Source organism: Vibrio sp. (assembly GCF_047973365.1).
In the GTDB taxonomy this organism is placed as follows: domain Bacteria; phylum Pseudomonadota; class Gammaproteobacteria; order Enterobacterales; family Vibrionaceae; genus Vibrio.
Genome location: NZ_JBKEBW010000027.1, coordinates 1 through 57,671, shown reverse-complemented (window position 1 = coordinate 57,671; position 57,671 = coordinate 1). Strand labels below are relative to the sequence as shown.

General features: G+C 43.5%; 54 protein-coding genes and 4 tRNA genes. 19 read left to right on the top strand and 39 right to left on the bottom strand.

Annotated elements, in window-relative coordinates:
• Window positions 1-83: 83 nt before the first annotated feature.
• The 4 genes from ACK5MF_RS04765 to metN form a co-directional block, all read right to left on the bottom strand.
• Window positions 84-1,211 (bottom strand): GGDEF domain-containing protein, encoded by a 1,128-nt coding sequence (locus ACK5MF_RS04765; RefSeq protein ID WP_416919865.1) that lies wholly within the window; start codon window positions 1,209-1,211, stop codon window positions 84-86.
• A gap of 222 nt (window positions 1,212-1,433) precedes the next feature.
• A complete protein-coding gene (locus tag ACK5MF_RS04760; RefSeq protein ID WP_416919863.1) occupies window positions 1,434-2,243 on the bottom strand; it encodes a MetQ/NlpA family lipoprotein in 810 nt (269 codons plus the stop codon).
• Between the two features lie 34 nt (window positions 2,244-2,277).
• On the bottom strand, window positions 2,278-2,955 hold the full coding sequence (locus ACK5MF_RS04755; protein ID WP_416919861.1) for a methionine ABC transporter permease: 678 nt from the start codon (window positions 2,953-2,955) through the stop codon (window positions 2,278-2,280).
• A complete protein-coding gene (metN, locus tag ACK5MF_RS04750) occupies window positions 2,945-3,979 on the bottom strand; it encodes a methionine ABC transporter ATP-binding protein MetN (RefSeq protein WP_416919859.1) in 1,035 nt (344 codons plus the stop codon). The genes ACK5MF_RS04755 and metN overlap by 11 nt, the downstream gene beginning before the upstream one ends.
• 258 nt (window positions 3,980-4,237) lie before the next feature.
• Between metN and gmhB the strand changes: the two genes are divergently transcribed.
• Entirely contained in the window at window positions 4,238-4,804 is a 567-nt protein-coding gene (gene gmhB / locus ACK5MF_RS04745) for a D-glycero-beta-D-manno-heptose 1,7-bisphosphate 7-phosphatase (protein ID WP_416919856.1), read from the top strand.
• Between the two features lie 95 nt (window positions 4,805-4,899).
• On the top strand, window positions 4,900-5,259 hold the full coding sequence (locus tag ACK5MF_RS04740) for an MliC family protein (RefSeq protein WP_416919854.1): 360 nt from the start codon (window positions 4,900-4,902) through the stop codon (window positions 5,257-5,259).
• A gap of 60 nt (window positions 5,260-5,319) precedes the next feature.
• Here the strand turns inward: ACK5MF_RS04740 and ACK5MF_RS04735 are convergent.
• From ACK5MF_RS04735 to ACK5MF_RS04720, 4 genes are all read right to left on the bottom strand, one after another.
• Window positions 5,320-5,404, bottom strand: a tRNA-Tyr gene (locus ACK5MF_RS04735).
• 118 nt (window positions 5,405-5,522) lie between these two features.
• Window positions 5,523-5,607: transfer RNA gene (locus ACK5MF_RS04730), tRNA-Tyr, on the bottom strand.
• Between the two features lie 117 nt (window positions 5,608-5,724).
• Window positions 5,725-5,809, bottom strand: a tRNA-Tyr gene (locus ACK5MF_RS04725).
• Between the two features lie 117 nt (window positions 5,810-5,926).
• Window positions 5,927-6,011, bottom strand: a tRNA-Tyr gene (locus tag ACK5MF_RS04720).
• Between the two features lie 281 nt (window positions 6,012-6,292).
• Here ACK5MF_RS04720 and ACK5MF_RS04715 point away from each other — a divergent pair.
• Entirely contained in the window at window positions 6,293-7,351 is a 1,059-nt protein-coding gene (locus ACK5MF_RS04715; RefSeq protein WP_416919853.1) for an efflux RND transporter periplasmic adaptor subunit, read from the top strand.
• Window positions 7,351-10,458 (top strand): vibriobactin export RND transporter permease subunit VexH, encoded by a 3,108-nt coding sequence (gene vexH, locus ACK5MF_RS04710; RefSeq protein WP_416919851.1) that lies wholly within the window; start codon window positions 7,351-7,353, stop codon window positions 10,456-10,458. Before ACK5MF_RS04715 ends, vexH begins: the two co-directional genes overlap by 1 nt.
• 239 nt (window positions 10,459-10,697) lie before the next feature.
• Here the strand turns inward: vexH and ACK5MF_RS04705 are convergent, their stop codons facing one another.
• On the bottom strand, window positions 10,698-11,297 hold the full coding sequence (locus ACK5MF_RS04705; RefSeq protein ID WP_416919849.1) for a YitT family protein: 600 nt from the start codon (window positions 11,295-11,297) through the stop codon (window positions 10,698-10,700).
• Between the two features lie 328 nt (window positions 11,298-11,625).
• On the opposite strand from ACK5MF_RS04705, the gene glyA reads away from it, so the two are divergent.
• Window positions 11,626-12,876 (top strand): serine hydroxymethyltransferase, encoded by a 1,251-nt coding sequence (glyA, locus tag ACK5MF_RS04700; RefSeq protein ID WP_416919847.1) that lies wholly within the window; start codon window positions 11,626-11,628, stop codon window positions 12,874-12,876.
• Window positions 12,877-13,055: 179 nt separating this feature from the next.
• On the opposite strand, the gene ACK5MF_RS04695 is transcribed toward glyA, so the two are convergent.
• From ACK5MF_RS04695 to leuS, 13 genes are all read right to left on the bottom strand, one after another.
• The gene (locus tag ACK5MF_RS04695; RefSeq protein ID WP_416919845.1) at window positions 13,056-13,388 is read right to left on the bottom strand and encodes a hypothetical protein; all 333 of its coding nucleotides are present in this window, start codon (window positions 13,386-13,388) and stop codon (window positions 13,056-13,058) included.
• 137 nt (window positions 13,389-13,525) lie between these two features.
• Window positions 13,526-14,491 (bottom strand): lipoyl synthase, encoded by a 966-nt coding sequence (gene lipA, locus ACK5MF_RS04690; RefSeq protein WP_416919843.1) that lies wholly within the window; start codon window positions 14,489-14,491, stop codon window positions 13,526-13,528.
• Window positions 14,488-15,156: a lipoyl(octanoyl) transferase LipB gene (gene lipB / locus ACK5MF_RS04685; RefSeq protein WP_416919841.1), complete on the bottom strand. Its 669-nt coding sequence runs from the start codon at window positions 15,154-15,156 to the stop codon at window positions 14,488-14,490. Before lipB ends, lipA begins: the two co-directional genes overlap by 4 nt.
• Window positions 15,157-15,381: 225 nt before the next feature.
• Window positions 15,382-15,660 (bottom strand): DUF493 family protein YbeD, encoded by a 279-nt coding sequence (gene ybeD, locus ACK5MF_RS04680; protein ID WP_102940236.1) that lies wholly within the window; start codon window positions 15,658-15,660, stop codon window positions 15,382-15,384.
• Between the two features lie 121 nt (window positions 15,661-15,781).
• Window positions 15,782-16,957, bottom strand: a complete 1,176-nt coding sequence (locus tag ACK5MF_RS04675; RefSeq protein ID WP_416919839.1) for a serine hydrolase — start codon at window positions 16,955-16,957, stop codon at window positions 15,782-15,784.
• Between the two features lie 88 nt (window positions 16,958-17,045).
• Window positions 17,046-17,834, bottom strand: a complete 789-nt coding sequence (locus ACK5MF_RS04670) for a septal ring lytic transglycosylase RlpA family protein (RefSeq protein WP_416919837.1) — start codon at window positions 17,832-17,834, stop codon at window positions 17,046-17,048.
• On the bottom strand, window positions 17,834-18,955 hold the full coding sequence (gene rodA, locus ACK5MF_RS04665; protein WP_416919835.1) for a rod shape-determining protein RodA: 1,122 nt from the start codon (window positions 18,953-18,955) through the stop codon (window positions 17,834-17,836). The genes ACK5MF_RS04670 and rodA overlap by 1 nt, the downstream gene beginning before the upstream one ends.
• Window positions 18,955-20,838: a penicillin-binding protein 2 gene (mrdA, locus tag ACK5MF_RS04660; RefSeq protein ID WP_416919833.1), complete on the bottom strand. Its 1,884-nt coding sequence runs from the start codon at window positions 20,836-20,838 to the stop codon at window positions 18,955-18,957. The genes rodA and mrdA overlap by 1 nt, the downstream gene beginning before the upstream one ends.
• A 6-nt stretch (window positions 20,839-20,844) precedes the next feature.
• Window positions 20,845-21,315, bottom strand: a complete 471-nt coding sequence (rlmH, locus tag ACK5MF_RS04655) for a 23S rRNA (pseudouridine(1915)-N(3))-methyltransferase RlmH (protein WP_416919831.1) — start codon at window positions 21,313-21,315, stop codon at window positions 20,845-20,847.
• A gap of 1 nt (window position 21,316) precedes the next feature.
• A complete protein-coding gene (gene rsfS / locus ACK5MF_RS04650; RefSeq protein ID WP_416919829.1) occupies window positions 21,317-21,634 on the bottom strand; it encodes a ribosome silencing factor in 318 nt (105 codons plus the stop codon).
• A 66-nt stretch (window positions 21,635-21,700) separates the two neighbouring features.
• Window positions 21,701-22,726: a DNA polymerase III subunit delta gene (gene holA / locus ACK5MF_RS04645; RefSeq protein WP_416919827.1), complete on the bottom strand. Its 1,026-nt coding sequence runs from the start codon at window positions 22,724-22,726 to the stop codon at window positions 21,701-21,703.
• 8 nt (window positions 22,727-22,734) lie between these two features.
• Window positions 22,735-23,364 (bottom strand): LPS assembly lipoprotein LptE, encoded by a 630-nt coding sequence (gene lptE / locus ACK5MF_RS04640; RefSeq protein WP_416919825.1) that lies wholly within the window; start codon window positions 23,362-23,364, stop codon window positions 22,735-22,737.
• A 106-nt stretch (window positions 23,365-23,470) separates the two neighbouring features.
• Window positions 23,471-26,047, bottom strand: coding sequence for a leucine--tRNA ligase (gene leuS / locus ACK5MF_RS04635; protein ID WP_416919823.1), 2,577 nt, complete (start codon window positions 26,045-26,047; stop codon window positions 23,471-23,473).
• A gap of 122 nt (window positions 26,048-26,169) precedes the next feature.
• On the opposite strand from leuS, the gene ACK5MF_RS04630 reads away from it, so the two are divergent.
• Complete coding sequence (locus ACK5MF_RS04630) at window positions 26,170-26,640, top strand: zinc ribbon-containing protein (RefSeq protein ID WP_416919821.1); 471 nt, start codon at window positions 26,170-26,172, stop codon at window positions 26,638-26,640.
• 231 nt (window positions 26,641-26,871) lie between these two features.
• On the opposite strand, the gene lnt is transcribed toward ACK5MF_RS04630, so the two are convergent.
• The 5 genes from lnt to miaB form a co-directional block, all read right to left on the bottom strand.
• Window positions 26,872-28,392, bottom strand: a complete 1,521-nt coding sequence (gene lnt / locus ACK5MF_RS04625; protein WP_416919819.1) for an apolipoprotein N-acyltransferase — start codon at window positions 28,390-28,392, stop codon at window positions 26,872-26,874.
• A 44-nt stretch (window positions 28,393-28,436) separates the two neighbouring features.
• Complete coding sequence (gene corC, locus ACK5MF_RS04620) at window positions 28,437-29,336, bottom strand: CNNM family magnesium/cobalt transport protein CorC (protein WP_416919915.1); 900 nt, start codon at window positions 29,334-29,336, stop codon at window positions 28,437-28,439.
• Window positions 29,337-29,548: 212 nt separating this feature from the next.
• Entirely contained in the window at window positions 29,549-30,013 is a 465-nt protein-coding gene (gene ybeY / locus ACK5MF_RS04615) for an rRNA maturation RNase YbeY (protein ID WP_416919817.1), read from the bottom strand.
• Entirely contained in the window at window positions 30,013-31,116 is a 1,104-nt protein-coding gene (locus ACK5MF_RS04610) for a PhoH family protein (RefSeq protein WP_416919816.1), read from the bottom strand. The genes ybeY and ACK5MF_RS04610 overlap by 1 nt, the downstream gene beginning before the upstream one ends.
• A gap of 67 nt (window positions 31,117-31,183) precedes the next feature.
• Window positions 31,184-32,608, bottom strand: coding sequence for a tRNA (N6-isopentenyl adenosine(37)-C2)-methylthiotransferase MiaB (miaB, locus tag ACK5MF_RS04605; protein ID WP_416919814.1), 1,425 nt, complete (start codon window positions 32,606-32,608; stop codon window positions 31,184-31,186).
• A gap of 295 nt (window positions 32,609-32,903) precedes the next feature.
• Here miaB and ACK5MF_RS04600 point away from each other — a divergent pair, with 295 nt between their 5' ends.
• Window positions 32,904-34,055 carry a 2-octaprenyl-3-methyl-6-methoxy-1,4-benzoquinol hydroxylase gene (locus ACK5MF_RS04600; protein WP_416919812.1) on the top strand — a complete coding sequence of 384 codons (1,152 nt, stop codon included), beginning with the start codon at window positions 32,904-32,906 and terminating at the stop codon, window positions 34,053-34,055.
• A gap of 301 nt (window positions 34,056-34,356) precedes the next feature.
• Here the strand turns inward: ACK5MF_RS04600 and crr are convergent, their stop codons facing one another.
• The 5 genes from crr to cysZ all read right to left on the bottom strand — a co-directional run bounded on the left by crr (window position 34,357) and on the right by cysZ (window position 39,274).
• The gene (crr, locus tag ACK5MF_RS04595; RefSeq protein ID WP_416919810.1) at window positions 34,357-34,866 is read right to left on the bottom strand and encodes a PTS glucose transporter subunit IIA; all 510 of its coding nucleotides are present in this window, start codon (window positions 34,864-34,866) and stop codon (window positions 34,357-34,359) included.
• A gap of 105 nt (window positions 34,867-34,971) precedes the next feature.
• Window positions 34,972-36,696: a phosphoenolpyruvate-protein phosphotransferase PtsI gene (gene ptsI, locus ACK5MF_RS04590; RefSeq protein ID WP_416919808.1), complete on the bottom strand. Its 1,725-nt coding sequence runs from the start codon at window positions 36,694-36,696 to the stop codon at window positions 34,972-34,974.
• Between the two features lie 140 nt (window positions 36,697-36,836).
• Window positions 36,837-37,094 carry an HPr family phosphocarrier protein gene (locus ACK5MF_RS04585; protein ID WP_102940220.1) on the bottom strand — a complete coding sequence of 86 codons (258 nt, stop codon included), beginning with the start codon at window positions 37,092-37,094 and terminating at the stop codon, window positions 36,837-36,839.
• A 296-nt stretch (window positions 37,095-37,390) separates the two neighbouring features.
• Window positions 37,391-38,359 (bottom strand): cysteine synthase A, encoded by a 969-nt coding sequence (gene cysK / locus ACK5MF_RS04580; RefSeq protein ID WP_416919806.1) that lies wholly within the window; start codon window positions 38,357-38,359, stop codon window positions 37,391-37,393.
• A gap of 171 nt (window positions 38,360-38,530) precedes the next feature.
• Window positions 38,531-39,274 (bottom strand): sulfate transporter CysZ, encoded by a 744-nt coding sequence (gene cysZ, locus ACK5MF_RS04575; protein ID WP_416919804.1) that lies wholly within the window; start codon window positions 39,272-39,274, stop codon window positions 38,531-38,533.
• Between the two features lie 237 nt (window positions 39,275-39,511).
• On the opposite strand from cysZ, the gene zipA reads away from it, so the two are divergent.
• The 5 genes from zipA to cueR all read left to right on the top strand — a co-directional run bounded on the left by zipA (window position 39,512) and on the right by cueR (window position 45,294).
• Window positions 39,512-40,378, top strand: coding sequence for a cell division protein ZipA (zipA, locus tag ACK5MF_RS04570; RefSeq protein WP_416919802.1), 867 nt, complete (start codon window positions 39,512-39,514; stop codon window positions 40,376-40,378).
• Window positions 40,379-40,442: 64 nt separating this feature from the next.
• Complete coding sequence (ligA, locus tag ACK5MF_RS04565; protein WP_416919800.1) at window positions 40,443-42,452, top strand: NAD-dependent DNA ligase LigA; 2,010 nt, start codon at window positions 40,443-40,445, stop codon at window positions 42,450-42,452.
• 488 nt (window positions 42,453-42,940) lie between these two features.
• Entirely contained in the window at window positions 42,941-43,951 is a 1,011-nt protein-coding gene (locus tag ACK5MF_RS04560) for a porin (RefSeq protein WP_416919798.1), read from the top strand.
• Window positions 43,952-44,026: 75 nt separating this feature from the next.
• Window positions 44,027-44,833: a hypothetical protein gene (locus ACK5MF_RS04555; RefSeq protein ID WP_416919796.1), complete on the top strand. Its 807-nt coding sequence runs from the start codon at window positions 44,027-44,029 to the stop codon at window positions 44,831-44,833.
• 62 nt (window positions 44,834-44,895) lie between these two features.
• Window positions 44,896-45,294 carry a Cu(I)-responsive transcriptional regulator gene (cueR, locus tag ACK5MF_RS04550; protein WP_416919914.1) on the top strand — a complete coding sequence of 133 codons (399 nt, stop codon included), beginning with the start codon at window positions 44,896-44,898 and terminating at the stop codon, window positions 45,292-45,294.
• Window positions 45,295-45,360: 66 nt separating this feature from the next.
• Here the strand turns inward: cueR and ACK5MF_RS04545 are convergent, their stop codons facing one another.
• The 4 genes from ACK5MF_RS04545 to ACK5MF_RS04530 all read right to left on the bottom strand — a co-directional run bounded on the left by ACK5MF_RS04545 (window position 45,361) and on the right by ACK5MF_RS04530 (window position 48,969).
• Window positions 45,361-45,810, bottom strand: a complete 450-nt coding sequence (locus ACK5MF_RS04545) for an NfeD family protein (RefSeq protein ID WP_416919794.1) — start codon at window positions 45,808-45,810, stop codon at window positions 45,361-45,363.
• The gene (locus ACK5MF_RS04540; RefSeq protein ID WP_416919792.1) at window positions 45,807-46,736 is read right to left on the bottom strand and encodes an SPFH domain-containing protein; all 930 of its coding nucleotides are present in this window, start codon (window positions 46,734-46,736) and stop codon (window positions 45,807-45,809) included. Before ACK5MF_RS04540 ends, ACK5MF_RS04545 begins: the two co-directional genes overlap by 4 nt.
• 154 nt (window positions 46,737-46,890) lie before the next feature.
• Window positions 46,891-47,745, bottom strand: a complete 855-nt coding sequence (locus ACK5MF_RS04535) for a co-chaperone YbbN (RefSeq protein ID WP_416919790.1) — start codon at window positions 47,743-47,745, stop codon at window positions 46,891-46,893.
• Window positions 47,746-48,054: 309 nt separating this feature from the next.
• Window positions 48,055-48,969 (bottom strand): TIGR01777 family oxidoreductase, encoded by a 915-nt coding sequence (locus ACK5MF_RS04530; RefSeq protein ID WP_416919787.1) that lies wholly within the window; start codon window positions 48,967-48,969, stop codon window positions 48,055-48,057.
• 203 nt (window positions 48,970-49,172) lie between these two features.
• Between ACK5MF_RS04530 and ACK5MF_RS04525 the strand changes: the two genes are divergently transcribed.
• The 5 genes from ACK5MF_RS04525 (at window position 49,173) to yfcE (ending at window position 52,177) form a co-directional block, all read left to right on the top strand.
• The gene (locus ACK5MF_RS04525) at window positions 49,173-49,907 is read left to right on the top strand and encodes a DUF1538 family protein (protein ID WP_416919785.1); all 735 of its coding nucleotides are present in this window, start codon (window positions 49,173-49,175) and stop codon (window positions 49,905-49,907) included.
• The gene (locus ACK5MF_RS04520; protein WP_416919783.1) at window positions 49,904-50,713 is read left to right on the top strand and encodes a DUF1538 domain-containing protein; all 810 of its coding nucleotides are present in this window, start codon (window positions 49,904-49,906) and stop codon (window positions 50,711-50,713) included. Before ACK5MF_RS04525 ends, ACK5MF_RS04520 begins: the two co-directional genes overlap by 4 nt.
• Window positions 50,703-51,053: a P-II family nitrogen regulator gene (locus ACK5MF_RS04515; protein ID WP_416919781.1), complete on the top strand. Its 351-nt coding sequence runs from the start codon at window positions 50,703-50,705 to the stop codon at window positions 51,051-51,053. The genes ACK5MF_RS04520 and ACK5MF_RS04515 overlap by 11 nt, the downstream gene beginning before the upstream one ends.
• Complete coding sequence (locus ACK5MF_RS04510; protein WP_416919779.1) at window positions 51,050-51,457, top strand: CBS domain-containing protein; 408 nt, start codon at window positions 51,050-51,052, stop codon at window positions 51,455-51,457. The genes ACK5MF_RS04515 and ACK5MF_RS04510 overlap by 4 nt, the downstream gene beginning before the upstream one ends.
• Window positions 51,458-51,628: 171 nt before the next feature.
• Window positions 51,629-52,177 carry a phosphodiesterase gene (gene yfcE, locus ACK5MF_RS04505; protein WP_416919777.1) on the top strand — a complete coding sequence of 183 codons (549 nt, stop codon included), beginning with the start codon at window positions 51,629-51,631 and terminating at the stop codon, window positions 52,175-52,177.
• A 46-nt stretch (window positions 52,178-52,223) separates the two neighbouring features.
• Here yfcE and ACK5MF_RS04500 read toward each other — a convergent pair whose 3' ends face one another.
• From ACK5MF_RS04500 to ACK5MF_RS04490, 3 genes are read right to left on the bottom strand one after another with little or no spacing between them, the layout of a single operon-like run.
• Window positions 52,224-52,502 (bottom strand): SelT/SelW/SelH family protein, encoded by a 279-nt coding sequence (locus tag ACK5MF_RS04500; protein ID WP_416919775.1) that lies wholly within the window; start codon window positions 52,500-52,502, stop codon window positions 52,224-52,226.
• 54 nt (window positions 52,503-52,556) lie between these two features.
• Entirely contained in the window at window positions 52,557-53,072 is a 516-nt protein-coding gene (locus ACK5MF_RS04495) for a regulatory protein ToxS (RefSeq protein WP_416919773.1), read from the bottom strand.
• Window positions 53,069-54,001, bottom strand: a complete 933-nt coding sequence (locus tag ACK5MF_RS04490; RefSeq protein WP_416919912.1) for a winged helix-turn-helix domain-containing protein — start codon at window positions 53,999-54,001, stop codon at window positions 53,069-53,071. The genes ACK5MF_RS04495 and ACK5MF_RS04490 overlap by 4 nt, the downstream gene beginning before the upstream one ends.
• A 294-nt stretch (window positions 54,002-54,295) precedes the next feature.
• Between ACK5MF_RS04490 and htpG the strand changes: the two genes are divergently transcribed.
• A complete protein-coding gene (gene htpG / locus ACK5MF_RS04485) occupies window positions 54,296-56,200 on the top strand; it encodes a molecular chaperone HtpG (protein WP_416919771.1) in 1,905 nt (634 codons plus the stop codon).
• Between the two features lie 363 nt (window positions 56,201-56,563).
• Window positions 56,564-57,208, top strand: coding sequence for an adenylate kinase (gene adk / locus ACK5MF_RS04480; protein WP_416919770.1), 645 nt, complete (start codon window positions 56,564-56,566; stop codon window positions 57,206-57,208).
• The last annotated feature ends 463 nt before the right edge of the window (window positions 57,209-57,671 follow it).

Below are 57,671 nucleotides of genomic sequence, written 5' to 3'. Positions count from 1 at the left end.
AATTTAACAGGGCTGAATGAGTATCAGCCCTGTGACGATTAGCAATTACGCCGTAAACCCTTGCCCGATAGGACGGTGAGTAGTCACGCAATATTAGAAATATTGGCTTGGTCGTTACGAGCTTCGAAACTGAACGTACTTTGGTTGGTTCTGTGCGCTTCTTTTTTGGCGATATACATGTGTTGATCGGCTAAATGTAAGATCTCTTCGACATTGAGGTCGCAACGTGGATAGTATAAAGCGCCTCCTATACTCAAGCCGACATCGTATTTAACCCTGTTGGTAAAGTCCTCAATGAGGCGCTTAGCAACAATATTAGCAAAGTCGATCTTGGTGTTCGGCAGGATAACGGCAAATTCGTCGCCACCATAGCGTGCTGCTGTTTCTGTCTGCCTTAGCACATTATGGCAAGTGGTCGCAAAATCGAGCAAAATTTGGTCGCCGGCAATGTGTCCATGTTGATCGTTGACTTGTTTAAAGCGGTTAAGATCAATATAAAGCAACGTAAAATGTTGCTCTGAGCGATGGCTCAATGCCCAGGTTTTATTGAGTACTTCGTAGAACGCTCGTTGGTTATACAATTCCGTCAAAGGATCTTTCATAGACAGATCTTCGAGCTCTTTGGTTCTCTGCTCAATGATTTTTTCTAGATTATTGGCGTATTTTTCTAGTTTTCGGTTGCTGTTTTCAATCTGATTCTGCTTTGATGCGATATAAGTATCCATCACAAACAAATTGTCCAGATAGAGCAACTTTTGCAGCGCCGCTAGGGTGGGGGCAGGGCTCTCGCCTATCTGCTCAAAATGTGTATAAATTTCATTATTCAGCAGTGATTGCAGCAACTGCATACCAGACAGATAATGTTTGGGGCTGACACCGATCCTTTGGTGTATCTGACCGACCTGTAATCTCACTTCAACATACGGTTTATTATAATAACCACTAAACATCTCAGAGATGTAGTTTTTCATCGTGGTGTGTAATCCACGTAATGTGTTTCTATCGCCGATGATCAGTGCAATTTCTGGAACTTGGGTCTGACGACGATAATACTCATCCGCAATTTTAGGAATTAGCGGTGTGAGCCAAACCTCACATGCTTTTAGTAGCCGTTCATCTTCTCTCGTTATTTCTAACAGATCTTTACGATGCTCAATTTCTTGATCGGTAATGTGGAGTTGTTCTGCTAATGAGAGTGATAAGTCAAGCATAAATCGTAGTTCGCTTAGTACAGGTAACAGCGGCTAAGATTAACTAATTGCGGAATAAATAACCTTAATTAGGCCTTGAAAAGGACGCTTCCTACAAAACTTGTAGGAAGTACCTCTAAAGAGATGTTCCACCAATGCCCAATTTGATCATATTTGGTATTACGTAACAAAAAAGGCTCGAAATCGAGCCTTTTGATGTTCACTTTATCAGTAATTGCTGAATTACCAGCCTTTAACTGAGCCACCGTGGAAAATTTCTGAAGCGCCGTTTGCCACTTCATCTGTTTGGTAAGCTTTTAGGAAGTTTTGTACGTTTTCAGCGTTTACGTTGTCTTGACGAGCGACAAGCAGATTCACGTAAGGAGATTCTTTATTTTCTACGAAGATACCATCTTTCTCAGGAGTCAGGTTGATAGAGCTTGCGTAAGTTGTGTTAATAATAGAAAGCGTTACGTCATCAAGTGAACGTGGAAGTTGAGCTGCATCTAGTTCAACGATCTTGATGTTTCTAGGGTTTTCTACGATGTCACGAACCGTCGCTAGTAGACCTACGTCTTCACGTAGTTTTAGCAGACCTTGTTGTTCAAGTAGTAGTAGTGAACGACCTAGGTTTGTTGGATCGTTTGGCACAGCAATACGGTCGCCATCTTTGATTTCATCAACGGATTTTACTTGTTTAGAGTAACCTGCGATTGGGTAAACAAATGTGTTACCTACGATGGCTAGCTTGTAACCACGGTCAACAATTTGCTGATCTAAGTATGGTTTGTGTTGGAATGCGTTTGCATCAATTGAGCCGTCATCAAGTGCTGCGTTTGGTGTTACGTAATCAGTGAAAGTGACCAGTTCAACATCTAGGTTGTATTTTTCTTTAGCAATTTTCGCCGCGATTTCTGCTACTTGAGCTTCAGCTCCGGCAATAACACCGATTTTAACTTTGTTGTTATCCACTTCTTTTTCACCACAGCCAGCCAGTACAAGCGCAGATGCTGCAGCAGCAATGGTCAATAAACTTTTAAGATTGAATTTCATGGTAATCTCCTTGTTAGAAATTCTTATATCGTTTTTATCTGTGATCAACACGGCGTACGAATGCATCACCGATTGATTGAATGATTTGTACTAGAACAATAAGCATGACAACGGTTACTGCCATTATCACCACATCATAACGGTGGAAACCGTAACGAATCGCTACATCACCTAGGCCGCCACCACCGACAGTACCAGCCATCGCGGAATAGCTCACAAGAGTGACTAGCGTGATGGTTACTGAGTTAAGAATGGTTGGCATTGCTTCTGGTAGCAGCACCTTGCGGATAATTTGCATTGGTGTTGCGCCCATAGATTGTGCAGCTTCAACAAGACCCGTTGGAACTTCCAACAATGCACCTTCAATCAAGCGAGCAACAAAAGGAATAGCGCCGATGGTTAAAGGTACGATTGCTGCTGTTGTGCCGATGAACGTACCCACAAGTAATTTTGTCACTGGGATAATTGCGACCATCAACACAAGAAATGGTACTGAACGGCCAACATTGACGATTGCGCCAAGTATGCTGTTCAACTTAGTGTTTTCCAGCAAGCCACCTTTTTTAGTGGTGTGCAGAATAACGCCCAGTGGAATACCCAGTGCAAAACCAATAATGCCCGCAACCGCTACCATATATAATGTTTGCCAAGTTGCTGTTAACAGCAGGTCACTGTTTAGTGATAACCAACTTGCGATGGTATTAAAGGACATAACCAAGCACCTCTACTTTTACTTTATTGTCACGCAGGTATTGAATTGCCGCGTTGTCGTTTTCTTCATCACCGAAGATTTCCGCTACCATCATGCCGAATTTTACGCCGCCAGCGTAATCAAGATCTGAGCTTAGAATGCTGACATCAATATTGAATTTGCGTGATATCTGCGACATCAAAGGTGCGTCTACTGTCGCTCCGGTAAATTCCAATCGAACTAATGGGTAGCTCCCTTCAACTCGCGTTTGCTGTAAGCGTGCTTGATAATCATCAGGAATGGATAAATCCAGCGTTGAGCGAATGAACTGGTGCGCAAGTTCTGTTTTTGGATGAGCAAAAATTTCACCCACAGAACCTTTTTCTACTAATTCGCCATCGCCGATAATAGCCACTTGATGACAAATGCTTTTTACTACATCCATCTCGTGAGTAATCAACAAGATAGTGATATTTAACTTACGGTTAATTTCTTTCAAGAGCTCTAGAATTGACTGCGTAGTCGCAGGATCGAGAGCACTGGTCGCTTCGTCACACAGTAACACTTTGGGGTCCGATGCCAGAGCACGAGCTATCGCAACGCGTTGCTTTTGACCGCCACTGAGGTTTGATGGGTAAGTGTCACGTTTTTCTGCCAAACCAACCAATTGAAGAAGCTCTGACACTTTTTTATCAATATGGCTTGCGCTTTGACCGGCAAGTTCAAGTGGTAACGCAATGTTTTCAAACACAGTACGTGAAGAAAGCAGGTTAAAATGCTGGAATATCATACCGATGTTACGGCGTGCTTCGCTCAATTGTTTTGAGCTAAGCTTTGTAAGGTCAACACCATTAACAATAACACTGCCGTTAGTTGGACGTTCTAGCATGTTTACACAACGGATCAGTGTGCTTTTACCAGCGCCTGATGCGCCAATAACACCGAAGATTGTGCCTTGTTGGATGTTAAGGTTGATGTCTTTTAAGGCATTGATCTCTTTCGTGCCTTGATAGAACACCTTGTTGACGTGACTAATCTCAATCATTGAAAAACCTGCGCAGGGATAAATCTTGGTTGTTCGGTAACGAGTTACCTTGGTATTACTAAAACAGTAGCAACAACAGAATAAAATATTTAACTTATTCTAACTTGGTAGAGGATGCTATGGCTTAACGAACATCAAGTCAATAGATATTTTTACGTCTAGACGTCTAAATGGTCATTTAAGTGAGACGATAAAGTAATTAGATAGTGATGAAAGAAATAAAGCGTGCAATAATTCGTTGAGTTTGACTTTATAGAGATGAATATTTTGGCGAAACCGGCTGTGTTTTTAGACCGTGACGGCGTGATTAACGTGGATCATGGCTATGTAAGTGACGAACATGACTTTGAGTTCATCGAAGGTGTTTTTGAAGCAACCAAAAAACTGAAAGAGATGGGTTACTTATTGGTCGTGGTGACTAACCAAGCAGGAATAGCCAGAGGTTATTATAGCGAAGAGCGTTTTCTTTCATTAACACAGTGGATGGATTGGAATTTCGTTGATAACGGCGTTGAGCTTGATGGCATCTATTACTGCCCTCATCACCCTGAGCATGGTGAAGGCAAATATAAAGAAGATTGCGATTGCCGTAAGCCGAAGCCAGGTATGTTTATCTCTGCTCGAGATTTTCTAAAAATCGATATGGCGAATTCTGTCATGGTGGGTGATAAGGCTGAAGATATGATGGCTGCAGAAGCCGCAGGTGTGGGTACTAAAATTTTAGTGCGCACTGGTAAGCCCGTGACAGAAAAAGGTGAAAGTTTAGCGACCGTTGTACTGGACAGTTTGCGTGATGTGCCTAACTATTTAAAAGAGCGTAAATAATATCATGGCAAGTAATCGGTAGTAGAGACATTGCTGGGTTTGGTATTGGGAGGTCGCTTATGCGGCCTTTTTTATTACTAAAAGAGAGATTCATCATGTATAGAAACGATAACGTGGTTGCGTTTTGTTTGATGGCACTATCTTTGACTGCATTAACGGCGTGCTCAAGCTCCACCGAAGTCGATGGGCTTAAAGTTAAAGACAGTGATTTTCAACATTACGTGTGTGAAAATAATCAGCAGTTTGATGTGGCTTATGTGTCATCCGAAAATGCCGTGTTAAGAACATCTGAAAGTTACTATCGACTCGTCAGTATTCCGACAGGCTCTGGCTCAAAATACATACTGGATGATCATACCTCAGTTGTTGTTAATCCTGTTACCTTGTTCACGAAAGGCAATGACGCTAGGTTAGAAATCAAAGGTATTATCTATAAAACTTGCCGAATAGAGTGAAGTGAATATTTAGCTTTAGATGAAAAAAAAGCCAGCTCAGTGAGCTGGCTTTTGTGTATATGGTGGAGGGGGACGGATTCGAACCATCGAAGGCGGAGCCGGCAGATTTACAGTCTGCTCCCTTTGGCCACTCGGGAACCCCTCCAGGGGTTTTCTTGCTCTTTATGAACAAGCTTGACTGACGTTTTCCCAACGCATCAATCAAGTTTAACTCTCTTGAAAACTTATTGTTTCTTGAAAACCTATTGTTTCAAAAGAAAATATGGTGGAGGGGGACGGATTCGAACCATCGAAGGCGGAGCCGGCAGATTTACAGTCTGCTCCCTTTGGCCACTCGGGAACCCCTCCAGGGGTTTCTTGCTCTTTATGAACAAGCTTAATTGACGTTTTCCCAACGCATCAATCAAGTTTTACTCTCTTGAAAATTTATGGTTTCTTGAAAACCTATTGCTTCAAAAGAAAATATGGTGGAGGGGGACGGATTCGAACCATCGAAGGCGGAGCCGGCAGATTTACAGTCTGCTCCCTTTGGCCACTCGGGAACCCCTCCGGGGTTTTCTTGCTCTTTATGAACAAGCTTGACTGACGTTTTCCCAACGCATCAATCAAGTTTTACTCTCTTGAAAATTTATGGTTTCTTGAAAACCTATTGTTTCAAAAGAAAATATGGTGGAGGGGGACGGATTCGAACCATCGAAGGCGGAGCCGGCAGATTTACAGTCTGCTCCCTTTGGCCACTCGGGAACCCCTCCAGGGTTTTCTTGCTCTTTACGAACAAGCTTGACTGACGTTTTCCCAACACATCAATCAAGTGCGGAGCGCATATTATCAAACTCGGACTTGGTGTAAACCCTTTTTTTATCTTTTTGAATTGAATGCTGCCTTTTTGGGCAAAGATGGTCGTAATTGCTCATTTTCTTTTTGAAATAGTGGTTCAAAAAGGAGATAAAAATATCAAATTTACGTTCCTTTACGTTTCGCCCCTCTATAACTAGTTATAATAAAAGTTCTTTCTTATATGCTGATGTGGTTTATGAAAAACGTTTCGATTCTTTCTATCGCTCTTGCTGTTGCTCTATTTGCCAGTGAGGGTGTTGTCGCTGCAGGGTCTAAAGGCGCACCTGCAATCTCTGTTGTTACCGATTTAGTTCAGGTCCATCAGGTATCTCAATCTCTTTCTCTCGTTGGTAAGTTAGAAGCCGAACAATCAGTGATTATTTCTGCTGAAGTTTCTGGAAAAGTGGACAACATTGCGGTTAAAGCCAATCAAGAAGTAAAGAAAGATCAGCTATTAGTTCAATTGTCTGACGACAAAGCTCAAGCTTCTGTTTCTGAAGCAAAAGCTTACTTACGTGATGAAAAACGTAAGTTGGCTGAATATGAACGTCTGCTCAAAAGAAGTGCCATCACGCAAACGGAAATTGATGCACAAAAAACCAGTGTTGATATTGCGCAAGCACGTTTAGAAGCCGCAGAAGCAAATTGGAATGATCTGCATATAAAAGCTCCCTTCGCCGGTACCGTCGGGTTTATTGATTTCAGCCGCGGTAAAATTGTCAGCTCCAGTACTGAACTGATGACATTAGATAACCTTTCTTTAATGCAACTGGATTTACAGGTACCTGAACGATATTTATCCATGTTGTCTAAAGGAATGAACGTGGTTGCTACTACCCACGCGTGGCCAGATAAAATCTTTGAAGGCAAAGTTGTTGGTATTGATTCCCGAGTCAATGCCGAAACATTGAACTTACGTGTTCGAATTCATTTTTCAAATGCCGAGCGTTTATTGAAACCAGGGATGTTGGTTTCCGCTAACTTAGCCTTCCCGGTCACGGAAGCTCCGATCATTCCTGTTCAGGCGCTTGAGTATTCGGGCACAAAACGTTACGTCTATGTCATTGATCAAAAAAGCAAAGCGGTACGGACGGAAGTTTTCTTAGGTGCTCGTATCGATAACCAAGTGGTGATTGAAAAAGGTCTGAATATTGGCGATAAAGTGGTTGTTCAAGGCATTGTTAATATGCGTGACGGTGCCAATGTGACTGAAGTGACAGTAGATGGTCGTGCGTTGAACAAGGATGACAACTGATGTTGATCTCTGATATTTCAGTAAAGCGTCCAGTCGCTGCACTCGTTTTGAGTATGTTGTTGTGCGTATTTGGCTTTGTCTCCTTTAGCAAACTTGCCGTACGTGAAATGCCGGATATTGAAAACCCGGTAGTAACCATTACTACGACTTATCAAGGTGCCTCAGCCTCTATTATCGAAAACCAAATCACTTCAGTACTTGAATCTCAATTAACCGGGATTAGTGGTATTGATGAAATTACCTCTACGACACGTAATGGTGCTTCCAGAATTACAGTGACGTTCAAGTTAGGCTATGACCTAAACTCCGGCGTGAGCGATATTCGCGATGCTGTCGCCCGGGCTCAGCGTTCTTTACCTGATAGTGCAGATGATCCTCTGGTTTATAAGAACAATGGTTCCGGTCAGGCCTCCATGTACATTAACTTGAGTTCATCTACTATGGACCGTACTCAATTAACGGATTACATGGAGCGTGTACTGGTTGACCGCTTTAGCTTAATTTCCGGTGTCAGTTCTGTCGATGTCTCTGGTGGTTTATATAAAGTGATGTACGTGCGCCTAAAGCCTGAATTGATGGCTGGGCGTGGTGTGACCGCTTCAGATATTTCCTCGGCTTTAAACCGCGAAAACATTGAAAGCCCAGGGGGAGAAGTTCGTAACGACTCCATTGTGATGTCGGTGCGCACCGCTCGTACTTATCAAAAACCAGAAGATTTTCAGTACCTAGTTGTTAAACGTGCCAGTGGTACGCCTATTTATTTAAAAGATGTGGCGGATGTATTTCTAGGTTCAGAAAATGAAAACTCTACCTATAAAACGGATGGCGTGGTGAACGTCAGTATGGGGGTTGTGCCTCAGTCTGATGCCAACCCTCTTGAAGTGGCTGAACGGGTTCGAGAGCAGGTTGATAGTATTCAGAAGTTTCTTCCGGCAGACACTAAGCTCGTGATTAACTACGATTCAACCATTTTTATCGAACGTTCTATTGAAGAGGTTTATAGCACTCTATTTATTACTGGCGGTCTGGTGGTTTTGGTGCTTTATATCTTTATCGGACAGGCACGTGCTACGTTAATTCCTGCCATTACTGTACCAGTATCGTTGATCTCTTCTTTTATTGCGGCTTATTATTTTGGTTTCTCGATTAACCTGATCACTTTGATGGCATTGATCTTGTCGATTGGTCTGGTAGTTGATGATGCTATCGTGGTGGTGGAAAACATATTCCACCATATTGAACAGGGTGAGAAGCCGTTGCTAGCGGCATACAAAGGAACCCGTGAAGTCGGTTTTGCGGTTATCGCCACTACGCTGGTGTTGGTGATGGTATTCCTGCCTATCTCATTTATGGATGGTATGGTTGGCTTGTTATTTACTGAGTTTTCAGTACTGCTTGCTATGTCAGTGATTTTCTCATCATTGATAGCGTTAACGTTAACGCCAGTTTTGGGTAGCAAGATCCTTAAAGCCAATGTTAAGCCAAACGGCTTTAACCGTTTGGTGGATAAACTGTTTGGTAAGCTTGAATCTAGCTATCGTTTCTTACTTCGCTATGCTCTACGTTTTAAATGGTTGGCACCGCTCATTATTCTTGGCTGTATCGGTGGCAGTTATCAATTCATGCAGAATGTCCCTGCGCAGTTAACACCATCAGAAGATCGTGGTGTTGTCTTTGCGTTTGTACGCGCCCCAGATGCGACCAGCTATAACCGTATGTCAGCCAACATGGATTTAATCGAAGACCGGCTGAAGCCTCTTTTGGGGCAAGGTTTCCTTAAGTCTTTTAGTGTGCAAACACCCGCATTCGGTGGTAGTTCTGGTGACCAAACGGGTTTTGTTATTATGACGCTTGATGACTGGAATGAGCGTAGCATTACCGCACAAAATGCGTTAGCTGAAATTAGAAAGGCACTGGCTGGTATTCCAGATGTTCGTGTAATTCCGTTTATGCCCGGTTTCCGCGGTGGTTCAAATGAACCGGTTCAGTTTGTGCTTGGTGGATCTGACTATACAGAATTAAAAGAGTGGGCTGAAAAGCTTGAAGCTGAGGCTGAAAGTTCACCTTACATGACCGGAGTCGACATCAATTATTCAGAAAGAACGCCTGAATTGATGGTAACTGTTGATCGTGAAAGAGCCTCTGAGTTGGATATCAGCGTGCAAGATATTTCCAATACTCTTGAGGTGATGTTAGGTGGCAAGAGCGTCACGAGTTTTGTTGAACGCGGCGAAGAATATGATGTTTATCTGCGTGGTGATGAGAACAGCTTTAATAACGTAACCGATTTAAGTCAGATTTATATGCGCACTGGTAATGGCGATTTAGTGACGCTAGATACCATTACCAAGATTGAAGAAGTGGCATCCGCACCTCGTCTGGCTCACTACAATAAGCAAAAATCGATTACGATTACGGCTAACTTAGCTGATGAGGTGACGTTAGGTCAGGCTTTGGATTTTCTGGATCAGAAAGCATTAGAGATGTTACCCAGTGATATCTCTGTCAGCTATTCCGGTGAATCTAAAGACTTTAAAGAAAACCAATCGAGTGTCGCGGTTGTGTTTGCTTTAGCTTTGTTAGTGGCGTATCTGGTTCTTGCCGCTCAGTTTGAAAGCTTTATCAACCCTATGGTGATTATGTTCACCGTACCAATGGGGGTATTTGGTGGCTTCCTCGGTTTGTTTGTTATGGGGCAGGGGATGAACGTGTATAGCCAAATCGGAATGGTTATGCTGATCGGTATGGTGACTAAAAACGGTATTTTAATCGTTGAGTTTGCTAACCAGTTACGTGACCGTGGCGTAGAGTTTGAAAAAGCGATTGTTGATGCATCAGCTCGCCGCCTTCGCCCAATCTTGATGACAGCCTTTACCACGCTGGCAGGTTCAATCCCACTGATTGTTTCTACCGGAGCGGGCTATGAGAGCCGGGTTGCGGTTGGTACCGTAATTTTCTTCGGAATGGCTTTTGCGACGGTGGTGACTCTGTTGGTTATTCCGGCAATGTATCGTTTAATCTCCGCCAACACACAAGCGCCAGGGCACGTTGAGGCTGAGCTCAACAAAGAGTTGGAGCACGATAGCAAAGGTCGAACAACACACTAGCGATTTCTCAACTTTAAGCATTAAGAAGCCCGCTAACTTAGCGGGCTTCTTATCATACCATTCTGGAAAACTTTCTGATCAGTGAATGGGTGTCGATAAGCAAACCCTCCGAGCCATGGATGGCTCGGCGGAGCCCCATGGAAGGACGCTCTTATAAAAAATAAGGGCGTGTTTGTGTTCGACGCTCATTCACTGTTCCACCGATGTTCAATCTGATCATATTTTTACCTAGGAATATATCAGATATATTTGACCGAATAGCGAGAGGGTTTGTGGTTCATAGCCAGCACGATATTCAGGATCACCGCACCTGCAATCGATAACATGATCACAGATGGCGTGAGATAAAACAACGAGGCGAAAACAATGATACAGTCTAACACCAACTGTGTTTTGCCGACTGAGATGGCAAATTTGTCCTGAATAAACAGACATAGCACATTGAAACCACCCAAGCTTGAACGATGGCGAAACAGAATCAACATACCTAAACCGGTTAGCAAGCCGCCAGCCAAAGCGCAATAGGCAGCGTCAATATGCTCAATCGCAATGAAGTTCGATAAGTGATCGGTAAATACAGAGACCAGACCACAAGATATGGCTGTGTTTAGCGAAAACTTAACCCCAAAGCGTTTCCAGGCGAGGAGGTAGAAGGGCATGTTAACAAAGAAATAAAGCGTGCCGAAACTCCAAGGGAAAATATGCGTCAGGAGCAGTGCCAGACCCGCTGTGCCGCCAGTGATAAGATTTGCTGCTTTGAGAAAAAATAAGCCTTGAGACACGATAAATGTGCCAGTAAAGATCGCTATCCAGTCTTCCTTCCGTGAATGTGTTTCCATTTAAATGTAATTAATTAGTGAACAATAAGTAGATACTAATGAAAACCCGATCTTTTCGGTAGCGAGCGAACGGAAATTAGGGTAAACCTATGTAATCCCAAATTTACACTATGTAAAGAAAATGTAGACACTCATCATTGATGCTTTGAAGATGAGCGGTATTGTTAATCAATATGAAAAAACTGCATGATAAATTCTGCAATTTGGGCTTTATGATATAAATCAAATTATGTAGAATGCGCGCCATATTACGGTGACGAAAACGTTTGCTTTTAGTCGTTGTGTGGTTTTTTGCTACTTTCAGTCAAATCTGAGTCAGGAGATACAGATGCTTAAGCGTGATATGAACATCGCTGATTATGATCCGGAGCTATACGCTGCCATTCAGGAAGAAACTCTTCGCCAAGAAGAGCACATCGAACTTATTGCTTCAGAAAACTACACCAGTCCGCGTGTAATGGAAGCTCAAGGTTCTCAGCTAACAAACAAATACGCTGAAGGCTACCCAGGTAAGCGTTACTACGGCGGTTGTGAGTACGTGGATAAAGCGGAAGCTCTGGCAATCGATCGCGCATGTCAACTATTTGGTTGTGACTATGCGAACGTTCAGCCTCACTCTGGCTCACAAGCAAACAGCGCAGTGTACATGGCGCTTCTAAACCCAGGTGATACGGTTCTAGGCATGAGTTTGGCTCACGGTGGTCACTTAACTCACGGCTCACCAGTTAACTTCTCTGGTAAACACTACAACGTGATTCCTTACGGTATCGACGAAGCCGGTCAAATCAACTACGACGAGATGGAAGCGCTTGCTCTAGAGCACAAACCTAAGATGATCATCGGTGGTTTCTCCGCTTACTCGCAAATTGTTGATTGGAAACGTATGCGTGAAATCGCGGACAAAGTCGATGCTTACTTGTTTGTTGATATGGCACACGTTGCTGGCCTAGTTGCTGCTGGTGTATACCCAACACCAATTCCACACGCTCACGTTGTAACGACGACCACTCACAAAACGCTCGCTGGCCCACGTGGTGGTTTGATTCTTTCAAACGCTGGCGAAGAGATGTACAAGAAGCTGAACTCAGCAGTATTCCCTGGCGGTCAAGGTGGTCCTCTAATGCATGTTATCGCTGGTAAAGCGGTAGCGTTCAAAGAAGCGATGGAACCTGAATTCAAAGCGTACCAACAACGCGTTGTTAAGAATGCGAAAGCTATGGTGGCTCAATTCCAGGAACGTGGTTACAAAATCGTCTCTAACGGTACTGAAAACCACCTGTTCCTTGTTGATCTCATCGACAAAGACATCACTGGTAAAGAAGCTGATGCAGCACTAGGTGCAGCAAACATTACGGTTAACAAAAACTCAGTGCCAAACGATCCTCGTAGCCCATTTGTCACTTCAGGTATCCGTGTTGGTACACCAGCAATCACTCGCCGTGGCTTCAATGAGGAAGATGCGAAAGCACTAGCTAACTGGATGTGTGATGTTCTAGACAACATCAACGACGAAGCGGTTATCGAAGCAACAAAACAAAAAGTGCTTGATATTTGTAAGCGTCTACCTGTTTACGCTTAATCGCTTAAACATATGGAAAAGGCCTGCAATGCAGGCCTTTTGTACATCTTTATCTCGTTCCCATGCGTGGGAATGCGTATTTAACTCAAAGAAAATCCACTTTGCTGTTTATTTAGCTCCGATATGCATCCCCACGGAGGACCGTGGGGACGAGTCGATAATTGAGTTAGTCGTAGAGGTTATTTTGCCATACTGATCAAAGTGCCGGATTTACATTTGAACATGTAGTATTTGTTACTTTCGGTAAACTTGCCTAAGCCTTCACCGTCGCAGTATTCGATATTAATCTCACGCATTATTTCTAGCGTGTCTTCACTTGCCAATGCGAATTTAGAACCGTCTGAACAAACAATGCGAACTTTGCCATCGTCGCTGACAGAGTAAATATCGACTTCTGTATTACACAGTTCAAAAGAAGCTTCACGGTAGTTGTCTGTTTGTGTGTTGGAAGAACAACCGACGGTAATGGCTGCTGTGGTCAGCGCTAAAGCGAGCATGGTTAAATTTTTCATTATCATTGTCCTTCGAGATTTTAAGGGTCAGTGGTAAGCCTATAAAACTATTTGCATCTATTCAATCATAGACACAAAAAAGGCGACATATCCGAAGACATATCGCCTTTTCATTGATTTAGTTGTTCAAGTATTGATTACTTTACTTCTAAACCTTGCGCTTGCATGTCTGCGTGGTAAGAAGAACGCACAAACGGACCACATGCTGTATGGGTGAATCCAAGTTCTAGCGCAACGTCTTTTAGTTCATCAAACTCTGCTGGTGGAACGTAGCGCTCTACTGGCAAGTGGTGACGGCTTGGTGCTAGGTATTGACCGAGAGTTAGCATAGTGACACCGTGAGCACGAAGATCTTTCATCACTTCGATGATCTCTTCTTTTGTCTCACCAAGACCCATCATCAATCCTGATTTTGTTGGAATCTCTGGATGCTGCTGTTTGAATTTTTGTAGCAGTTGTAGAGACCAGTTGTAATTCGCACCCGGACGCGCTTTACGGTATAGGCGAGGCGCCGTTTCCAGGTTGTGGTTAAATACATCTGGCGGGTTATCTTTCAGCAGATCCAGAGCTACATCCATACGACCACGGAAGTCCGGAACTAAGGTCTCAATACGAATGTTCGGGTTGAGTGCACGGATTTCACGGTTACAGTCAGCAAAATGTTGTGCACCACCATCACGAAGATCATCACGGTCTACAGAGGTAATAACCACATACTTCAGCTTCATATCACTGATAGTTTTCGCTAGCTTTTTCGGCTCATCGGTTTCAGGAGCAACAGGGCGACCATGGGCAACATCACAGAATGGGCAACGACGTGTACAGATAGCGCCAAGAATCATAAAGGTGGCAGTACCGTGGTTGAAGCACTCCGCCAAGTTAGGGCAAGACGCTTCTTCACAAACCGAGTGCAGGTTGTTCTTACGCATCGCTGACTTAATGTCCTGGATACGTTGGCTGTCTGCTGGCAGCTTGATTTTCATCCACTCTGGTTTACGTAATATTTCTTTTTGTTCTGTTGGCATGTTCTTTACAGGAATCAGTGCCATTTTATCTGCGTCGCGGTATTTGACGCCTTTTTCCATTTGGATGGGTTTGCTCATACTTTATTACCGATTGAGGGTGCTTCAGTGCTGAATTCGACATGCTCGTAGCCAAAAAGCGGTACGAGTTCTTGGATTAATTGTTGCTCTACTAGGTGGATATTTGATGGCCCGCCTAAGTCGCTCACTTGTATCATCTCCATTCCTTGGTAACCACATGGGTTAATACGCAAGAAGGGGGAAAGATCCATATTGACATTCAATGCTAGCCCATGAAATGAGCAGCCTTTACGGATACGAAGACCAAGTGAACAGATTTTTCTTCCGTCAACGTAGACACCCGGAGCATCTGGACGAGCTGCGGAGGAAATATCGTAAGCTTTTAGAGTGCTGATAACCAGATTCTCAATATCCGTGACCAAATCTCTAACACCTAATTTTTTGCGTCTTAGGTTAATTAAAAAATACACTACCAACTGCCCAGGGCCATGATAAGTCACCTGACCGCCACGATCGCTTTGCACAACCGGAATATCACCAGTGTTAAGCAAGTGCTCAGCTTTGCCTGCCTGGCCTTGTGTAAACACAGGGTTGTGCTCAACAAGCCATACTTCGTCGCGAGTTTCTTCATTACGCTGATCGGTAAATTCATGCATAGCCTGCCAAACAGGATGGTAATCTTGACGACCCCATCGTCTGACAACCAGCTGGTTATCTAGTGTCATATTCCGTCAGTGATTGTTAAAAAGTTTGGGCGATTATAAACGTCTTGAGAGCGATGAACTACATATAAGGGTGAGTTTTTTGTCCATGAAATTAGTAGTGATTATTTAACATAATGATAAATATAAAAAAAGCAGCTAAATGCTGCTTTCAAAAAAAATTTAATTAATGTTAAATTTTTTGATTTTGGTTTGCTTATAGAACCATTTGTCTATAAAACCATTTGTTTATAGAACCATACGAACAATTTCGATATCGCCCAGTTCTTTGTACAAAGTTTCTACTTGTACAATAGATGTCGCCGTAATGGTTACTGAAACCGAGTGATAATTGCCTTTCGCACTAGGCTTAACTCGTGGGCTGTAATCGCCTGGAGCGTGGCGTTGAATCACTTCCAGAACGAGTTCTGGTAATTCAGGTTTAGCATGGCCCATCACCTTGTAGGTAAAAGAACAAGGGAACTCAAGCAGGTCTTTCAATTTTGCATCAGAGTTGATGGTCAACATATTGGAAACTCCAAGTTTGGCATTCGATTAAGCGGTGCGGAATAGTACAGCCTATCGAAGTGGATCTCAAGTGAACAAAAAAGCCGCTAAAAGCGGCTTTTTAAAACTAATCGCTTTGGTATTAGAACAAGCCTTTGAATAGTAGAACAATGTAGTCCCATAGACGGCTGAATAAGCTACCTTCATTCACATCTTCAAGAGCTAATAGTGGGTATTGCGCAACATCTTCGTTGTCTACTTGGTAGTAAAGCTTACCAACGACGTCACCTTTTTTAATTGGGGCTTTCAGCTCTTTTTCAAGTACAAAGCTTGCCGTTAAATTTTTCGCCTGACCGCGAGGAAGAGTTACATAGGTATCTTGGTCAACACCTAGCGCAAGGGTTGATTTGTCACCCATCCAAATTTGTTCTTCAACGAATGTTTCGCCTTTCTTATGAGGAGCAACGGTTTCAAAGAATCGGAAACCGTAACTCAGTAGCTTTTTGCTCTCTGATTTACGAGCATTCATATCCTTAGTGCCCATCACGACCGCGATTAGACGCATTTTGCCTTCAGTCGCTGAACTTACTAAGCTGTAACCTGCATTCGACGTGTGACCAGTTTTAATACCATCAACGTTCATGCTCTTATCCCATAACAGCCCGTTGCGGTTGTATTGAGTGATGCCGTTGTAAGTAAATTTCTGCTCAGAGTAAAGTGCGTATTCATCTGGAACATCACGAATCAGTGCTTGACCCAGTAGAGCCATATCGTGAGGCGTTGAATATAGGTTTGGATCATCTAAACCGTGTACGTTTGAGAAATGCGTGTTGGTCATTTTCAATGAACTTGCCCATGCATTCATTAAGTCAACGAAGGCATCTTCTGATCCGGCAATATGCTCAGCCATCGCGACACAAGCATCATTACCTGATTGAATAATGATACCGCGGTTAAGATCACTGACTTTTACTTTGGTGCCAACTTCGATAAACATCTTAGAGGAATCAGGGAAGTTCTTTGCCCAAGCATTTTTACTGATCACCACTTCATCATTAGGTGAAATATTGCCACGCGAAAGTTCTTGGCCGATAACGTAGCTTGTCATCATTTTAGTCAAACTTGCAGGAGACAGTTTAGTGTCCATCTCTTTTTCAGCCAGAATCTTACCTGAATGAAAATCCATCAGAACATAGCCATTAGCGGCGATCTGTGGTGCGTCTGGAATAACAATAGGAGCAGCTGCGGCTGTAAATGAGACAAGAGTAGAAAGCGCAGTCGATGACGCCAGAACAGAATTTAGAATCAATTTTTTCATGGTAAATGCGTGTTATTTAGTTGGTTGTGTATATCTTAACAGAAACGACTATTCAAGCCAGAGCCGATATGCTTTGGCTCGCCAGTCATTACTGTGCAACTTGGTACTTTTTAATAAATGCGGTTTCGTAACCTAGGGACTTTACACGCTCTAATGTTTCTTGAGTCAGCGTATAGTCAGTAAAAGGACCTAAAACAGCCCTATGGCTACCGTTATCACTATCAATAAAACTTTGCACCGATAAGCTTTGTCCCAAATTTTGCGATAAAGTTCGAACTCTTTCTTCATTTTGTGAAGAAGCGACCTGAATTATATACCTAGGGTCCGAGTTTTTAACTATGGTTGTCAGTGGTTTATTTACATTAATTACTTCAATCGCGACGTTTGCTGTACCAGTTTTTATTACATCTAATTTGTATGCAGCCGCATAGCTTAGATCAATAATCCGTCCAGAATGAAACGGACCTCGGTCGTTGACACGAACGATCGTCGTCTTATTGTTATCGAGATTCGTCACTTTTACATAGCTAGGAATAGGCAGTGTTTTATGTGCCGCACTCATTGAGTACATATCATAAATCTCGCCATTGGACGTAAGGTGTCCATGAAATTTTTTTCCATACCAAGATGCCTGACCTTGTTGTTTAAAACCTTCGGTGTTTTTGACTATCTGGTAGGTTTCCCCCCTCAGGGTGTAGTCCTTGTTGCCACCTCGGCTGTAAGGTTCATATTGGGGATGTGCATCTTCAATATGTTCAACAGAAATTGGAGAATTGGGTGCTACATCGTCTTTGATGTCATAGCGGTCACCAGAACTGGAACATCCGGCTAAGATCGTTAACAGCAGGAGCGGAAAAAAGAACGTTTTTAAATTCATTAAGTCGCCTTTGAAAATGCTTTTCTGTGCGTGTGAATAGACATTAGGATGCCAAAGCCAGCCAGCAAGGTAACCATTGATGTACCACCATAACTGATCAGAGGGAGAGGAACACCAACCACAGGCAGAATGCCACTCACCATACCAATATTCACAAATACGTATACAAAGAAGCTAAGAACAATACTGCCGGCCATCATACGACCAAACGCAGTTTGAGCATTGCTTGCCAAATAGAGACCTCGACCAATAATAAACAGATAAACGGATAGAAGCCCTAAGATGCCAATCATGCCCCATTCTTCGGCGATAACTGCAAAGATAAAGTCAGTATGTCGCTCAGGTAGAAATTCTAGTTGAGATTGAGTGCCATGTAGCCAACCTTTGCCTGAAATCCCGCCAGAGCCGATAGCGATTTTACTTTGGATGATGTGATAACCGGCACCTAGTGGGTCTGACTCAGGGTTAAACAGTGTACGAACACGAGTTTTTTGATATTCCCGCATCAGAAAGAACCAGAGCACAGGGATAAATGCGCCCACGCCTACCGTTGCAGCTATAATGATTTTCCAACTGATGCCGGCAAGGAAAATAACGAAAATACCGGAAGCGGCAATCAGAATGGAGGTTCCTAAATCTGGTTGCTTAGCAATCAAAATAGTTGGCACGAGTACCATTACGATTGATGCTATAAGTGTTGGGAAGTTAGAAGGAAGCGGGCGCTTACCTACATAACGAGCAATCATCAAAGGTACCGCCAGTTTTAGTAGTTCTGAGGGCTGAAAACGTACAAAACCAAGGTTTAGCCAGCGCTGTGCACCTTTGGAGGATTCGCCAAAAAACAGCACACCAAGCAGCAAAACAATACCGGCGAAGTACAGCAAGGGAGCGAGACTTTCATAAGTTCTGGGTGAAATCTGTGCTAAGCCAATCATAACGGTTAATGCCAAAACCATACGCATCGCCTGACGATCCATCATTTCCATGCTTTGACCGCTAGCGCTGTACATCACCATAAGAGCAAAGCCAAACACGGCCAAAATGCCGATCAGCAGCGGTAGATCGATATGAAGCCTTTCAAATAGAGCTCGACTTTGTCCAGTGGAAGGATCCAGTTTCATTACTCTTCGCCCTCTGTATCACCCAATATGATGTGGTCAAAAATACTTCTAACCACTGGCGCTCCATTGCTTGAACCGCCACCTGCGTTTTCTAATACTATCGTGACAATCGCTTTTGGATTATCGACGGGAGCGAAGCCTGTAAATAATGCATGGTCGCGTAAGTGTTCGGCTAGTTCATCAGCGTTATATTCTTGTCCTTCCGCTAAGCCGAATACCTGAGCCGTACCTGACTTACCTGCACTTTTGTATTTTAGGCCTTGGAAAGCACGCCTAGCAGTCCCTTTCTTACCATGGTTAACCAGATACATACCTTCGATTGCCATATCCCAATATTTCTTAGGAACACCAGTAATTGGAGGATAACTGACGTATTCTGCTTCTTTCTGATGGTCAAATTCTTCGCCGTTGTTGATGGTTGAACGTAACAAATGTGGCGCCAGAACTTCACCGTGATGAACAAGCACGGAGGTTGCTTTGGCAAGCTGCATTGGGGTTGCTGTCCAGTAGCCTTGACCGATACCAACAGGGATAGTATCGCCCTGATACCAAGGTGTGCGGTGGCGAGACATTTTCCATTCGCGAGTTGGCATGTTGGCTTTACTCTCTTCGTAAATATCGATACCGGTGTAGTCTCCGAAACCGAAACGCATCATCCAATCAGATAAGCGATCGATACCCATATCGTAAGCAATTTGATAGAAGAAGGTATCCACTGATTCTTCCAGAGCTTTGATGATATCCACTTTACCGTGTCCCCAGCGCAGCCAGTCGCGAAATGGGCGAGTGGTCGAGTTCGGGATTTTCCAAAAGCCAGGGTCATTACGGGTGGTGTTAGGTGTAATGACCGCTTCTTTCAACGCTGAAACCGCAATGAAAGGTTTTACGGTAGAGCCCGGAGGATAAATACCTAGCGTTGTACGGTTAACCAGAGGACGATTCTTATCGTTTAATAGATTGCTGTAATCTTTACCTGAGATGCCGTGTACGAAGGCGTTAGGATCGTAGCTAGGGCTTGAAACCATCGCCAAAATGCCGTTGTCTTTGGGATCAAGCACAACCGCTGAGCCACGTCGACCATCCAACAGTTTGTGCACATAGAGCTGCAAGTCGATATCCAGGTTAAGAACGATATCTTTGCCGGGAACTGGTGGAACATACTTCAGAGTGCGGATTATACGGCCACGACTGTTCACTTCGACTTCTTGATAGCCTGCGGTGCCGTGTAGTGTACTTTCGTAATAACGTTCAATACCCAGTTTGCCGATATCACGTGTTGCTTGGTAGTTGGCAACTTGCTCGTCTCTTTCAAGACGTTCAATATCTTTATCATTGATACGCGAGACGTAGCCAATAACGTGAGTAAGTACTTCGCCGTAAGGGTAGTAGCGCTTTAAGCTCGCGGTAACCGTTACACCAGGGAATTTGTGTTGTTGAACCGAGAATTTAGCCACCTCAGTTTCGCTGAGCTGTGTCAGCAATGGAACTGAGTTAAATCGGCGAGAATGCCGGCGTTCTTTATCAAATGTGGCGATTTTTTCCGGTGTGATTTCTAGAAATTCTTGCAAACGAGCAATGGTTGCATCGATATCTTTCACTTGCTCTGGCGTGATCTCTAAGTTAAACACAGGACGGTTTTCTGCTAATAAGCGCCCATTTCTATCGTAGATTAAGCCGCGGTTAGGCGCGATGGGAACCACTTTAATGCGGTTGTCGTTAGAACGAGTTTTATAGTCTTGATATTGATTGATCTGAATATTGTATAAATTCGCGACCAGTATCCCCATCAAGAACACTATGCCAACAAAAGAGACCACAGCACGGCTTTTGAAAAGCCGTGCCTCAGCGATGTAATCTCGAAACGGGTTACTCTTACGTAACATCGATGCCTATTCTCGGTGGTATGGATGGTTGGCAGTAATACTCCACGCCCGATATAAGCTTTCGGCCATGACGACGCGAACTAACGGATGTGGCAAAGTCAAAGGTGATAAAGACCAACTTTGCTCAGCGGCAGCTTTACAGGCTGGTGATAAACCTTCTGGTCCACCAATCAAAATGGAGACGTCGCGCGCATCTAGCTTCCAACTTTCGAGCTGACCAGCTAGCTCTTCTGTATCCCATCGTTTACCCGGAATATCGAGAGTCACAATTCTGTTGCCTTTTGGTACGGCCGCTAACATCGCTTCGCCTTCCTTTTGCAATATTCTTGCAATATCAGCATTTTTGCCTCGTTTGCCCGCTGGAATTTCAATTAATTCGAGTGGCATGTCGTGAGGGAAGCGGCGGCGGTATTCTTGAAAGCCTTCTTCAACCCATTTCGGCATTTTAGTACCTACGGCAATAAGCTGAATTTTCACATTAGCTCCAAAGTTTCTCTAATTGGTACATTTCACGCTGTTCTTCTTGCATGACGTGCACCATGGTTGTCCCCATATCAACCACCACCCATTCACCTTCGTTTTCACCATCCATACCTAGTGGATCAAAGCCGACTTTCTTGGCTTCACTCGCAACATGGTCAGCAATAGATGAAACGTGACGCTTTGAAGTTCCGGTACAAATGATCATGTAATCCGTCACACTTGATTTTCCTTGTACGTCTAAAGTGATGATATCAACGGCTTTCATGTCGTCAACTTTGTCTGCAAGAAAGGTATTCAATTCTTCGCGTTGCAATGGGTATTCCTCTGAAATGGTCTATTGGTACAAATTTAAATATTAAGGCGTGCAGTATAACACTGTTTAAACTGGCAAAGGGACGTTTGCTTGAGGCACAGTAAATTCGATGCTTATTTGATGAAGAAGTGGCCAACAAGGCTGCTCGTATTGAGTTTTAGCCAGGACTTCCGTTTGAGCAAGTAATTTAATGAGTTGTTGCAATTGTTTAACAGACAGGCGTTGCAGAGCTGCTGAATAGAGTGGTCGCCTATTTTGCCATACTCGGTATTTATCAAATATCGCACTCAATCCCATGACATTCAGTTGCTGCTTCATTTGTACTAGTTGAAAAAGCTCTTTTTGTATGGTTCTCATTAAGATGATAGGTTCAACGGCTTCTGCTTCAAGCTGACGCAACACTCTTTGTGCGCGATTAGCTTTGCCCTCTAGTAGAGCATCCATCCAATGAAATGGGGTGAAATGGTTGTGTCTATCTAACGACTCTTGCAAACGGACAAGCGTCAATTGTCCGTCCGGGTAATTGAGAGCCAGTTTCTGCAAACTTTGCATCAAGGCAAACAGATTACCTTCATGCCATTGTGCCAACATTTGAACTGCTTCTGCATCGGGAGTAAGCCCTAACTTACGGCAACGTGTCATCACAAACTGAGGTAATCTGGATATGTCCGGTGTTAAACAGTTAACCAAACAACCATGAGTGATAAGCGCTTTAAACCAGGCTGCGTTCTCCTGAGCTTTAGTGAGCTTATTACCTATCACGATCAGAATTATATCGGGATTGAGGTAGTCAGCCACGGTAGCCAAAGCTTTTGATAAAGCGGCGTTAAGCCCGGCCTCAGCAATCTCTAATACGATGATCTGTCTGCTGCAAAATAGGCTTAAAGATTGGCAGCAATCATAAACTTGATTCCAATCTAAACCGTTATCGACGGTGAAATGATGTTTTTCTTCGAAGCCTTTACTTCGGGCTGCAATTTCTATCGCTTTGACAGACTCTTGAGTCAGCAAAGGCTCACCACCGAAGATGAGATAAACCGGCAATAACGATTTCTGGATGGAATCAGCGAGTTTATCGGCATAAATTCTCATGATGGTTACTACTCAGTTTCCACTTGCGCTGATGGCTCTTGGTGAGTTTCGATAGTATCGATGAGGTATGATTGGTCGCTGTTGTCGCTCTTCGCCACTTCTTCGTCGACGGTTTCATCCATCGTACCTGCTTGAATCGAAGCTTTCAGGCGCGCCATTTGACGGACAATTTGTGTGGCAGCAAGCTTGCGCATCTCGTCTTCCATCATATCTCGCTCTACAGACTTGGCTAATGCTGTTAATGGGTTGTCAAGATAGCTGCGAGTTACGCTGGTTGAAAATGTTTTAGTGCCAACTTCAGGAATTGTTACGCGATATGAAGCTCTTAGTGTGAGCTCTTTTTCCGCAGCGCGAGTGGTTTGATATAGTGACAAGGTCCGCTCGCTGGTACCTTCACTGATCAAGTGGATATTGGGTACATCATCAGCCGGTCTTACCAACTCAATTTCGTTCATGCGTAGTTGACGAGTAACAATTCGGGTGAAAGTGCTGTACTGGTCGTAGCTGGTGATAGAAAGTTTACTGAGTTCATCGGGTACATCGTAGTCGCCGCGCAGATGAAAACCACACGCACTTAAGAGAGTCGCGGAGAGGAAAACCAGTGACCATTTTAGTAAAGATGAAGATGTAAAACGCATGGCATTATTATTCTCGTTAGATTACTTATGTTAGAACACAAAGGTTTATGTTCTAACATAAGTAAACAGGGCGCTAAGCCCTGTTTACAGACAACACAAGTACGAATTAGTTCGCTACGATATTCAGCAGCTTACCAGGAACGTAGATAACTTTACGTACAGTTAAACCTTCAGTAAATTTCACGACGTTTTCGTCACTCAGACCAAGCTCTTCAACTTGCTCTTTGCTTGCATCAGCGGACACGGTTAGTTTACCGCGCAGTTTACCGTTTACTTGAACAACGATCAGTTTCTCATCTTCCACTAACGCTGCTTCGTCGAACGTTGGCCATGATGCTCTATCAATATCTGACTCGCCAAGAGCATTCCACATTTCAAAACAGATGTGTGGTGCGATTGGGTAAAGCATTAGCGTAATCGCTTTGACCGCTTCATCCAAAATTGCACGATCTTGTTCTGACTCTTGTGGCGCTTTTGTCAGCTTGTTCATCAGTTCCATGATCGCTGCAATTGCGGTGTTGAACGTTTGGCGACGAGCGATATCATCGGTGACTTTGGCAATTGTTTTATGAACATCACGACGAAGTGCTTTTTGGTTAGCAGTTAGTGCGCTTGCATCAACAGCTACAGAAACACCTTTCGATGAATGCTCACGAGCCAGTTTCCAAACACGTTTTAGGAAGCGGTTAGCACCTTCAACGCCAGATTCTTGCCATTCCAGAGTCATGTCTGCTGGAGAAGCAAACATCATGAATAGACGTACGGTATCTGCGCCGTACTTATCAACCATCTCTTGAGGGTCGATACCGTTGTTTTTCGACTTAGACATTTTGATCATGCCTGAGTGTTCAACGCTGCGACCTTGGTTGTCTACTGCTGAAGTAATGTTACCTTTACCGTCACGTTCAACTTTCACTTCAGTTGGTGAGATCCACTCTTTTGTGCCTTTCTCGTTAGTCAGGAAGAACGCATCAGCCAGTACCATGCCTTGGCAAAGTAGCTGCTTGAATGGCTCGTCAGACGTTACATAGCCCGCATCACGTAGCAGTTTGTGGAAGAAACGAGAGTACAACAGGTGCATACACGCGTGTTCAATGCCACCGATGTATTGGTCTACTGGTAACCAGTAGTTGGCTTTTTCTGGATCTAGAATGTCATCAGCTTGTGGGGAACAGTAACGAGCGTAATACCAAGAAGACTCCATGAACGTATCGAAGGTATCGGTTTCACGTAGTGCTGGTTCACCGTTAAAAGTGGTTTTTGCCCACTCTTTATCCGCTTTAATCGGACTGGTTACGCCATCCATTGTTACATCTTCAGGCAAAATGACAGGTAATTGATCCGCCGGTACTGGATGAACCTGACCATCTTCAGTGGTTACCATTGGAATTGGTGCACCCCAGTAACGTTGACGAGAGACACCCCAGTCACGTAGGCGGAAGTTTACGGTTTTAGTGCCTTTGCCTTCAGTTGCCAATTTTGCAGAGATAGCATCGAATGCGGCTTGGAATTCAAGTCCATCAAACTCACCTGAATTGAACAGTACACCTTTTTCAGTGTATGCGGCTTCAGAGATATCCAGCTCGCTGCCATCAAGAGGTTTGATGACAGGAACGATATCTAAACCGTACTTAGTGGCGAACTCATAGTCACGTTGGTCGTGAGCAGGTACCGCCATTACCGCACCTGTACCGTAGTCCATCAGTACGAAGTTTGCTACGTAAACAGGAACTTCACGACCGTTTAATGGATGAATCGCAGTAAGGCCTGTTGCCATGCCTTTCTTTTCCATCGTCGCGATTTCTGCTTCTGCAACTTTAGTGTTCTTACATTCATCAATGAAAGTTGCCAGCGCTGGGTTAGTTGCAGCAGCTTTCGTTGCCAGAGGGTGACCAGCAGCGATAGCGACATAGGTTACGCCCATCAGTGTGTCTGGACGAGTGGTGTACACTTCGAGATCTTGAGCTTCGCTTTTCACTTGGAACTTTAGCTCAACGCCTTCAGAGCGACCAATCCAGTTACGTTGCATGGTTTTCACCATTTCTGGCCAACCATCAAGCTTGTCTAAATCGTCTAGTAGCTCTTGAGCGTATGCGGTGATTTTAATAAACCACTGTGGAATTTCTTTTTGTTCAACTGGAGTATCACAACGCCAGCAACAACCATCTTCTACCTGTTCGTTAGCCAAAACGGTTTGGTCGTTTGGACACCAGTTTACTGAAGAGGTTTTTTTGTAAACTAAGCCTTTCTCGTAAAGCTTAGTGAAAAATTCTTGTTCCCAACGGTAGTACTCAGGACGACAAGTTGCGAATTCGCGATTCCAGTCATAGCCAAAACCCAACAATTTAAGCTGGTTTTTCATGTATTCGATGTTTTCGTATGTCCAAGGCGCTGGCGCTGTCTTGTTTTTTACTGCAGCATTTTCTGCTGGCAGGCCGAACGCATCCCAACCGATTGGCTGCATAACGTTCTTGCCTTGTAAACGCTGGAAGCGAGAAACCACATCACCGATAGTGTAGTTACGAACGTGACCCATGTGCAGTCGGCCACTAGGGTATGGAAACATAGACAGACAGTAGAATTTTTCTTTATTTGGGTCTTCACTTACAACGAAAGTCTTGTTGTTATCCCAGTGTTGTTGAACTTTTTGTTCAATATCTTGCGGGTTGTATTGCTCTTGCATCGATGATATCCGGTTCTCTTGGAATTTGTGAGTTCAGTTTGAACAGACTCTTTTAGATCGACATAGAATACATAAAGCAGCACAGCACAACAATAGCCAATCCGATTTGAAAGAGAGGTCTTATGCCAAAACAAAAATCTGGTTATGAAGCATTACTGAAAGATGTCGTTGAAACTCTCAAGCATAGCCGTGAGGAAGTTAGCCATATTGTCGAAACTTCTGGCAAAATTGTCAATGCGGCTAATGATTTAACTAAAGATGAATTATCTCTTATTTCTGAATATGTTAAGTCAGATTTGAAGGAATTCGCTGAAAGTTACGAAGAGAGCAAAAGTGGTCCATTTTATCTGATGATTGCAGACTCTATATGGCAAGGATTGCTCGATATTACTGACAGAACCAAAGTGGAATGGGTTGAATTGTTTCAAGATCTTGAACATCAAGGTTTGTATCAGGCTGGCGATATGATTGGACTCGGAACGCTAGTGTGTGAAAATTGTGGCCACAAGGTGGAGTACAACCATCCATCAGAAGTTGCGCCATGTATTCACTGTGGAAACAAAGTGTTTGGGCGTTTGCCTCTCAAACCTTAGTGAGCCTTGCGTCTTGAGGTGATAGAACAAAAGAGCCCGAGGGCTCTTTTGATGTTTAATCATACCAACCTGAATAAAAAGATGATCAAATTCAATATTGGTGAAATAGCGAATGGGCATCGAACACAAACACGCATGAATTCGTCCCTGAAGCTCCGCCGAGCCATCCATGGCTCGGTGGGTTTGCTTATCGAAACCCATTCACTGATCAGTTAATTTTCCAGATTGGTATTAACCACGATGTTTTCGCTGGAGAATCAACCCTAAGACGAGTCCAAACAGCACCCACAAGTACAGCGGCCAACTACCCAAGTTATGGTAAGGTGTTTGTCCACGAGTTGGGATAACCTCCGCTTTAAGCACTCCCGTTTCAAACTGAGGGATCTGCTTGATGATGTTGCCTCGGTAGTCAGTCACTGCGGTTACACCATTGTTAGTGGAGCGAACGACGGGCTTGCCCATTTCCAGCGCCCTCATTCGAGCGATTTCCATATGTTGCAATGGACCAATGGATTTACCAAACCAAGCGTCGTTAGAAAGCGTTAGAATAAAATCCGTATCTTCATTGACGTTTTCTCGCACTTGTTCGTTGAAAATAATTTCATAGCATAATGCGGAAGCGAACTTATGACCGTTAACGTCGATGTTCGGCTGAATATAACTACCACGGCTAAATGAAGACATAGGTAAGTTAAAAAATGGCGCTATCGGCCTGAGTAGACTTTCAAATGGCACAAACTCACCAAACGGAAGCAGGTGGTGTTTGTTATAGCGTCTTGCTGTCTCATACTGATATGCAGAGTCATTGGTTCCACCGAGAGCTAACACACTGTTAAAGAAAGCTTTGTTTTCATCTTGATTAAGAATGCCAAGGATAATGCCGCTGTGATTAGCACGAGCAAGTTCATCAAGGCTCTTCAAATAGGAAGGCAGTTCGTATTCAAAAGCGGGTACGGCGGCTTCTGGCCAAATGATAATGTCAGTGTCCCAATTTTCTCTGCTAAGATCCGTGTACTTCATTATGGTCGGCCAGCGATGTGAAGGTACCCATTTCAGTGCTTGTTCAATATTGCCTTGAATTAAGGCAACCTTAGTTGAACGATCGGCTTGTGGTGTGACCCAATGCGCAGAGCGTAAACCGTATCCAGTGGCAAAGATAACCGCAGGAATTAGCAGCAAAGACCAAGATTTATTGATAAGCGAATACGCCAAACAGCCAGAGCACACCAAAACAAGTAGTGTCAGAAGCTCTACGCCACCAAGGGGAGCAAAGTTAGCAAGTGGGCTTTCGATTTGACTATATCCTAACCACAACCAAGGGAAGCCTGTCATTACCCATCCGCGTAACCAATCACAGATTAACCAGAGAATAGGAGCAGCAAGCAGCAGTCGGGTTCGGTTGTTGACTGGGAAATAACGATTAGTCAACCAACCAAATAACGCAGGATAGACCGCTAGGTAAGCGATCAATAACACCATTAAGAACATACTGGCGAGTTTTGGCATGCCACCAAAGCTGTCAATACTGACATAAACCCAGCTTACTCCCGTCGCAAATTGTCCTAGCCCCCAACAATAGCCTGTCCATGCACCTTGTTTTGCGGATTGCTTATGCATCAGAAGGAGTAAAATCGCAGGACTAATAAAGGCGAGCGGCCATATTTGATAAGGGGCGAAGGATAGGGTAGTGAGAGCGCCAACAAAAGCGGCCGCAAGCGACCGCATCAGGCGATGAGTAAAGTTATTATTCATCTGCTACTTTTAATAGACTCTTAGTTGGTAAGAGACAAAAAGAATTATTCTTCAGTAAGTTCAGGCATCGATTCCATATCCGGAATGGTGACCTGAAGTTGGATAACCCGACGGCTATCAGCAGCGGTGACTTTAAAGCTGTAGTGACCAATTTCAACCACTTCACCTCGGTTAGGCAAATGGCCAAAGGCAGTCATAACCATACCACCAACGGTATCGACTTCTTCATCACTAAACTGTGTTTTGAACGTCTCGTTAAAATCGTCGATAGTCGTAAGCGCTTTTACAGCATAGGTATGCTTGCTAAGCTTACGAATCTCTAATTGTTCTTCGTCATCAGTCTCGTCTTCTATTTCGCCGACAATCTCTTCCAGAATGTCTTCGATGGTTACAAGACCTGACACACCGCCAAATTCATCAACGACAATCGCCATATGATAACGCTCTTCGCGGAACTCCTTCAGTAAACGGTCTACTCGCTTGCTCTCGGGCACAACCACTGCTGGGCGTATCACCTCTTCAATGTTAAAGGGAGTACTATTGGAACCTAAATACTTAAGTAAGTCCTTCGCTAGCAGAACGCCTTCTACATGGTCTTTATCTTCGCTGATCACCGGGTAACGGGAGTGCTGTGCATCGGTAATAAGTGCAATCAAGGTATCCAAATCATCGGTACGTGAAATGGTGACCATTTGAGAGCGAGGGATCATAATATCTCTGACTCGCATCTCTGAAATTTCCATAACACCTTCGAGCATATCGCGGGTGTCGTGGTCAATTAAGTCGTTTACTTCAGAGTCGCGAATCACATCTACCAGTTCCTGGCGATCTTTCGGCTCTCCCTGAAATAGTTGACTCAGGCGTTCAAAGAAGGACTTTCTACACGGACCTTCAGACTTTTCTTTTTTACCTTCGTTAGAAGGGGGCGAACTGTCTTCCATTATTTCTCTAATTATTAACGCTACCAAAGTGTGGTAACTCACAAACAAAGATAAGGTCATATACCCTTCCTACTTGAAGCTGCAGCGCTTTAATGTTTTGGTATGGGGGCTGCGCTCGCTCACCCCAATCACATAGCTTATCTATGCTCATGGGGATTCGCTCACTTGCCGCCTACCTGCAACTTCAAGTAGTTTGAGTATATATGACCCTATCTTTACATTTTTTCTGCCAAATAAGGGTCTTCAAAACCTAATTTTTGCATTAATTCAGTTTCGAGTGACTCCATCTCTTCAGCTTCGTCATCTTCGATATGGTCATAACCTAACAGATGAAGGCTGCCATGTACAACCATATGCGCCCAATGTGCCAACAGAGGTTTATTCTGTTCACCGGTTTCTTGTTCAACAACTTGGCGACAGATGACCAAATCACCCAGTAGATCCAGTTCCATTCCCGGAGGCGCTTCGAAGGGGAAGGAGAGAACATTGGTCGGTTTATCTTTACCACGATAATCCATGTTAAGCTGGTGGCTCTCTTGCGTATCGACGATGCGAATGGTCACTTCAGCCTGTTCCTGAAATGGCGTGATTGCTGCGGCTAACCAAGCAGCGAAGTTCTCTTCACTTGGTAAGCCGTTTTCATCTTCAACGGCTAATTGTAAATCGAGTTCAATGCTCATTATTGATCAGACTCTTTAATTGATGCGCTAAGCTCTTCTTTTTGCAATTCGAGTAATTTTGCTTCTCGTTCATCTCTGCGACGCTTTTCATACTCTTTGCGTTCTTTTTGATCTTGCGCTTCCCATTTCTCATAGGCATTCACGATACGAGCAACAACAGGGTGGCGAACAACATCATCGGCAATAAAGAAGTTAAAACTGATTTCTTCTACTTCGCTTAACACTTCAACTGCATGGCGAAGTCCAGATTTCGCACCACGAGGTAAGTCGATCTGAGTAACGTCACCGGTGATCACTGCGCGCGAGTTGAAGCCGATACGAGTCAGGAACATTTTCATCTGTTCAACAGTGGTGTTCTGGCTTTCATCAAGAATGATAAACGCATCATTCAAAGTACGACCACGCATATAGGCAAGCGGTGCGACTTCAATCACATTACGTTCGATAAGCTTTTCTACGCGTTCAAAACCAAGCATTTCAAACAGCGCATCGTAAAGAGGACGCAAATAAGGATCGACTTTCTGGCTTAGATCGCCTGGTAAGAAGCCGAGTTTTTCACCAGCTTCAACAGCAGGACGAGTAAGCAGGATACGGCGAATTTCTTGACGCTCTAAGGCATCAACGGCCGCTGCTACCGCAAGGTAAGTTTTACCAGTACCCGCCGGACCAATACCAAATGTGATGTCATGAGTGACCATGTTCATCAAGTACTGCGCTTGGTTTGGAGTGCGAGGTTTAATCACGCCTTTCTTGGTTTTCACAAACACTTCTTTGCCGTGAGTAAATTCTTCAGCGACGTCTGTGTTTTGTTCTAACACGCCCGATTCTTTAATCGCGAGGTGAATTTGTTCCGGTTCAATATCTGGAATTTCACCACGAACAGGCGCGGTATCAACATAAAGAGATTTGATGATATCAAGTGCTGCTGCCGTCGTATGAGGTTTACCTACAATGGTAAAAAACTGGCTGCGGTGATTAATTTCAACGCCTAAACGACGTTCTAAATGCTTGATATTGTCATCGAAAGGACCGCATAAACTGGCAAGTCGGCGGTTATCTGAAGGTTCGAGATTGATCTCTAGGGTAACAATTTTATTGCTCAAATTAGCCTCTCAGTATGGTCATATCAAGGTGTCCGAATTCGACCGGACACCTTATGACTGTTAAAGCTTATGGAGTAAACGTCGCTACTCCTAGCTCATCTTCACGTTTTGTTTTTGCCATCATTTCAGATGGAGAAGTCACAACACGAAGGTTCATTTCTTTTTCTGTACGGATCAGTTCACCACGAAGTGAGTTCGGGAATACATCAACGATTTTCACGTCAACGAATTGACCGATTAAATCTGGTGAGCCTTCAAAGTTTACAACACGGTTGTTTTCTGTACGACCACGAAGTTCCATTAGATTCTTCTTAGAAGTACCTTCAACCAGAATACGCTGCTCTGTACCCATCATTAAACGAGAATAGCGCATTGCTTGCGAATTGATCTGTTGTTGTAGCTCATATAAGCGATCTTTTTTCTCTTGCTCAGTCAGATCACATGGGTAATCTGCTGCTGGTGTACCAGGGCGAGGTGAAAAAATAAAGCTAAAGCTCATGTCAAAATCAACGTCACGAATCAGTTTCATTGTGTCTTGGAAGTCTTTATCTGTTTCGCCCGGGAAAGCCACAATGAAGTCAGAACTGATCTGAATATCAGGGCGAGCTTTACGTAGCTTACGAATAATAGACTTGTACTCAATCGCTGTGTGCGGACGCTTCATCATAGTTAAAATCCGGTCACTACCACTTTGTACGGGTAGATGAAGGAAGCTTACCAGCTCTGGAGTATCTTCATAAACCGCAATGATGTCGTCAGTAAACTCAAGTGGATGGCTAGTTGTAAAGCGAATTCGGTCGATACCATCAATAGTTGCGACCAGGCGCAACAGTTCAGCAAAAGAGCAGATGGTGCCGTCATGCATAGGACCGCGGTATGCGTTAACGTTTTGACCTAATAGGTTGACTTCGCGAACACCTTGCTCTGCAAGCTGTGCAATTTCAAACAGTACGTCGTCCATAGGACGGCTAACTTCTTCACCGCGAGTGTAGGGTACAACACAGTATGTGCAGTACTTAGAACAGCCTTCCATGATGGATACGAAAGCGGTTGGCCCTTCCGCGCGAGGCTCTGGAAGTCGGTCGAATTTTTCGATCTCAGGGAAAGAAATATCCATAACTGGAGCCTTGTCAGTACGAGATTGTTTAATCATCTCTGGCAAACGATGTAGCGTTTGTGGACCAAAAATCACGTCAACGAAAGGTGCTCGTTCGCGAATGTGGTCGCCTTCTTGAGTTGCCACACAGCCACCGACGCCGATCACCACGCCTTCTTTTTTATCTTTTAGCGTTTTCCAACGACCAAGTTGGTGGAAAACTTTCTCTTGTGCTTTTTCACGAATCGAACAGGTGTTGAGTAAAAGTACGTCTGCTTCTTCTGGATCTTCAGTCAGCTCATAGCCGTTAGCAGCGTTAAGCAGGTCGGCCATTTTTGATGAATCGTATTCATTCATCTGGCAACCCCAGGTTTTAATTAGCAGTTTCTTACTCATTTTCACTTTCGCTCGTGTTAATTCTTAAATAAATCTTGAATGCGACAGGGTTTGTTAACCGTTTGTGCTCAAATTATAGCCACCGTCTCGGCGGCAAGCCGCGTATTGTACTGCTTTAGAAACTCACTGACTAGTAATTGGATGAAATCTCTTAAATCCAGAATTCGTTTAAAACTATGGTCACATCTGGCTTTTCACCCTGTTAAGTCTAAGGTTTTGTGATAAAAACGTTCGCAAAAAAAGTGCTGTTCCGTACAATAAGCGACGTTAACGAATAGAGATAATAGTTGGAAAGATGAACGATTTTGACATTGTTGTTATCGGTGGTGGCATGGTGGGTGCTGCAACGGCGATTGGCTTTGCAAAGCAAGGACGAAGAGTCGCCGTTGTAGAAGGTGCAAAGCCGTATGCGTTTGAGCCTTCTCAAGCGATGGACGTTCGTATTTCAGCTATCTCGCAGACTTCCGTTAATTTACTGGATTCACTGGGCGCTTGGCAAAGTATCGAGCAGATGCGTATCTGCCCATATCGTCGTCTGGAAACCTGGGAACACCCTGAATGCCGAACTCGTTTCTCTGCTCAATCATTAAGGTTAGAACAGCTAGGCTATATGGTTGAGAATCGAATCATTCAGTTGGGATTATGGGGCTGTATGGAAGCGTACTCAAACATTACCTTGTTTTGTCCTGATAAGTTATCGAGCATCCAGTTTGCGGATAGAAATTCCGTTGAACTGTACTCAGGAACGACATTGACCTGTGATTGGGTAATTGGTGCAGATGGGGCCAATTCGCAAGTGCGTGCCAGTGCCAATATTGGCGTTACCGCTTGGGATTATCGTCAACACTGCATGTTAATCAATGTTGAAACTGAAAAGTCACAACAAGATATTACTTGGCAGCAGTTTTTCCCATCAGGCCCTCGTTCATTTTTACCATTGAATGGCAATCAGGCTTCTTTGGTCTGGTATGACTCTCCAAGTCGCATAAAACAATTAAGCATGATGACAAATGAACAACTGAGACTGGAAATTCTTAGTCACTTCCCACAAGAGCTAGGAGATATTAAAGTGCTGCAAACAGGCTCTTTCCCACTGACGCGTCGTCATGCTCAGACTTACGTAAAGAATCATTGTGTCTTAGTAGGCGACTCAGCGCATACCATCAACCCGTTAGCGGGGCAGGGCGTTAACTTGGGTTTCAAGGATGTCGCCACACTACTGGATTGTACCAATACTTTAGAAGAGTTATCGACAGGTGCGTTTTGCCGTTATGAACGTAAAAGAAGACCTGATAATTTGTTGATGCAGACGGGAATGGATTTCTTTTATAAGGCGTTTAGCAATGACATAACACCGCTCAAGTTTGCTCGCAATGCTGCATTAAAACTGGCGGAACAGGCGGGTCCAGCTAAAGAACAGGTATTGCGTTACGCGTTAGGTTTGTAGTCGATATAAATTCACTGTAGTCGGCATTTATACCACTCTGGAAAACTTTCTGATCAGTGAATGGGTGTCGATAAGCAAACCCTCCGAGCCATGGATGGCTCGGCGTAGCCCCATGGAAGGGTTCATGCGTGTTTGCGTTCGATGCCCATTTACTGTTACATGGATGCTCAATCTGATCACAAATTTATTTAGAATAGTATTAAATACCCAATACAGGATACAAAAAAACGCTGCACTGGGCAGCGTTTTTAGATTCAACGAACTAACTATTTCTCTTTCGAGTTATTTATTTTCTCGCGAGTTATTTAGTTACACGAAGAACGGCAGTTTCACCAACAGAAACAGTACCAGAAAGCTTGTTCAGCTCTTTGATTTCGTCCATGTTAGAAATAACAACTGGAGTTAGCGTCGATTTTGCTTTTTCTTCGAGTAGAGCTAGATCGAATTCAATGACAGTGTCACCCACTTTCACTGATTGACCTTCTTCAGCGATACGTTTGAAGCCTTCGCCTTTTAGTTCTACTGTATCGATACCGAAGTGAACGAATAGCTCAACGCCGTCGTCAGACTCGATAGAGAACGCGTGGTTAGTTTCGAAAATCTTACCGATAGTACCATTTACTGGCGCAACCATTTTGTTACCAGATGGTTTGATAGCGATACCGTCGCCAACGATTTTTTCAGCAAACACGACATCTGGCACATCTTCGATATTTACGATCTCACCAGAAAGTGGTGCGATAATTTCAATTGCACCAGCGTCAGCGCTGTCATCAGAGACTAGCTTTTTCAGTTTGTCAAACAGACCCATTGTGTCATGCTCCTAACGTTTTAAAATATTCAGTCGAAGTATAGTATACCAATCAAAAACAATAGACGACTACTTTTAGTCGTCTAAATCATTGGTATTCACAGATTATTGTGTTTTTTCTGCAATGAATTTTTCAACACATGCTTCGATTTCAGCGGCCGTTGGTAGAGAAAGCGCTTCCTCTGCCATTGCTTTCACTTCTGCGAAGTTAGAGTTGCGAACAACCTTCTTCACTTTAGGGATAGAAATACCGCTCATTGAGAACTCATCTAAGCCCATACCGAGTAGAAGAAGTGTTGCACGCTCATCACCTGCTAATTCACCACACATACCCGTCCATTTACCTTCTGCGTGTGATGCATCAATAACTTGTTTGATAACAGTCAGCACTGCTGGAGATAGCGGATTGTAGAGGTGAGAAATCATTTCGTTACCACGGTCTACTGCAAGAGTATACTGAGTCAAATCGTTGGTACCGATAGAGAAGAATGACACTTCTTTTGCTAGGTGGTGTGCAATTGCTGCAGCAGCAGGTGTTTCAACCATGACACCGATTTCGATGTTTTCATCGAACGCCAGACCTTCTTCGCGAAGTTCAGCTTTGTATTCTTCAATCGCTTCTTTAAGTGCACGGATTTCTTCAACAGAGATAATCATCGGGAACATGATACGTAGTTTACCGTGTGCTGATGCACGTAGGATACCGCGTAACTGGTCACGTAGAATTTCACGACGATCTAAGCTGATACGTACTGCGCGCCAGCCTAGGAATGGGTTCATCTCTTTTGGTAGATCCATGTATGGCAGATCTTTGTCACCGCCGATATCCATAGTACGGATAATAACCGCTTGACCTTCCATTGCTTCTGCAACTTCTTTGTAAGCTTGGTATTGCTCTTCTTCCGTTGGTAGTGCAGTACGATCCATAAATAGGAATTCAGTACGGTACAGACCAACACCTTCACCGCCGTTGCGTAGGATACCGTCACAGTCTTTCACTGTACCGATGTTACCGCATACTTCAACACGATGGCCGTCCAGAGTTTCAGCGTGAAGATCTTTAAGTTTTGCTAGCTCTTCTTTTTCTGCAAGGAATGCTTGTTGTACTTGTTCGGCTTCAGCCAGTTGTGCTGCGGTTGGATTAACAAAAACTTTGTTGTTAATCGCATCAAGCACCAACATATCGCCATTTTTTACTTTTTTGGTGATATTGTTAGTACCAACAATCGCAGGTAGTTCAAGAGAGCGCGCCATGATTGAAGTATGAGATGTACGACCACCAATATCACAAGCGAAACCAAGCACATAATTAAGATTGATTTGTGCTGTTTCAGATGGAGTTAGGTCGTTAGCCACGAGAATCACTTGTTCATTGATGTTCGCAAGTGAAACAACGTTGATGCCTAATGCGTTTTTAACGAAACGAGAACCGATATCGCGGATATCTGTTGCACGTTCTTTTAGATACTCGTCATCAAGAGATTCTAAAGCGGCTGCTTGCTCTTCGATAACAGAATAAATTGCGTTATCCGCTGACAACTTATCGTTTTTGATGAGTGCTAAAATTTCTTCTTCTAGCTCTTCATCTTCAAGCAACATGATGTGGCCTTCAAAGATGGCTTCTTTTTCTTCACCAAACGTTTCAAGCGCTTTTTGCTTGATGACTTCTAACTGTGCAGAAGATTTGTTGCGAGCGTCATAAAAACGAGCAACTTCGGCTTCTACCTGATCGTCAGAAATGGTGTTTGTATTTAGGACAATTTCATCTTCTTGAAGTAGTAGTGCTTTACCGATAGCAATACCTGGAGATGCTAGGATACCTGAAATCATAGCTTTACCTTAAATTGGTCAACTGTAAACGGGAGATAAATGGACGCAGGTGCTAAAGATATTTTTAGCTTATTCTTTGGATAATATCCAACAAAGCCACTTTACTTACGTAAAATGGCTTTGAATAGGAATAGACCTGATTAGTGAAGTTGGTCCATCAGTGCTACTAGGTGGTCAACAGCTTGTTGAGCTTGAGGACCTTCTGCAGAGATAGTTACTACAGTACCTTTAACAAGGCCTAGTGTTTGAAGCTTAAATAGGCTCTTTGCACTAGCACTTTTGCCGTTAGAAGTTACAGTGATATCCGCATCGAAAGCTTTCGCTTCTTTTACGAATTGTGCTGCTGGACGAGTGTGAAGACCGTTTTCTGCAGTAATTTCTACTTTCTTCTCGTACATGTGATATACCCCAATAATTTATTTTTTGTAAGTTTATTAACCAGTTTTAGCTTAACCGTAGAACTACGATTCTGCTAGCAGAGTAACGCGCTTTTCGTGTTAGAACTGATACTGATCTAAAATTCGTCAATCGTATTCCCTGTGAGTGGGCAGTTACCATTGAACTTGAATTTTTAGCGCTTCTTTATTTTGAAGCTAAAAATAAAACAGGGTGATATTACCAAAGGTAGCAATAGGGTCAACAAAAAAGCCCCGTAAAGGGGCTTTTTTAGCGGAAAATTTGATTTAACCACCTATTACTGCTGGTTTTCTTTTTCACTGAAAATGCCTGCAAATAGGGCTGTGCTTAGGTAACGTTCACCTGAACTTGGTAGCACAGTTACAATTGTTTTTCCTTCAAATTCAGGAAGTTCAGCCAAACGATTGGCTGCAACAACTGCTGCGCCAGAAGAGATACCTGCAAGGATACCTTCTTCTTCCATTAGACGACGGGCCATATCAATGGCTTCTTCTGAAGTGACTGTTTCAACGCGGTCAATCAGGTCTAAATCTAGGTTGCCAGGGATAAAACCAGCGCCGATACCTTGGATTTTGTGCGGTGCTGGCTTAATTTCTTCACCTGCAAGTGCTTGAGTGATCACCGGCGATTCTGCTGGTTCAACAGCAACAGAGATAATGGCTTTACCTTTTTCACCTTTGATGTAACGGGTTGTACCTGTTAGCGTGCCACCTGTACCAACACCTGCAATGAATACGTCAACTTGACCATCCGTCGCTTGCCATATTTCAGGACCAGTCGTTTTTTCGTGGATCTGAGGGTTAGCTGGGTTGTTGAACTGTTGTAGTAGCAGATATTTTGCTGGGTTGCTTGCAACAATTTCTTCAGCTTTAGCAATAGCGCCTTTCATACCTTTAGCCGCTTCAGTCAGCTCAAGGTTTGCACCTAGTGCTTTAAGCAGTTTACGACGTTCTAAACTCATTGATTCAGGCATAGTTAGTGTTAGTTTGTAACCGCGAGCTGCAGCAACAAAGGCAAGAGCAATACCTGTGTTACCACTAGTCGGTTCTACTAGTTCCACACCCGGTTTAAGTAAGCCTTGCTTCTCTGCTTCCCAAATCATATTGGCACCGATACGGCATTTTACACTAAAGCTTGGGTTGCGAGATTCAACTTTCGCCAATACTTTTCCTTTGCTGACTTTATTTAGTCGCACTAGCGGTGTGTTACCAATAGTAAGTGAGTTGTCTTCGTAGATTTTGCTCATTGTTTATATTCCTTCATTGCGCATGTTTGGGTATCGGTAAGACGATACGTTAGCGGATACGAAAAGAGCATATGTGTTCACTTGAAAAGGTAAAAGGATTAAATCGTTATATCTTATAGATAGAAGAGCTCTTTCAGCAGTTTACCTAACTTAAGTTATGACATTGCTTTGTTAACTTTTGTAATCTCGTTTAAACTCGTTCACCCACATTGCGGTAGCGCCGCAAACAGCGACAGGCATTACGATTAGATTAATAATAGGTATTGTTGTCAGAAAGGCGACCAGAATACCGAAGCCATAAGCTTTGCTTTGTTTTTGTTTCAAACTGTTTTTCATGTCCTGAAACGAAATTTTATGGTTATCAAACGGGTAGTCGCAGTATTGAATCGCTAGCATCCATGCGGTAAAGATAAACCACGCAAAGGGACCAATGGTCTGCCCAACTGCTGGAATCAACAGCAAGATAAATAACCCAATCGCCTTAGGTAACACATAGACCAGCTTGCGCCATTCTCGAGCCATGATGCGCGGAACGTCTTTGACGAAATCTAACACTCCGTCCTCATTAATTTTTTCTCCAATTAGCTTTTGTTCAACCTTTTCAGCCAGTAGTCCATTAAAAGGCGCGGCAATAAAGTTTGCTAATGTGCTAAAAAAATAGGAAAAAGTCGCCAGAATCGTCAACACTAACAGTGGCCACAGTAGGTAACTAAGCCAGGATAAAAAGCCGGGAATGTGTCCCATCCAACTGTTGATCCACTCATCTAAGTGAATGAAAAGATAATATAAGGCGCCGCCTACTAATAATATATTGGCCAGTAGTGGTAGAATTACGAAACGTCGAATGCCGGGTGAGACAGCCAATTCGAATCCGTAAAAAAAATAACCCAAGCCAGAGCGCTGTTTCAATTGCATAGCTATTCCATGTGTTATTAACGTGTCATAAAGTTGAATATTCTATTGTAATCAAGCGAAATCAGAATGAAAGAGTGCTAAAAATCACATTGTTATCTCAACTTATAACATTAAGTTGTTCTAAATCGGGGTAGAGTTTTGGTAGAGTATCCGGATATAAGAAATTTTGCCTCTGGTTGACGTTCTTCGAAAGCGTGAAATTCAGGACATCAAAAATCGAGAAGCTGAGAGTTTAAGATGCAGGAATTGCGATTCGTACTCATTATTGTCGGCGCGCTAGCGATAGCCGCTTTGCTGTTTCATGGTCTTTGGACCAACAAGAAAGAAGGGAAATCTAAGTTTGGCGATAAGCCATTTGGTAAGATAGATGTTGAGAAAGAAGATTTAGTACCGTCGCGTGCATTTGCTCCGGAAGACGATTACGAGATTATTCGTAAGGAGCGTAAAGAGCCGGATTTTGGTCTCTCAGATGCAGAGCCAAAAGAAGATCCATTGATTTCTGATTATGACCCTATTTTTGACAATGAAACGTCGTTAGAAACCATTGAGGAAACTGTGGAAGTTGAAATCCCTTCTATGGTGGCTGAAAAAGAAATCGATGACGGTGTTTCTGTAGCGAACCCTGACGCGCAGACGACCATCGCGGATGATAAAGATCGGCCCTCTTCTCAATCTAATGAAGTGGATGTGATCGTAGTGAATGTTCATTGTTCAGGCAACGAACCATTTGTCGGTACTAAGCTGTTCGATAGCATGCAGCAAAATGGTTTACTGTATGGTGAGATGGATATTTTCCATCGCCATGCAGATATGTCCGGAACAGGAAAAGTGTTGTTTAGCGTTGCTAATATGATGCAGCCTGGAACATTAGAACATGATGATCCGGCAGAGTTTACAACTAAGGGTATTTCATTTTTTATGACTTTGCCTTGTTTTGGCGACCCAGCACAGAATTTCAAATTGATGTTGAAAACGGCGCAACAAATCGCAGATGATTTAAGCGGCAACGTACTGGATGATGCGCGTAACATGATGACTCCAGATCGTCTAGATGCTTATAGAAAACAAATTCAAGATTTCAAGATGAAAGCTGATCAGCAGTAAGTGAACCGTTATTATTAAAAGGCTCCAAGTCGGAGCCTTTTTTCATGATTCGAGAGAATAACAAATGCAAAACGTAGAGCAAAGGCTAAAAGAACTCAGAGAAACGTTACATATTCATGCGATTCGCTATTACGTTGAAGATGACCCGACGATTCCCGATGCTGAATACGATCGCTTAATGCGCGAGTTACTCGACTTAGAAGAAGCTAATCCAGAGCTAGTTACTGCTGATTCACCAAGCCAGCGAGTGGGGGGAATGCCACTCAGTGGGTTTGAGCCCGTTACTCACGAAATCCCCATGTTGTCTCTGGACAATGCATTTGATGACGATGAGTTAAACGCATTTAATCGCCGTATGGGCGACCGCGTTCCAGCGGCAAAGCAAGCTGCATTTTGTTGTGAACCTAAATTGGATGGGCTTGCGGTTAGTCTGCTTTATGAAAATGGCGTTTTAGTGAGAGCCGCAACACGAGGTGATGGTGCGACCGGCGAAAATATCACAGAAAACGTGCGCACGATAAAGTCTATTCCTTTAAAACTGCAAGGTGATTCATGGCCGCAACGCATCGAAGTGCGTGGTGAAGTTTTCATGCCAAAAGCCGGCTTTGAGCGAATGAATGCGTTGGCGGTGAAAAAAGGTGAAAAGGTATTCGTTAACCCGCGAAATGCTGCTGCGGGAAGTTTACGTCAATTAGATTCGCGAATTACCGCAAAGCGACCACTGGCTTTCTACGCGTACAGTGTCGGTGTTATTGAAGGCGGAGAGCTTACATCTAGCCACTATGACCGCTTCATCCAGCTAAAAGGTTGGGGGCTGCCTATGTGCCCTGAGACCAAGCGAGTTGCGTCTTTGGATGACGTCAAAGCGTACTATCAAAACATCTTACTGCGTAGGGCGGAACTGCCTTATGAAATTGATGGTGTTGTGATCAAGTTGGATGACATTGTACTTCAGGAGCAGCTTGGTTTTGTGGCTCGTGCACCACGCTGGGCAATTGCATACAAATTCCCTGCGCAAGAAGAAATGACAACCTTGAACGATGTTGAATTTCAGGTTGGTCGGACTGGGGCGATCACCCCAGTGGCAAAATTAGACCCCGTATTTGTCGGTGGGGTTACCGTAAGTAATGCCACGCTGCACAATGCCGATGAAATTGATCGTCTCGGTGTAAAAATTGGTGATACGGTGATCATTCGCCGCGCAGGTGATGTGATCCCACAAATTGTTTCTGTGGTTGAAGAAATGCGTCCAGAAACAGCTCGAGACATCATTTTCCCGTCGACTTGTCCAGTATGCCAGTCTGCGGTTGAACGTGTAGAAGGTGAAGCCGTTGCTCGTTGCACTGGTGGTTTGGTTTGTCAGGCTCAACGTAAAGAAGCGTTGAAACATTTTGTCTCTCGCAAAGCCATGGATGTTGATGGCTTGGGTGACAAAGTGATTGAACAACTGGTAGATAAAGAAATGGTAGTGACACCAGCCGATCTATTTAAGCTGCGTGCTGGTGAACTGACCATTCTCGAGCGTATGGGGCCAAAGTCTGCACAAAATATTGTTAATGCGCTTGAAAAATCAAAGCAAACGACGCTACCTCGATTTATGTATTCATTAGGTATCCGAGAAGTTGGTGAAGCTACCGCGCTGAACTTAGCGCAATATTTTTCTAATTTGGCCGCGGTAAGCAAAGCGAGTGTTGAGCAATTAATTGAAGTGCCAGATGTTGGTCATGTTGTAGCCAATCATATTCATAGTTTCTTTGCTCAGGAGAATAATCAAAGAGTGATTGAGGAACTGATGGAGCTTGGTGTTGAATGGCAAGACATTGAGCCGAAAAATGACGATACTCCTCAACCTCTGGCTGGCAAAATTGTTGTGTTAACGGGCTCTTTATCTCAGCTCTCTAGAGGTGATGCTAAGGCAGCGCTACAGGCGTTAGGTGCGAAAGTGACGGGCAGCGTTTCGAAAAACACTGACATTCTTTTTGCAGGTGAAGCTGCGGGTTCAAAGTTAGCCAAAGCACAAGAGTTAGGGGTTGAAATCCGTGATGAACAAGATCTATTAGATCTGATGAAGTAGCAAGGTTGATTTTAAAAAAGTCTCTGTAGATAACTGCAGAGGCTTTTATTTTTATGCATAAAATAACTTTAAACATATTTGTCACAAACTTCATTGTAGCCCGTCAACTCATCTAATGTAACCGTTTGTATCTGCTCATATATTTCTTTAAAAATATGCGACTAATTTCAATTTGTGTAAAATATTATTTTTCTATTTGATTGTTTTTTAACAAAGTTTTTATTTATTTGAATTTTCCTTCTTGAGATTGAGATCTCGATCACTTACTTGGTTAAAGTTTGCTCGAGTTCATATTTTTTTAGTCGAAAATTAAGTTCTCATTGATGTTTTACTCTATCAAGTTAGTCTAGTTATATGAATGTACTCGTACATTCAGAGTTTTTAAGGCGATTTTAATCGCAATAATACTCAAAAATTAGTCTTCTCTTCGGCGGCCAACTTAAGAGAGACAAAACAAACAGCTATGACTATTTTTTAGGAGTTTTTCCATGGAAAAAGTATGTAAACGCACCCTTCTTGGTGCGGCGATTGCTATCGCGTCCACATCAGCCTTCGCAGAAGGCGAAACCGGCCAAATCGGCGTCCTTTCTGATTTCAATGTTCATGCCTACGGTGTTGCTGCAATATCTGCTTTCTATCAGGAAGACAGTTCGGGCTATGACTACGAAAACGAATCTCGTATTGGTTTCCGTGCCAGCAAAGACATGTTTGATAACGTGAACGTATTCATGCAAATCGAATCAGGTTATGTTGGTGAAGATGGCACAGGTTCAACACTTGGTGCTCGTGACACATTCTTAGGTTTACAAGGTGACTGGGGTAAAGTTCGCTTCGGTCGTATGCTAACGCCATTATATGAAATTGTTGACTGGCCATATTCTAACCCAGGTCTAGGTCGAGTGTTTGACTGGGGCGGTGACGTTAAAGCTCACTATGACCGTAAAGGCGATATTGCACGATATGACTCACCAGCGTTTGGTGGTTTAACTTTCAATGCTTCAGTGGGGCGTGGTGATACCAGTGTTGATGGTTCAAACCACTTAGGCTTCGGTATTCACTATAACGTTGCGGACATCATTACCCTACACGGTGGTTACGAGTCGAATGCTAAATATGGTGGTGGAACTATCGATTCTACGGCTTACATCGTTGGTTTCGAATTGCCTTTGCCAGCAGGCTTTGGTTTAGCGGGTTCTTATAAGTATAACGAAGGTGAATCTAAACATACCGCTTACGCGGGGCAAGAAGCGGAACAAGGTCAATACTCTATTATCGGTCAGTACTGGAACGGCCCTTGGGGTGTGAAAGTGGGTTACGCGGCAAACCTCGAGTCTGAAGTGAATGGTGCGAAGCAAGGCGATGATGATGAAGTGTTGTCTGCTCAGCTCATGTACGTGAAAAATGGCTTTGTACCTTACTTACGTGTAGGTCAACATGATGCTTATAACGCCGATGACAAAAAAGCATTTGTGCGTATCGGTATGGAATATGGTTTCTAATTGTTCCACGTGTTTTTCTTAATCAAAACACCGGCCTAGCGCCGGTGTTTTACCTAGCTCTCAAGGACAATGAGTATGACGATAAATAAAACATCATTATTAGCTTCTGCGATTTTACTTTTAAGTGGCTGCAGTACGTTAGACAGCTCTAGTGCATTTGATGATGTCGCGAGTTCGGTAAAGGAAAGGCACAACTACGTGCAGGTGGTTGCCAAGGACATAATGCCCGATAGTCACGCTGTTACCGGTACTGACGTGGTTAAATCGTCACTGTTTTATGTCGGCAATTTTGCCAAAGAATCTAATGTTGATGTAAACGAATCTTATGTTGACATGAATGTTACCACATTTAAAAGTTATGACCGATTTGATAGTGTTACTGTAAACAATGAACAAACATTGATTGTTGACTATCGTCCGCAAGCGGAAACATGTACCGAACACTGCACTGTCACACAATGGTTTCAATTTCCTTTAAGCGAAGCATCAATATCTCAATTCAAAGGCGATAAAGTAGAGTTCACTCTGGCATCTAAGACTAAAAAAAATGTTGTCATGTTCTCTGTACCTAAAGCGTATTTTAATGCCGTTAAACAAGAAGCTGCTTATGTCATGAATAAACAGCCTCAACAAGCAGTAGCTGTGACAACATTACCTGCAGAGATCAAGAGTAAATCTCAAGATATGGTTCAATACTGGTTTAATGAAGGTTCTGCGCAAGAGCAAAAGCAGTTTGCTGACTGGGCATTTAGTCAAAGAACTTCGGTTACCAAGGTCATTCAAACAGAGAGTAAACCCGTTGAAATGATGGCTTATTGGTATCAAAAAGCCACTAAGGACGAGAAGTCTGAGATCTTATCTTGGCTGATCCGTCAGGAATAATTGCTATTTTGATAAATTAAAGGCATGGTCTAGCTGTGTCTTTAATTTGTGTCAGTTTAATTATGAACATCAGTGAAGTATCTAAAAAGACCGGGCTAACGGCAAAATCGATCAGGCTTTATGAACAAAAAGGGCTGATTAAGCCGCCACATCGACTAGACAATGGTTATCGTGATTATCACAACCAGCATGTGGATGATCTGAATCTGATTGCAAGATGCAAAGGTGTTGGCTTTAGTCTTGATGAGTGTAAAGCGATGCTTAATTTAGCGAACGATCCGCAAAGAAGCAGCTTTGCGGTGAAAGAAAAAGCACAGCAGAAACTCAAGAATGTTGAGCAGAAACTTAAAGAGCTCACAGTGATTAAGCAGCAACTTGAAGTATGGGTACAGGAATGCCCAGGCGATGAAGGGAGTGAGTGTCCTATCATTGATGACTTAAAGGGACATTGTTGCCGTTGAAAATAGGCAAGCCATTTATTCAGTTTGCCTATTTTCTTTAGCAACAACTATTGGTTAGGTACAGCATTAAATCGGCTCGACTTTTACCACAATGCCATCAACATGAACCACCTTTACTCGAGTTCCTGTTTTTAATGGCATATCACATTCTGCTGTCCAGGTGGTATCGCCAAGTACCAGACGAAATTGCCCACTTTCTACGTCCTGTTCTACAACAGAGGTTCTGCCAATCAACTGCTTATCTTTCTGATTCAACGCTCGTTGCGCATCATCTTGTTTGTCTGTTGAGAGCTGCTTTCTCCACCATAACCAAGTGGTGATAAGTGAGAAGCTTGCAAATGAAATCCATTGCAGTTGCCAACTTATCGGTAAGAAAGCGACAACCACGCCCACAATCAGGGCAGATATCCCAAGCCAGAGGAAATAGCCAGCTGTGCCCAATAGCTTGATGGCTAGCAGGCATAAGCCAAACGCTAACCAGTGCCAATGGTTTAGCTCAGATAATAATTCAATCAAGAATCAACCTCTTTTTTGTTGGTTTGTTTGAACATTTCAGCGATGCCAGCGACAGAACCCATGAGCCCCGTAGCTTCTAACGGAAGCATAATGATTTTACCGTTTTCCGCTTGGCCAATGGCTTTCAATGCATCGGTATAACCCTGTGCTATAAAGTAATTCACCGCTTGCATATCACCTTGTGCGATTGCTTGAGAAACCATTTCAGTGGCTCTCGCTTCCGCTTCTGCTGCACGTTCACGGGCTTCCGCTTGCAGTATTGCTGCTTGCTTCTCACCCTCAGCCTTGAGAATTTCAGACTGCTTTTGACCTTCTGCTTTAAGAATTTCCGCCTGGCGAACACCTTCGGCTTCGAGAATCGATGCACGTTTCATACGCTCTGCTTTCATTTGCGCATTCATCGCCTCAGTCAGGTCTGTAGGTGGTTGTACATCTTTGATTTCGATCCGAGTGACTTTGATACCCCAAGGATTGGTTGCTTGGTCAACAATGGCCAGTAATTTGGTGTTGATCATGTCACGCTGACTGAGCATCTCATCGAGTTCTAAGGAGCCGAGTACCGTACGCATGTTGGTGAGCGTGAGGTTACGAATTGCGTTTTCCAAGTCATTCACTTCATACGCTGCCTTTGCGGCGTCGATGACTTGAACGAAACAGACTGCATCGATAACAACGTTAGCGTTATCTTTACTGATGACTTCTTGAGCGGGGATATCAAGCACCCGTTCCATCATGTTGATCTTACGTCCAACTCTGTCAATAAATGGAATAATTATATTCAAACCCGGTTTTAAGCTGTGGGTGTAGCGACCAAACCGTTCTACGGTCCAGTTGTTTCCTTGAGGAACGGTTTTGACCGCTGAAAAAATGAAAACAATTGCCAGAAAAACAAACACACCGATAGCAATGAGTGAATCAAACGCCATAACATGTCCTTATTGAGTTAATTATGTAATGGGGTAACTAGCCCGATATGCAGTGTGTCGTATAGTTCATTGATGGACAATATATTGGCATCGGTTTTGTAATTGACTTCAGAAAAAAGGCAGGTGTTATTGACCTGCCTATCCATAGTGTTGATTAGTATAGGAGAGAGTATAGCTGACGGCGATATTTGCTGGTGATGCTGTTACCTTGACCGATAGCATTAAGAATATCCATAAAGGTTTTTTTTACCTCACCATTCAGTGTATTCAAATCGGATTTTATAAAGCGCCATAAAAGTTCAAGTGCTTCTTCATCTCGTTTCACTTGATGGTACTGAGTTGCGAGTTCCACCGCGATTTTGGCATCACCTGGGTTGGCGGACAGTGCTGTTTCCAACGCCTGAATTTCTGGGCTGTTAGAGGCTTGGTCATGCAGTTCTAGTTTCGCTATTAGGCTTTTGTAGTAGCTATCTTGATATTCTAGTGGGATAGATTGCAACTCAGCTTTTGCGGCTTCTATCTGTCCTGTTTCAATAAAGCAATCTGCCAGTGCAAGTTTTACGTCGCCTTTGCGTTTTAGATCTTCAGGTAATGTTAAAAGAAGCGACAGCGCTTGTTGGTGCTGCTGAGTTTGAATTAACTCTAATGCCTGATTGAATGTCATTTCCTCCTGGCTAGGTAAATGACGGTTCAGCATCTGTTGTACGGCTTCGATAGGTTGAGGACCTCCGATGCCATCGACCGGCTGTCCATTGATAAATAAGGCTATGGTTGGTAAAGCTTGCACACCAAATTGAGCTGCAATGGCTTGTTCATCCTGGCAGTTCAGCATCGCCAATGTGAATACACCACTGTATTGTTGCGTCAGTTGCTGAAGTGCAGGGATCATCTGAACGCTTTCTTGGCTTACGGGTGCCCAAAAGTAAAACAGGATGGGTGTTGATGCTGAGCTTTCAAGTACCTGACGAAAATTGTGTTGGCTAACGTCAACAATATAGGGTGACTGCATGGGCATTCCTTATAGCAACTGCATTTTGAGCACTGATGGTATGCAATTAAAATGGGGGCGGAATTTAGCAATTCAAGCCTTTAATAATCGTTGGCTACTGGGGGTATTGTAAGGTATTAGAGAGACACAATTACAATGAGTGCAATACAAATACCAAGCCAATTACACTGGTTTAATGTCATAGATGAACTCAACACACCTTACTTAATATAAATAGTTTGCTTAATATCTGCGCAGTATTGACGGTGAATGTTGCGAATCAATGACAATGTTCTCGCTAAGAAAAATATATTTAATACCTTGCTAAAGTTAACCCGCGTGTTGAAGTAAATTTTTTAGTGCGGGTTCGATATGAGAAAACTGAAACTGAAATCCTAACTCGGTCAATTTTTTAGGCTTTGCCCGCATACTATCGAGTAACAGTTCCGCCGCTTCTCCCATGAGTAGTTTTATCGCCCACTTAGGTGTGAACAAGATGTGAGGGCGTTTAATCACAGATGCTAGATTTTGGCTAAATAGTGCATTCGTTGCAGGGTGTGGTGCGCTGAGGTTAAAAGGACCTTGTGCATGTTCGGTTGTGAGTAGAAATATAATTGCCTGAACCATATCTGTCATATGTATCCAGGGAATGTACTGTTGACCGGAACCAATGGGGCCACCCACCCCGAATTTGTACGGTGGAAGCATTTTCTGTAACGCACCACCTTGAGGTGAAAGGACCACCCCGGTTCTCAGAATGCAGACTCTGGTTCTGTCTGACTGTGCCCGCACAGCAATTTGTTCCCACGTATCACACACTTGATGAGAGAAACTTTCGTGATGAACATGCAAGCTCTCATCAAAAGGATGAGATTGTTGATCGCCATAATAGCCAACCGCAGAACCGCTAATGAATACTGCTGGTGGTTTAGTGCTGGCGTGAATGAGTGATACTAATTGCTCAGTAATGTCCCAACGGCTGCGACAAATGCGTGACTTTTGTTTCTTGCTCCAACGCTTATTGGCAATCGGTTCTCCGGCTAAGTTAATCACTGCGTCAAAGTGATTGAGATCCTGTAAATCCTGCAGAGAGTTAATGAAATTAAGATTCCCGCTATGAATATGGTTGAGTTGGCGTTTGGCATTTTCAGTATTGCGCGTTAACACGGTTATCTGCTCGGTCATGAGTAGCTTCAATAACTCACGGCCAATAAAGCCTGTCCCACCAGTAATCAATATGTTCATAGCCTCTCCTTTGTCGCTAAGTATAGGCATTATTCTAGGCTTACTCGAAGCTCTTCTGTGTTCTATCAGAGTACGAGATTCAATGGTCGCTGCCAATACACTGTTTTGCTTGCGATCATTTTTTCCTCAGCCCTGTACCTAGGTCACAGCGACTTAAAGGCTCTTTTGTCATGCTAGTGGCGAATAGAACGATAGGAGGAAGTATGTCCGGATTGGCAGCACTGTTGAAAGCGATGTTAGTAAGTGTGCGAGATTTGATGCCAATCGTAATGGTCATCGCTTTTTTCCAATGGTTTGTTTTGCCGGATGTCTTTCCTAATTTTCTCAGCGTGTTGTTTGGCTTGATTCTCGTCGTTCTCGGGCTGACTTTCTTTATTTTCGGTTTAGAAATGGGATTGTTTCCAATTGGTGAGTCTATGGCTCAAGCCTTTGCGAGAAAAGGGAGCGTCTTCTGGCTATTGGCATTTGCCTTTTGTTTGGGGTTTGGAACGACCATTGCTGAGCCAGCGCTCACCTCTATTGCTACTGAAGCGGCAAAAGTGGCGGCAGAAGGTGGGATGATTGTCGATTCAGAACAAGAGATGAAAGGCTATGCCAATGGTCTGAGGCTGACGGTTGCTTTATCAGTAGGGATTGCCATCGTATTGGGGGTGATTCGAATTATAAAAGGTTGGCCGCTCCATTATATGATTGCGATGGGTTATGTCGCTGTGGTTGTTATGACGGCTTTTGCTCCGCCGAGTATTATCGGCGTGGCTTATGACTCAGGAGGTGTGACGACCTCAACCATTACGGTTCCTTTAGTGACAGCTTTAGGTATTGGGCTTGCTTCTGCGATCAAAGGCAGAAATCCTATGCTGGATGGATTTGGTCTTATCGCATTTGCTTCATTGTTGCCGATGATCTTTGTCATGGCATTTGGCATGGTGATGACATGATTTCACTCTCCACTTTCTATTCCACTTTGATATCCACGCTGCAGGACGTCTTCCCGATAGCGGTTATCATTATCGGCTTTCAGTTGGTTATTTTGCGTAAACCGGTGGCAAACCCAATGAGGGTGCTGGTGGGGTTTGTGTATGTGATTCTTGGTCTTACGCTGTTTTTGCTTGGATTAGAGTTTGCGCTGTTTCCTTTAGGAAAAACCATGGCGATGCAGTTAACGTCACCGGATTTACTTACAGAATATCGAATAAGCCTTGGCGAAAAACTTGAGTGGGTGGATTACTACTGGGTATATCTGTTTGCATTTTCTATCGGCTTTAGTACCACTATCGCTGAACCATCGTTGATTGCGGTTGCCATTAAAGCGAATCAAGTGTCTGGTGGGGCAATATCAGTCAATGGTTTGAGAGTTGCAGTAGCATTGGGTGTGGCTATTGGTATCACTCTTGGTTGTTATCGGATCATTGTTGGCGACCCCATTCATTATTACATCATCGCTGGATATGTGGTTGTCGTTATTCAAACCTTCTTTGCGCCACAGTTGATAACGCCTTTGGCTTATGACTCAGGCGGTGTTACCACTTCCACCGTAACCGTGCCGATTGTGGCCGCATTAGGGTTGGGTTTAGCTTCTACCGTTCCCGGGCGGAATCCAATGATTGATGGCTTTGGGCTCATCGCCTTTGCCAGTTTATTTCCTATTATCTCGGTAATGGGGTACGCACAAATTACTCAGTGGCTTAATCGAAAATCTCAGTGTACAGATGCAACGATAAAGGAGAAAGACAATGCGGTTTAAGTTAATTCTAGCGTTTGTCGAAGATGCAAAAACGGATTTAGTGCTTGATGCCGCAAGAGAAGCTGGGGCAACTGGCGCTACGGTAATTAATAATGCTCGCGGTGAAGGGCTTAATAAAAAGAGAACTTTTTTTGGTTTAACCCTAGAAGTACAAAAAGACGTTATTTTGCTCGTGGTCGAAGAGCATTTATCTCGCCATATTCTTGAAACCATCAATGAAGTTGGCGAATTTGATGCCACTTCTGGGCAGGGTATCGCCATTCAAATTGATATAGAAGATGCCGTTGGTGTTGCACATCAGGTTGAACGATTAAGTAAAGTTGTGGAGGAAAATCTATGAATCTAGAAGACAAAATTCGCGTAAGAGATGTTATGGCTAATACTTATGTGATTGTTGATGGATTAACCACAGTTTATGAAGGTATTCAGCTTGCCAAAAAGCACTTGGTGAAAGCATTAATTGTCGATAAGCGCCATGACGATGATGAGTATGGCATCGTGTTAATGAATGATATCGCAAAGAAAGTGTTGGCAAAAAACCGCTCTGCGCAACGTACTAACATTTATGAAATTATGACTAAGCCAGCACTCTCTGTGTCACCGGATATGAATGTGAAATATTGCGCTCGTTTGTTCGAACGCTTTGGTATCAGTCGAGCGCCAGTTATTGACGGCGGCAAGGTGATCGGTATGGTGAGTTATAACAATATTGTGCTGAACGGTATGGCAAGAGATGACGATTAACGACTATACCCTTCCTACTTGAAGCGGCAGCGGTGTTGGCTACGTTCGTTCACCCCCATCGCATAGTTTATCTATGCTCATGGGGATTCACTCACTTGCCGCCTACCTGCAACTTCAAGTAGTTTGGCTATAAACCATTACACTTTTATGGTTTTTGTTAAGAGGTCTACGATGAAACTGTTTTTTGCTTCCGATTTGCACGGTTCTCTGCCGGCGACGGAAAAGATGCTCGCTTTGTTTGACAAGTCCAAGGCGACCGCGTTGATTTTACTTGGTGATCTTCTTAACCACGGACCTCGAAATCCTATCCCTGAAGGGTATAACCCCGCCGCTGTCGCTGAACTGCTTAATGGTTATACGGCAAAAATTATGGCTGTAAGGGGCAACTGCGACAGTGAAGTCGATCAGATGTTACTCTCATTTCCTATGATGTCTGATTACGCTTGGGTCATGTTAGATTCTGGGCAAAGAATTTTTCTCACTCACGGACACCTCTACAATCAGGAGAAATGTCCGACGATGGGAAATGGTGATGTTTTGGTTCATGGGCATACTCACATACCATCCGCCCAAATGTGGGATAAAGGGTATTTCTTCAATCCAGGTTCTGTGACATTCCCTAGAAACGGCTTTGCTCCAAGTTATGGGTTACTGGATGGAAAGACGCTGAGTGTTTTATCTCTCGATGGTAATGAAGTGATAGCACAGACGTTGATTTGATAGTGGTGCTTTAAATAGCAATCAAGAGCTCGTTTGAGCTCTTGATTTACTTTCTATCGGAATGGCCGAGATCGCGTTCAGGGTCGATAAGATCCCTGACACGCTGTTTCAGCTCTTTGGCTTCAGGGAATCCGCCATCTTTCTTACGTTCCCATATCTGCACGTCGTTACAAAAAATCTCATAGCGTCCACCGGTATCTGGGTGGAGCGATACGCTTTCTATCTCTTCACTAAAAGTATGTAATAGCTCTTGGCTTATCCAAGTTGCTCTTAGCATCCAGTTACACTGGCGGCAGTAAAAGATATCTATCTTTGCCTTGTCCATATATGCCTTATTTACGATTCCTTGAATGGGCAACTTTTGCTAGTTATAAAAAAGCTAATTACTAAAAAGAACGGTGGATCCGTGGTTCAAACTTGTTAGCAGCAGAGTATAATCATTGACGATATCGACACGGCGACTTTGCTGGGCATCCATTTTGAAAATTTGTGTTACTAATTCAAGCTCTTCTGCTGTGAAGTCTTGATTCTGGCTTTGTGAAACATTCCTAAACTTGGCTGGTGTGACCAGTAGGTAGCCGTCACTCACATCCCATTTTCCCGTTTCTGAGATATTCATGATGTTTTGCGCATTGTCGTCGTTTTCCGCGTACAAAACAATATTGGAAACACGTGAATAAGTTCCGTTAGGTAAGTACTTCACATTTGACAAAATGTCGACGCGACGAAGTGGCCCAATCGGTTGGTGAGTTTTGGTGTGTTCAATCACAGTCACAGTTTTTGATTGCCACTCACGCGAAGAAATTTCCTGCTCAAGTTTTAAATCGCTGCCCCAATAAAGCCAACTACTGAGTGCGATAGAGGCAACGCTCATCATTACGGCAATTTTTCTCATTTTGATGATGCCCCTGTTTGACAAACTTTGTTTATTTCATCTTGGTTTGCGACAATTTTCAGCGTGATGTTGGCTGAAGAATACAATGGTTTGTGGATGTAATTTAAGATCAATACGTCGTTGTTACCGCCAGTCGCAATCACTTTCTCTACCGCAAATTCGCCTTGATATTCGGTTACATATTGATTGATACACAGCTCAATCGAAGGTAACCACTGTGTTAAGTCAGGGTGGTTTATCGGTGTTTCGACGATCACATCCTGATAGCGGCCAAGTATGCGAAATTCAGACTCGGTCGGGCTTGCGAACATCACCGCAAAAATAGGCAGCAGTATGGAAAATAACAATAACAGCTTGGACCATAAGTCTACCGGACGTTTAGGCGTTGTTGCGTTAGGACCTAATGTCGTCTGAATCTGTGTTTGCTTTGGTTCAGGTGTTGGTTCACTGTTCAACACGCCTTCAGACAGTAAGTTGTCAGTTGCGGTTAGTGGTGAAGGATCATCTTCAACTCTGGTGTGAGTGTCATCTTCAGCAACAATTATCTCATCGTCACCACTGAGATAATTTTTAGCTTCTGCTGCAGAGATATCCGTAACGGTTGAAATTAACTGATACCCACGCTTAGGCACAGTTTTTACAAACTGTGGCGATTTTGTGGAGTCTTTTAACTGTTTACGCAAGGTAGAGATAGCTTGGGTTAAGCTTGAGTCATCGACTTCAAAGCCTTGCTCTCGCCATACGAAATCATACAGTTCGTTGCGAGTAACCACTTCGTTTGGACGTTGGCAAAATAGCAGGAGAATACGACTTTCATTGCTTCCCAGACGAACGAGTTCGTCGTCAAAAACATTATCAATAAGAGTGTTACTGATTGAATCGAATGTAAATCTGTCTGCGAGGAGAAATTTTGTACCAATGCCCGTCATCAATATCGTCTTCATTTATCTTTTTTGAGTCTTAAATCACGGCTAACTTAGCGATAGTCTCCATGTCATCGAGTTAAGAATGAGTTAAGACTGCGATGGATATTTATCTTCCTTGATATAAAACAGTGCCAAGCATAATCAATATAAATAAAAAAAACAGTGTTTTTTGGCATTGCTGACCTTGAATTTACATTCAAAGCCCTTACTTATTTAGCAACTTGTTATATTTCTAGCCTAGCCAGTTTTTGTTAAATTGGCGGTGAGAAATCTCTAATGTGATGTTATGGAGCTAAAATGAGCGAAACAACGACAGCAAACAAAGAAACTCGTGGCTTTCAATCGGAAGTTAAGCAACTACTTCATCTTATGATTCACTCTTTGTATTCAAACAAAGAGATCTTCCTGCGTGAGTTGATTTCTAATGCTTCAGACGCTGCCGATAAGCTGCGTTTCCAGGCGTTATCTAATTCTGATCTTTACCAAGGTGATGCTGACCTTGGTGTTAAACTGTCATTCGACAAAGAGACTAAAACGATAACGATCTCTGATAACGGTATCGGTATGACTCGCGAAAATGTGATTGACCATCTAGGTACCATCGCGAAATCAGGCACCGCAGAATTTTTCTCCAAACTTTCTGATGAACAAACTAAAAATTCTCAATTAATTGGTCAGTTCGGTGTTGGTTTTTATTCGGCCTTTATCGTTGCTGATGCGGTGACGGTTCGTACTCGCGCAGCGGGTACGGCGAGCAATGAAGCTGTACAGTGGCATTCAGAAGGTGAAGGTGAATACACGGTTGAGTCGATTGAAAAAGCGAGCCGAGGTACCGATATCATTCTGCATCTTCGCGAAGAGGGTGAAGAATTTCTGTCAGAATGGCGTCTGCGTGATGTTATCTCCAAATACTCTGATCACATTGGTATTCCAGTCTTTATTCAAACGGAAGAACGTGACGACGAAGGTAAAGAAACGGGTAACAAAAAGTGGGAACAAATCAATAAGGCGCAAGCGCTATGGACTCGCAGCAAATCGGATATTAGTGATGAAGAATATCAAGAGTTCTACAAGCACGTGTCGCACGATTTTGCCGAACCATTAGTTTGGAGCCACAACAAGGTTGAAGGTAAGAATGACTATACCAGTCTGCTATACATACCGTCGAAAGCACCTTGGGATATGATGAACCGTGACCACAAATCAGGTCTCAAACTGTACGTACAACGCGTGTTTATCATGGATGATGCAGAGCAGTTCATGCCTTCGTATTTGCGTTTTGTGCGCGGCTTGATTGATTCAAACGATTTACCACTAAACGTGTCGCGCGAAATTTTGCAAGACAACAAAGTAACTCAGTCTCTACGCAATGCTTGCACCAAACGTGTGCTGACTATGCTTGAACGCATGGCAAGTAGTGATGCAGAAAAATACCAAACCTTCTGGAAACAGTTTGGTCTAGTGATGAAAGAAGGTCCAGCGGAGGACATGGCAAACAAAGAGAAGATTGCCGGTCTACTGCGCTTTGCTTCAACTGAGGTCGACTCCGCTGAGCAAACCATTGGTCTTGCTTCTTATGTTGAACGCATGAAAGAAGGCCAAGATAAGATCTACTACTTAACGGCTGACAGCTATGCAGCGGCGAAGAACAGCCCGCACCTAGAGCAGTTTAAGGCTAAGGGTATCGAAGTTGTTCTGATGTATGACCGTATTGATGAGTGGCTGATGAACTATTTAACTGAGTTCGATGGTAAACAGTTCCAATCAATCACTAAAGCTGGTCTTGATTTAAGCAAGTTCGAAGACGAAGCAGAAAAAGAAAAGCACAAAGAGACAGAACAAGAGTTCCAATCGGTTGTTGAGCGAATCAAAGGCTACTTAGGTGACCGTGTGAAAGATGTTCGCACGACATTTAAGCTTGCGACGACCCCCGCCGTTGTTGTGACTGATGATTTTGAGATGGGCACTCAAATGGCAAAACTATTGGAAGCCGCTGGTCAGGCGGTTCCTGAAGTGAAGTACATTTTTGAGATTAACCCTGATCACGCGTTGGTTAAGATGATGTCTGATGAACCGGACGAACAAGCGTTCGGGCGTTGGGTTGAAGTACTGCTTGGGCAGGCAATGTTGGCTGAGCGCGGCTCAATGGCCGATCCTTCTCAATTCTTAGTGGCTATGAACCAGCTTCTGACTAAGGTTTAATAATCTTGATGAATAAAAAAAGCTCGCAATGTGCGGGCTTTTTTATTGAAAGTGATTGAATACCGCTTATTTGTATTGAAATGTAATGAACGTGTTTGATGCTTAAACACCTGTTTGTATTCTTTAGTCTTAGATTCGCCAGAGAGGCAAATTTATGTGATAGAATGCGAAGCTTGAATAAGGTTATCAACGCGTGTATTTTGCACGCCAGCTTGCAATCGCTCGCTGTATTAACTGTTATACCGAAACTTACCGTTTCTCAAATGAAAGGTTTTCTCTTCGTAACGTGCCCTTGTAAGGTTAAGAATTGAGGATGGATATAGTGAGCTTCGGTATAAATTTTTTTTCTAAAGAGGATTAAACATGCGCATCATTCTTCTGGGTGCTCCAGGTGCTGGTAAAGGTACACAAGCTCAATTCATCATGGAGAAGTTCGGTATTCCACAAATCTCTACTGGTGACATGCTACGTGCCGCTATCAAAGCAGGTACAGAACTTGGTAAACAAGCTAAATCTGTAATCGATGCTGGTCAGCTAGTTTCTGATGAAATCATTCTTGGTCTAATCAAAGAGCGTATCGCACAAGATGATTGTGAAAAAGGCTTCCTATTGGATGGTTTTCCACGCACTATCCCTCAGGCTGATGGCCTAAAAGAAATGGGCATTGATGTCGACTACGTGATCGAATTTGACGTAGCTGACGATGTGATCGTTGAGCGTATGGCCGGTCGTCGTGCTCACCTTGCTTCTGGTCGTACTTACCACGTGGTGTACAATCCACCTAAAGTTGAAGGTAAAGATGACGTCACTGGTGAAGATCTTGTTGTCCGTGACGACGATAAAGAAGAAACCGTACGTGCACGTCTAGGTGTCTATCACAACCAAACTGCACCACTGATCGAATACTACGGTAAAGAAGCGGCTGCTGGTAACACCAAGTACCTTAAATTCGACGGTACTAAGCAAGTTGCTGCAGTCAGTGCTGATATCGAAAAGGCATTAGCATAATAGCTAATACCTATTATCAAAATTTTTTAGAATTTTGTTATAGTTAAGCGACCAAAAGGTCGCTTCAGACTGATGTCAAACCCAACATCGTCATTCCAGAATTTCGGAACGAAATATCTGGAATCTAATAAAAGCGCATGCTGTAAATAGATTCCTGCTTTCGCAGGAATGACGGAAAGGGGCTTTGTCAACAACTCAAGCGACCGTAAGGTCGCTTTTTTGTTTGCCCAGCAAAGCTGGCAAACCCGTCCACTTGAAAGAAAGTGGAGTCACCCTGACTAAGGGGAAGACAATCCGAATGGCAAGGGCGTCACGGGCTAACGGTGGGGTCTGAAGGAAGCCATAGGAAGTTAGATGTACACAACTAACCGTAATCTGTTTCGGCGGTACTGGTGGGTAAGCGTCCAAAATAGCGCAAAGCCCAATACTTAGTCAGACCAATACTGTGATTGAGGGTGGGATA

Excerpts from the sequence above, each read along its gene's own strand:
- ACK5MF_RS04765 (WP_416919865.1), bottom strand. The coding sequence starts at position 1,211 with ATGCTTGACTTATCACTCTCATTAGCAGAACAACTCCACATTACCGAT.
- ACK5MF_RS04760 (WP_416919863.1), bottom strand. The coding sequence starts at position 2,243 with ATGAAATTCAATCTTAAAAGTTTATTGACCATTGCTGCTGCAGCATCT.
- ACK5MF_RS04755 (WP_416919861.1), bottom strand. The coding sequence starts at position 2,955 with ATGTCCTTTAATACCATCGCAAGTTGGTTATCACTAAACAGTGACCTG.
- metN (WP_416919859.1), bottom strand. The coding sequence starts at position 3,979 with ATGATTGAGATTAGTCACGTCAACAAGGTGTTCTATCAAGGCACGAAA.
- gmhB (WP_416919856.1), top strand. The coding sequence starts at position 4,238 with ATGAATATTTTGGCGAAACCGGCTGTGTTTTTAGACCGTGACGGCGTG.
- ACK5MF_RS04740 (WP_416919854.1), top strand. The coding sequence starts at position 4,900 with ATGTATAGAAACGATAACGTGGTTGCGTTTTGTTTGATGGCACTATCT.
- ACK5MF_RS04715 (WP_416919853.1), top strand. The coding sequence starts at position 6,293 with ATGAAAAACGTTTCGATTCTTTCTATCGCTCTTGCTGTTGCTCTATTT.
- vexH (WP_416919851.1), top strand. The coding sequence starts at position 7,351 with ATGTTGATCTCTGATATTTCAGTAAAGCGTCCAGTCGCTGCACTCGTT.
- ACK5MF_RS04705 (WP_416919849.1), bottom strand. The coding sequence starts at position 11,297 with ATGGAAACACATTCACGGAAGGAAGACTGGATAGCGATCTTTACTGGC.
- glyA (WP_416919847.1), top strand. The coding sequence starts at position 11,626 with ATGCTTAAGCGTGATATGAACATCGCTGATTATGATCCGGAGCTATAC.
- ACK5MF_RS04695 (WP_416919845.1), bottom strand. The coding sequence starts at position 13,388 with ATGAAAAATTTAACCATGCTCGCTTTAGCGCTGACCACAGCAGCCATT.
- lipA (WP_416919843.1), bottom strand. The coding sequence starts at position 14,491 with ATGAGCAAACCCATCCAAATGGAAAAAGGCGTCAAATACCGCGACGCA.
- lipB (WP_416919841.1), bottom strand. The coding sequence starts at position 15,156 with ATGACACTAGATAACCAGCTGGTTGTCAGACGATGGGGTCGTCAAGAT.
- ybeD (WP_102940236.1), bottom strand. The coding sequence starts at position 15,660 with ATGTTGACCATCAACTCTGATGCAAAATTGAAAGACCTGCTTGAGTTC.
- ACK5MF_RS04675 (WP_416919839.1), bottom strand. The coding sequence starts at position 16,957 with ATGAAAAAATTGATTCTAAATTCTGTTCTGGCGTCATCGACTGCGCTT.
- ACK5MF_RS04670 (WP_416919837.1), bottom strand. The coding sequence starts at position 17,834 with ATGAATTTAAAAACGTTCTTTTTTCCGCTCCTGCTGTTAACGATCTTA.
- rodA (WP_416919835.1), bottom strand. The coding sequence starts at position 18,955 with ATGAAACTGGATCCTTCCACTGGACAAAGTCGAGCTCTATTTGAAAGG.
- mrdA (WP_416919833.1), bottom strand. The coding sequence starts at position 20,838 with ATGTTACGTAAGAGTAACCCGTTTCGAGATTACATCGCTGAGGCACGG.
- holA (WP_416919827.1), bottom strand. The coding sequence starts at position 22,726 with ATGAGAATTTATGCCGATAAACTCGCTGATTCCATCCAGAAATCGTTA.
- lptE (WP_416919825.1), bottom strand. The coding sequence starts at position 23,364 with ATGCGTTTTACATCTTCATCTTTACTAAAATGGTCACTGGTTTTCCTC.
- leuS (WP_416919823.1), bottom strand. The coding sequence starts at position 26,047 with ATGCAAGAGCAATACAACCCGCAAGATATTGAACAAAAAGTTCAACAA.
- ACK5MF_RS04630 (WP_416919821.1), top strand. The coding sequence starts at position 26,170 with ATGCCAAAACAAAAATCTGGTTATGAAGCATTACTGAAAGATGTCGTT.
- lnt (WP_416919819.1), bottom strand. The coding sequence starts at position 28,392 with ATGAATAATAACTTTACTCATCGCCTGATGCGGTCGCTTGCGGCCGCT.
- ybeY (WP_416919817.1), bottom strand. The coding sequence starts at position 30,013 with ATGAGCATTGAACTCGATTTACAATTAGCCGTTGAAGATGAAAACGGC.
- miaB (WP_416919814.1), bottom strand. The coding sequence starts at position 32,608 with ATGAGTAAGAAACTGCTAATTAAAACCTGGGGTTGCCAGATGAATGAA.
- ACK5MF_RS04600 (WP_416919812.1), top strand. The coding sequence starts at position 32,904 with ATGAACGATTTTGACATTGTTGTTATCGGTGGTGGCATGGTGGGTGCT.
- crr (WP_416919810.1), bottom strand. The coding sequence starts at position 34,866 with ATGGGTCTGTTTGACAAACTGAAAAAGCTAGTCTCTGATGACAGCGCT.
- ptsI (WP_416919808.1), bottom strand. The coding sequence starts at position 36,696 with ATGATTTCAGGTATCCTAGCATCTCCAGGTATTGCTATCGGTAAAGCA.
- ACK5MF_RS04585 (WP_102940220.1), bottom strand. The coding sequence starts at position 37,094 with ATGTACGAGAAGAAAGTAGAAATTACTGCAGAAAACGGTCTTCACACT.
- cysK (WP_416919806.1), bottom strand. The coding sequence starts at position 38,359 with ATGAGCAAAATCTACGAAGACAACTCACTTACTATTGGTAACACACCG.
- cysZ (WP_416919804.1), bottom strand. The coding sequence starts at position 39,274 with ATGCAATTGAAACAGCGCTCTGGCTTGGGTTATTTTTTTTACGGATTC.
- zipA (WP_416919802.1), top strand. The coding sequence starts at position 39,512 with ATGCAGGAATTGCGATTCGTACTCATTATTGTCGGCGCGCTAGCGATA.
- ligA (WP_416919800.1), top strand. The coding sequence starts at position 40,443 with ATGCAAAACGTAGAGCAAAGGCTAAAAGAACTCAGAGAAACGTTACAT.
- ACK5MF_RS04560 (WP_416919798.1), top strand. The coding sequence starts at position 42,941 with ATGGAAAAAGTATGTAAACGCACCCTTCTTGGTGCGGCGATTGCTATC.
- ACK5MF_RS04555 (WP_416919796.1), top strand. The coding sequence starts at position 44,027 with ATGACGATAAATAAAACATCATTATTAGCTTCTGCGATTTTACTTTTA.
- cueR (WP_416919914.1), top strand. The coding sequence starts at position 44,896 with ATGAACATCAGTGAAGTATCTAAAAAGACCGGGCTAACGGCAAAATCG.
- ACK5MF_RS04540 (WP_416919792.1), bottom strand. The coding sequence starts at position 46,736 with ATGGCGTTTGATTCACTCATTGCTATCGGTGTGTTTGTTTTTCTGGCA.
- ACK5MF_RS04535 (WP_416919790.1), bottom strand. The coding sequence starts at position 47,745 with ATGCAGTCACCCTATATTGTTGACGTTAGCCAACACAATTTTCGTCAG.
- ACK5MF_RS04530 (WP_416919787.1), bottom strand. The coding sequence starts at position 48,969 with ATGAACATATTGATTACTGGTGGGACAGGCTTTATTGGCCGTGAGTTA.
- ACK5MF_RS04525 (WP_416919785.1), top strand. The coding sequence starts at position 49,173 with ATGTCCGGATTGGCAGCACTGTTGAAAGCGATGTTAGTAAGTGTGCGA.
- ACK5MF_RS04520 (WP_416919783.1), top strand. The coding sequence starts at position 49,904 with ATGATTTCACTCTCCACTTTCTATTCCACTTTGATATCCACGCTGCAG.
- ACK5MF_RS04515 (WP_416919781.1), top strand. The coding sequence starts at position 50,703 with ATGCGGTTTAAGTTAATTCTAGCGTTTGTCGAAGATGCAAAAACGGAT.
- ACK5MF_RS04510 (WP_416919779.1), top strand. The coding sequence starts at position 51,050 with ATGAATCTAGAAGACAAAATTCGCGTAAGAGATGTTATGGCTAATACT.
- yfcE (WP_416919777.1), top strand. The coding sequence starts at position 51,629 with ATGAAACTGTTTTTTGCTTCCGATTTGCACGGTTCTCTGCCGGCGACG.
- ACK5MF_RS04500 (WP_416919775.1), bottom strand. The coding sequence starts at position 52,502 with ATGGACAAGGCAAAGATAGATATCTTTTACTGCCGCCAGTGTAACTGG.
- ACK5MF_RS04495 (WP_416919773.1), bottom strand. The coding sequence starts at position 53,072 with ATGAGAAAAATTGCCGTAATGATGAGCGTTGCCTCTATCGCACTCAGT.
- ACK5MF_RS04490 (WP_416919912.1), bottom strand. The coding sequence starts at position 54,001 with ATGACGGGCATTGGTACAAAATTTCTCCTCGCAGACAGATTTACATTC.
- htpG (WP_416919771.1), top strand. The coding sequence starts at position 54,296 with ATGAGCGAAACAACGACAGCAAACAAAGAAACTCGTGGCTTTCAATCG.
- adk (WP_416919770.1), top strand. The coding sequence starts at position 56,564 with ATGCGCATCATTCTTCTGGGTGCTCCAGGTGCTGGTAAAGGTACACAA.